Source organism: Nocardia barduliensis (assembly GCF_013315795.1).
GTDB classification, from domain to species: Bacteria; Actinomycetota; Actinomycetes; order Mycobacteriales; family Mycobacteriaceae; genus Nocardia; species Nocardia barduliensis.
Map to the genome: position 1 here is coordinate 1 of NZ_JABLTE010000055.1, position 50,643 is coordinate 50,643.

General features: G+C 67.7%; 39 protein-coding genes and 3 pseudogenes. 17 read left to right on the top strand and 25 right to left on the bottom strand.

The features are described from left to right. Positions 1-783 (top strand): annotated as a pseudogene (locus tag HOV91_RS22700) (hypothetical protein); the annotation flags it as partial. 45 nt (positions 784-828) lie between these two features. Here HOV91_RS22700 and HOV91_RS22705 read toward each other — a convergent pair. After that, positions 829-1,725 (bottom strand): phosphotransferase, encoded by an 897-nt coding sequence (locus tag HOV91_RS22705; protein WP_174187439.1) that lies wholly within the window; start codon positions 1,723-1,725, stop codon positions 829-831. Continuing rightward, on the bottom strand, positions 1,722-3,182 hold the full coding sequence (locus HOV91_RS22710; protein ID WP_174187440.1) for an NsdA family TPR-like regulatory protein: 1,461 nt from the start codon (positions 3,180-3,182) through the stop codon (positions 1,722-1,724). The genes HOV91_RS22705 and HOV91_RS22710 overlap by 4 nt, the downstream gene beginning before the upstream one ends. Before the next feature lie 310 nt (positions 3,183-3,492). On the opposite strand from HOV91_RS22710, the gene HOV91_RS22715 reads away from it, so the two are divergent. The 6 genes from HOV91_RS22715 (at position 3,493) to HOV91_RS22740 (ending at position 12,792) form a co-directional block, all read left to right on the top strand. Beyond that, the gene (locus tag HOV91_RS22715; protein WP_174187438.1) at positions 3,493-3,672 is read left to right on the top strand and encodes a hypothetical protein; all 180 of its coding nucleotides are present in this window, start codon (positions 3,493-3,495) and stop codon (positions 3,670-3,672) included. Positions 3,673-3,736: 64 nt separating this feature from the next. After that, positions 3,737-4,222, top strand: a complete 486-nt coding sequence (locus tag HOV91_RS22720) for a hypothetical protein (protein ID WP_174187441.1) — start codon at positions 3,737-3,739, stop codon at positions 4,220-4,222. A 16-nt stretch (positions 4,223-4,238) separates the two neighbouring features. Then, positions 4,239-5,567 (top strand): phosphomethylpyrimidine synthase ThiC, encoded by a 1,329-nt coding sequence (locus HOV91_RS22725; RefSeq protein ID WP_174187442.1) that lies wholly within the window; start codon positions 4,239-4,241, stop codon positions 5,565-5,567. 1 nt (position 5,568) lies between these two features. Beyond that, positions 5,569-6,597, top strand: coding sequence for a nucleotidyltransferase family protein (locus tag HOV91_RS22730; protein WP_174187443.1), 1,029 nt, complete (start codon positions 5,569-5,571; stop codon positions 6,595-6,597). Beyond that, a complete protein-coding gene (gene galE, locus HOV91_RS22735) occupies positions 6,594-7,574 on the top strand; it encodes a UDP-glucose 4-epimerase GalE (RefSeq protein ID WP_174187444.1) in 981 nt (326 codons plus the stop codon). Before HOV91_RS22730 ends, galE begins: the two co-directional genes overlap by 4 nt. 325 nt (positions 7,575-7,899) lie before the next feature. After that, a complete protein-coding gene (locus HOV91_RS22740; protein ID WP_174187445.1) occupies positions 7,900-12,792 on the top strand; it encodes an ATP-binding protein in 4,893 nt (1,630 codons plus the stop codon). A gap of 195 nt (positions 12,793-12,987) precedes the next feature. Here the strand turns inward: HOV91_RS22740 and HOV91_RS22745 are convergent, their stop codons facing one another. Next, a complete protein-coding gene (locus tag HOV91_RS22745) occupies positions 12,988-13,515 on the bottom strand; it encodes a hypothetical protein (protein WP_174187446.1) in 528 nt (175 codons plus the stop codon). Between the two features lie 1,281 nt (positions 13,516-14,796). Between HOV91_RS22745 and HOV91_RS22750 the strand changes: the two genes are divergently transcribed. From HOV91_RS22750 to HOV91_RS22770, 5 genes and pseudogenes are all read left to right on the top strand, one after another. Beyond that, complete coding sequence (locus HOV91_RS22750; protein ID WP_174187447.1) at positions 14,797-15,225, top strand: hypothetical protein; 429 nt, start codon at positions 14,797-14,799, stop codon at positions 15,223-15,225. Next, positions 15,222-16,232 (top strand): tyrosine-type recombinase/integrase, encoded by a 1,011-nt coding sequence (locus HOV91_RS22755; protein ID WP_174187448.1) that lies wholly within the window; start codon positions 15,222-15,224, stop codon positions 16,230-16,232. Before HOV91_RS22750 ends, HOV91_RS22755 begins: the two co-directional genes overlap by 4 nt. Positions 16,233-16,787: 555 nt before the next feature. Further along, positions 16,788-16,955 carry a hypothetical protein gene (locus HOV91_RS22760; RefSeq protein ID WP_174187449.1) on the top strand — a complete coding sequence of 56 codons (168 nt, stop codon included), beginning with the start codon at positions 16,788-16,790 and terminating at the stop codon, positions 16,953-16,955. Positions 16,956-17,135: 180 nt separating this feature from the next. Beyond that, positions 17,136-17,538: pseudogene (locus HOV91_RS39995) on the top strand (transposase); the annotation flags it as partial. Between the two features lie 640 nt (positions 17,539-18,178). After that, positions 18,179-18,613: an isochorismatase family protein gene (locus HOV91_RS22770; protein WP_174187451.1), complete on the top strand. Its 435-nt coding sequence runs from the start codon at positions 18,179-18,181 to the stop codon at positions 18,611-18,613. Between the two features lie 52 nt (positions 18,614-18,665). On the opposite strand, the pseudogene HOV91_RS22780 reads toward HOV91_RS22770, so the two are convergent. The 13 genes and pseudogenes from HOV91_RS22780 to HOV91_RS22840 form a co-directional block, all read right to left on the bottom strand. Further along, positions 18,666-21,937 (bottom strand): annotated as a pseudogene (locus HOV91_RS22780) (protein kinase domain-containing protein). Beyond that, positions 21,937-22,413, bottom strand: coding sequence for a Pvc16 family protein (locus HOV91_RS22785; RefSeq protein WP_174187454.1), 477 nt, complete (start codon positions 22,411-22,413; stop codon positions 21,937-21,939). The pseudogene HOV91_RS22780 and the gene HOV91_RS22785 overlap by 1 nt, the downstream one beginning before the upstream one ends. 386 nt (positions 22,414-22,799) lie before the next feature. Next, positions 22,800-23,438 (bottom strand): hypothetical protein, encoded by a 639-nt coding sequence (locus HOV91_RS22790; RefSeq protein ID WP_246350581.1) that lies wholly within the window; start codon positions 23,436-23,438, stop codon positions 22,800-22,802. An 18-nt stretch (positions 23,439-23,456) separates the two neighbouring features. Then, entirely contained in the window at positions 23,457-24,416 is a 960-nt protein-coding gene (locus HOV91_RS22795) for an MlaD family protein (RefSeq protein WP_174187455.1), read from the bottom strand. Continuing rightward, entirely contained in the window at positions 24,413-25,417 is a 1,005-nt protein-coding gene (locus HOV91_RS22800; RefSeq protein WP_174187456.1) for an MlaD family protein, read from the bottom strand. Before HOV91_RS22800 ends, HOV91_RS22795 begins: the two co-directional genes overlap by 4 nt. Next, positions 25,414-26,391 (bottom strand): MlaD family protein, encoded by a 978-nt coding sequence (locus tag HOV91_RS22805; protein ID WP_174187457.1) that lies wholly within the window; start codon positions 26,389-26,391, stop codon positions 25,414-25,416. The genes HOV91_RS22800 and HOV91_RS22805 overlap by 4 nt, the downstream gene beginning before the upstream one ends. Position 26,392: 1 nt before the next feature. Further along, the gene (locus tag HOV91_RS22810; RefSeq protein ID WP_174187458.1) at positions 26,393-27,397 is read right to left on the bottom strand and encodes an MlaD family protein; all 1,005 of its coding nucleotides are present in this window, start codon (positions 27,395-27,397) and stop codon (positions 26,393-26,395) included. Beyond that, entirely contained in the window at positions 27,379-28,398 is a 1,020-nt protein-coding gene (locus HOV91_RS22815) for an MlaD family protein (protein WP_174187459.1), read from the bottom strand. The genes HOV91_RS22810 and HOV91_RS22815 overlap by 19 nt, the downstream gene beginning before the upstream one ends. Then, entirely contained in the window at positions 28,395-29,480 is a 1,086-nt protein-coding gene (locus HOV91_RS22820; RefSeq protein WP_174187460.1) for an MlaD family protein, read from the bottom strand. The genes HOV91_RS22815 and HOV91_RS22820 overlap by 4 nt, the downstream gene beginning before the upstream one ends. A 4-nt stretch (positions 29,481-29,484) precedes the next feature. Further along, positions 29,485-30,312: an MlaE family ABC transporter permease gene (locus HOV91_RS22825; protein ID WP_174187475.1), complete on the bottom strand. Its 828-nt coding sequence runs from the start codon at positions 30,310-30,312 to the stop codon at positions 29,485-29,487. A gap of 5 nt (positions 30,313-30,317) precedes the next feature. After that, positions 30,318-31,148 carry an ABC transporter permease gene (locus HOV91_RS22830; protein ID WP_438822685.1) on the bottom strand — a complete coding sequence of 277 codons (831 nt, stop codon included), beginning with the start codon at positions 31,146-31,148 and terminating at the stop codon, positions 30,318-30,320. 266 nt (positions 31,149-31,414) lie between these two features. Continuing rightward, the gene (locus tag HOV91_RS22835) at positions 31,415-32,266 is read right to left on the bottom strand and encodes an enoyl-CoA hydratase-related protein (RefSeq protein WP_312884737.1); all 852 of its coding nucleotides are present in this window, start codon (positions 32,264-32,266) and stop codon (positions 31,415-31,417) included. Next, entirely contained in the window at positions 32,263-33,780 is a 1,518-nt protein-coding gene (locus HOV91_RS22840; RefSeq protein WP_174187461.1) for a class I adenylate-forming enzyme family protein, read from the bottom strand. Before HOV91_RS22840 ends, HOV91_RS22835 begins: the two co-directional genes overlap by 4 nt. 266 nt (positions 33,781-34,046) lie before the next feature. Here HOV91_RS22840 and HOV91_RS22845 point away from each other — a divergent pair, with 266 nt between their 5' ends. Both HOV91_RS22845 and HOV91_RS22850 read left to right on the top strand, forming a co-directional pair. Further along, the gene (locus tag HOV91_RS22845) at positions 34,047-34,913 is read left to right on the top strand and encodes an SDR family NAD(P)-dependent oxidoreductase (protein ID WP_174187462.1); all 867 of its coding nucleotides are present in this window, start codon (positions 34,047-34,049) and stop codon (positions 34,911-34,913) included. A gap of 40 nt (positions 34,914-34,953) precedes the next feature. Further along, a complete protein-coding gene (locus tag HOV91_RS22850) occupies positions 34,954-36,186 on the top strand; it encodes a cytochrome P450 (RefSeq protein WP_174187463.1) in 1,233 nt (410 codons plus the stop codon). A 60-nt stretch (positions 36,187-36,246) separates the two neighbouring features. Here HOV91_RS22850 and HOV91_RS22855 read toward each other — a convergent pair whose 3' ends face one another. Continuing rightward, complete coding sequence (locus HOV91_RS22855) at positions 36,247-37,794, bottom strand: class I adenylate-forming enzyme family protein (RefSeq protein ID WP_174187464.1); 1,548 nt, start codon at positions 37,792-37,794, stop codon at positions 36,247-36,249. A gap of 7 nt (positions 37,795-37,801) precedes the next feature. Then, entirely contained in the window at positions 37,802-40,078 is a 2,277-nt protein-coding gene (locus HOV91_RS22860) for a molybdopterin-dependent oxidoreductase (RefSeq protein WP_174187465.1), read from the bottom strand. A gap of 144 nt (positions 40,079-40,222) precedes the next feature. Here HOV91_RS22860 and HOV91_RS22865 point away from each other — a divergent pair, with 144 nt between their 5' ends. Beyond that, positions 40,223-40,876 (top strand): TetR family transcriptional regulator, encoded by a 654-nt coding sequence (locus HOV91_RS22865; protein ID WP_174187466.1) that lies wholly within the window; start codon positions 40,223-40,225, stop codon positions 40,874-40,876. Between the two features lie 16 nt (positions 40,877-40,892). On the opposite strand, the gene HOV91_RS22870 is transcribed toward HOV91_RS22865, so the two are convergent. From HOV91_RS22870 to HOV91_RS22880, 3 genes are read right to left on the bottom strand one after another with little or no spacing between them, the layout of a single operon-like run. Beyond that, positions 40,893-41,876, bottom strand: a complete 984-nt coding sequence (locus tag HOV91_RS22870) for a GNAT family N-acetyltransferase (protein ID WP_174187467.1) — start codon at positions 41,874-41,876, stop codon at positions 40,893-40,895. Positions 41,877-41,892: 16 nt separating this feature from the next. Next, positions 41,893-42,684, bottom strand: coding sequence for an enoyl-CoA hydratase-related protein (locus HOV91_RS22875; RefSeq protein ID WP_174187468.1), 792 nt, complete (start codon positions 42,682-42,684; stop codon positions 41,893-41,895). Positions 42,685-42,713: 29 nt separating this feature from the next. After that, on the bottom strand, positions 42,714-43,664 hold the full coding sequence (locus tag HOV91_RS22880; protein WP_246350583.1) for a PDR/VanB family oxidoreductase: 951 nt from the start codon (positions 43,662-43,664) through the stop codon (positions 42,714-42,716). A gap of 107 nt (positions 43,665-43,771) precedes the next feature. Between HOV91_RS22880 and HOV91_RS22885 the strand changes: the two genes are divergently transcribed. Further along, positions 43,772-44,557, top strand: a complete 786-nt coding sequence (locus HOV91_RS22885; RefSeq protein ID WP_174187469.1) for an SDR family NAD(P)-dependent oxidoreductase — start codon at positions 43,772-43,774, stop codon at positions 44,555-44,557. A gap of 13 nt (positions 44,558-44,570) precedes the next feature. Next, positions 44,571-45,437, top strand: coding sequence for an alpha/beta fold hydrolase (locus tag HOV91_RS22890; RefSeq protein WP_174187470.1), 867 nt, complete (start codon positions 44,571-44,573; stop codon positions 45,435-45,437). A gap of 42 nt (positions 45,438-45,479) precedes the next feature. Here HOV91_RS22890 and HOV91_RS22895 read toward each other — a convergent pair whose 3' ends face one another. The 4 genes from HOV91_RS22895 to HOV91_RS22910 form a co-directional block, all read right to left on the bottom strand. Next, positions 45,480-46,304, bottom strand: a complete 825-nt coding sequence (locus tag HOV91_RS22895; protein ID WP_174187471.1) for a mycofactocin-coupled SDR family oxidoreductase — start codon at positions 46,302-46,304, stop codon at positions 45,480-45,482. After that, a complete protein-coding gene (locus HOV91_RS22900) occupies positions 46,301-48,472 on the bottom strand; it encodes a molybdopterin-containing oxidoreductase family protein (RefSeq protein WP_174187472.1) in 2,172 nt (723 codons plus the stop codon). Before HOV91_RS22900 ends, HOV91_RS22895 begins: the two co-directional genes overlap by 4 nt. Then, complete coding sequence (locus tag HOV91_RS22905; protein ID WP_174187473.1) at positions 48,469-50,100, bottom strand: FAD-dependent oxidoreductase; 1,632 nt, start codon at positions 50,098-50,100, stop codon at positions 48,469-48,471. Before HOV91_RS22905 ends, HOV91_RS22900 begins: the two co-directional genes overlap by 4 nt. Beyond that, positions 50,088-50,643 (bottom strand): molybdopterin dinucleotide binding domain-containing protein (locus HOV91_RS22910; protein ID WP_281370926.1); only part of this gene is annotated, 556 nt, incomplete at its 5' end. The genes HOV91_RS22905 and HOV91_RS22910, both read right to left, overlap by 13 nt.

Sequence of the window (50,643 nt, forward strand, 5' to 3'; positions counted from 1 at the left end):
CAGCCGCCCCGCCCAACGCCACGTCCAAAGTCCCCAGCTGCGTCGACACAGATCGCGAACAACCCGCTGATGCAGCTAACCGATCACCAACTCGATGAGCACATCAGACAACTCCAGCTCAGCATCGCACTCACCGACACCGACGCCTTCATCTACGGCCCACCTGTACTCCGACCAGACCGACCCGACCCCGCAGACCAAGCTCGCCGCCACGGAACCGCCCACGATGCAATCCGCACCGCCCAGCAAGCCGACCAACACCTACAGGCGGCGATCCAAGACCTGCACACCATCACCACGGCGCTTCACGAAGCCCGCACCGAACTTTCGACAACACCCCGCTACCGCCGCGGACAGCGCCGACAACTACAAACACGCATCGACGCACTGCTCACCGAACGCATCAACCGCGACCGGCACCACACCACCGCTCACGACTCCGCCCGCCGCGCGCACCGCACCGCGATCCTGCTCGCCGGAGCAGAACACGAGTGGGACCAGATACTCGCCAACCACGTAAGGCCCCCATGCGCGGAACCGAGTGCCAGCAGCCAATCCCGAGGTTTCGGCGACCAACAAGCCTGCGAAAACGGCACCCATCTGCAGCGCGAACTCGATGGATACCACGCCGAATTGGACCGTCGTGCCGCACTGAACCCAACCCAACGGAACTTCGAAGACTTACTCCGAGAAGACACCGCACGACCCGATGAGAACGACTTCAGCGCCGACGAGTCGATGGAGTTCTCCGAATGGCAGCTTGACACCGGTCTCGAACTATGACTCGGTAGGCACTCGTACGTTGTCGGATCGCGTGGACGCCCACGATCACGAAACAGCCTGCCACATTACGGCCCTGTCGCCGGTTCGCAACGATTGGATGCGATGCCGCAGCTGTTCGGCTGCCGCGGTTTTGGTCGGCGCGAGCCGGATGTAGGCGCCGAGCGAGTGCAATTCGATGATGTCGCGCAGCAAGGTCCATCCGGGCCAGTCGAGCAGGTCGTACCCGTAGGCCGCTGCGAAGCGTGCCCGCTCGTGTTGTGGTTGATGAAAGTGATCGGGCAAGCCGTTCACCAGGTCGAGTTCGCGTGGCCCGATGCTGCATTGGTCCCAGTCGATCAGCAGCCACTGCCCGTCATCGCAGACGGCGTTCTCGCTGTGGACATCGGCATGCACCAGGCCCTCCCCGAGCGGGAATTCGGTCTGCGTGAACTGGCCGACCAGTGCTTCGGCACGGGCGCGCACCCACGCGCTGTCAGAGTCGGTAAGTGCGGGTGTCGTCCGCTCGTCATCAAGAGCCAGGGCTTCGAACAGCCGCCGCAACGGCTGGTATCGCGGCACGGGGAACGGTGGCCGCGCCACCGAGTGCAGCCGCCGTACCAGTGTGCCGAGGTCGGCCGGACCTGGCCGACCTGGCGAGGGGCGGTAGGGCCAGAACGTAGCGATTGCGCCGTTGGCGGTGACTGGCTGGGCTCCGGCCGTTGGAGTGAGCGCGATGGATTGGGCTTCGGCCGCCAGCCACCGTGTGACCGCGACGGCGGTGTGAGCGCGCTCGCACCGGTAGGCGGTGTCGGGGGCCAGGCGCACGACAAGATCAGCGTGGGGCAGCAACCACACTGCGTTCGACCGATGATGCAATAGTCGTGCATCGCGGTCGTCGACACCGAACTCTTCACAGGCGGCGCGCACGGCGGCGCGACCGGGAAGCTGGCTCTCGGTGGTCATGAGGCCGCAGTGGCGAGGACCGCTCTTAGATCGCTGCGCAAGTCAGCGACGATCGGGTCGCCGTCGTGTCGGGTGGCGATACCGTCCAGGTCGCGGAGGCGGACGTAGCAGCGGGGTGAAGACAGCTCGTTGATCGCCGTGATCGCCTCACGCCCGTACTGGTTGGCCGACTCGAAATCACCCGCCTGCAAGCAAGCGCCGGCAAGGGTGGGCAAGGCGACTGCGCGGCTGCGCGCATGTTCGCTGGCGTGTCCAGTGATCGCTGTGGACAGACGCTCGACCGCCGATGACGCGAACTTAGGATCTGAGAGCGACAGCAGATACATCGCATGGCCGTGTTGAGCGGCGATTTCCGCGGGCGTCACGAACCATGCCCAGGAAGGAGTGGTGTCGGGTTCGGCTGCGGCGTAGCGGTCTTCGGACAGTCTAAGGGCGCGCTGGGTGGCTGCGGAGTCGTTCAGGGATGCCCAGCACCAGCCCATTACCGTGGCGATGTACCCGGCGGTGATGGTGCTGATCGGATGGCGCCTGTTGGCGGCGGTCGATGAGGCGAGCTGAACGAATTTCAGTGCTTCGTCAGGTCGTTTCAGGTGCAGGGACTGGTGGGCCATGTCGAGCAGAATGCTGACCGTGAGGTCGGTGCTGCGCGGATGGTCTTCGCCACGGTGCGCGGTGTGCAGGGCGTATGTCCATAGTTTGCGGGCCGAGTCGTGTTCTTCGATGTCGTAGGCCAGCCAGCCGGCCATGCTTGCCAGGTCGGCGGTGGCGATCCATAGACGTGTTCGAATGTCCGTGCTGCATGCGGCGCTTTCCAGGGCGCGGACTTGGTGCAGTTGGGTGAGTGCTGCGGTCCGGCAGAGTCCGCCGCCGTGTGCGAGGTCCCATCGCCGGAATCCTTCGGTGATGGCTTCGATGGCGTCGATGTCGGCGGATCCGATGTGTGGTCGGGTGACTGGCTCTAGCCGGTCAGGGAGGATGCTGCCCAGCCGGTCGAGTTGCGGGTGAAGATGGGAACCGAGTGCGGCTGCGGTTGCCAGGGTGATGAAGTCTCTGCGTTCCACCCACGTCACCTCCTCGCGGGCCAGATTACTCGCAGACCCGGGGCCGAACCCGAGCAGCGAAGCGGGGATCGCGAAGGTATCGGCGATTCTGGCGACCAGCTTGGCGCTGGTGAGGCGGCGTTCTCTACGTTCGACGGCTGACACTCTGGACTGCGTGAGGTCGAGCAACGCGGCCAGCTGAAGTTGTGAGAGGCCGGTTGCTTCGCGAATCAGGGTGAACACGACGCTGAAGTCGTGGTCCGCGAGCGCCGCGCGGATCGTGGGGTCGTCGAAGAAGTCGGCGGTGAGCGCGTGCTTGAACCCGGCAGCTGAGGCGCAGTCGGGGCAGAGGTTTCCGGCGTGTCTTGTGGGCAGCGCCGTGCGGCATGTGCGGCAGATACGTCCCCCAGTATTCATATCTCACCTCAGTCGGTTGACCGCAGTTTGTCTCACAGTATGCGGTGGATGGCTTTTACGTGCACAAATGCCCCTTTCGCCTGATCCCGGCCCCTTGTTGGCGATGCGCAAGCCCCAGTGGGGCTAGCCCTGTCGGGCGTTGGGATGGCAAGGCGCGGCCGCGAATCTGGGACCAGCACCCGATGCCGGGGCATGCGGTCGACGCTGTTCCGCCCTTCGCGAGTGATCAGCAGTGAGCGGAGCCGGATTCGGGCGCGTGCACCTGGGCCCGGCATCGGCGTGCCCACCCACCGACTGTCAGGGAGCTGTCGTGAGAATTTCGCAGAACACACGGGATCTGTGGGCCGTGCAGTATCGCGACTGCGCGGCCGAGCCCACCGATTTGGATCTGGACCGCGCCCGCTTCATTCTCCACGCTCATGCCGCCCACGGCGGCGGATGCCTGCCCTACCTCGCGGCGATGGCCTACTCGTTCGGAACCGAGGTGTAGCCCGAGCATGCCCACCGAACGCCACACACCCATACTTACGCGTTCGTCGCAGATGACAGCGGCTGTGCGACAAGTTTTCTCGCTCTCCGGGGCCGATTCTCGGCTGCCTCGGATTCCGGACTGGCACCAGCTCTGCGCGGCATTCCGCGGCGCGACGGGTCACAACCCGGGCGACCATCTGATCACCCGGTGGGCGCAAGCGCTGGCGCATCTGCACCGCACCCGACGCGTCATTCCCGAACGCGCGGTCGGAGTCGACCGACGCCGAGACGATGTCGTCACGCTGATCGACAACTGGGTCAGCACCCACATTCAGCCACGACGCGGCACCGAACGCATAGGGCCAGCCATGGATGCCCTGGCCGCCGCGTACGTCGATGCCGAACTGATCCTCGCGACTGCCGAGCACGCCGCCGAACCCGCCGTGCGTGAGGCATGGATCCACGTCAGTGCCCTGGCTGTCGACTGGGCTGACCTGATCACCGAAGTCGTCGACGGCCAACCGCCCGCACCGCGGCCTGCCGGGTCCACCACTCCGATACGTCTCTGATCGAAAGGACACGCCAATGTTCACCCTCGCAAGAGATCCTCAGTTCATCGCCACCTGTCAGGCCGAAGACCTCGACCCTGACACCGCCGCCCGCAGGGTCGAAAGCGGCACCCTGGTGTTCCTGCGGTCGCACGCGAGTCGGCACATGACGGCCTTCAAACCGCTGCTCGTCGGTGAGGACACCCGCCGGAAAGTTGCCGCTCTCGTCGGGCTGGGGCCGCGTGACCGCGACCGGCAGACCATCGTGGAAAGCATGGCGGTCGTCCTCGCCGCTGGACCCGACGCTGTCATGGACCTGACCACCAACCCTGAAGGGGTGGCGCTGCGCGCGGATCTGAAGGAAGTCATGGGCGTACCGCTCGGCGCATGCCTGACATATGACCTGTTCGCTGATCCCCGGAAGAAGTTGAGCCGCAATGAATTCCTGAACCGATTCGAGCTCGGGTTGGCCGCTGGTGTCGACTTCGTCCTTATCCATGCAGGCATCAACCCTGCCCTCGCGCGGATGAGCGAGCAATCCGGCCGGATCATGCCCACGACCTCACGAGGCGGTGGGTTGCTGGCCCGCTACATGCGCATCCACCACTGCGACAACCCTCTGATCGAGTACTTCGAGGGGATCCTCGACATCTGCCGCCGCCACGAAGTCGTCCTCGACCTCGGCGACATCTTCCGCCCCGGCGCCACCGCCGATGCGGGCGACGAGCTGAAATGGCGCGAGATCCAATTGCTGGCCGAACTCCGCAAGGACGCGTTGAGCGCCGGAGTGCAGGTGTTGTGCGAAAGCGGCGGGCACATGCCGCTGCACCGCATTCCCGAACTGATCCCCGCCTACAAAGAAGCACTGGGCGGTGCGCCGCTGTGGCTGGCCGGACCGATGGTCATCGACAACGGCGTCACCCTCGACGACACCGTCAACGCCCTCGGTGTCGCGGCGGCCGGACAGTGCGGCGGCGACATGTTCGCCTCGATCACCCACAACGAGCACTACGCCATGCCCACCGCGCCCGACACCGCCACCTCCATCCGCATGGTCCGTGTCGCCATCACAGCGCTCGACCTGGTGCGCGGCTGGGAACCCGAAATCGCACGGCAACGCGCTATCAGCGTGGCCCGCCGCGCCAACGACTGGGACATCCAGCAAGGCCACGCCCTCTACCCCGGCCTGGCAGGCAACGCGTTCATCACCCACGGCCTGCGCAAAGGCGCGTCCTGCACCATCTGCGGCTCACTGTGCCCGCACATCACCGCGAAAAAGGTCCACGAGGAAACACCTGTCCCCGCCCACCAGCCCGGACCCGTCCTGCTGCCCATGCCTACGCCTTCCAGCGAACCGGAGGCATGAAGTGGACACCACCACCTTGGCCGAACGCATCACCTCCCGACTCCCCCACGCCGCCGCCGTCGCCCGGGAAGCCCTCGATATCGCCGAAGACCTCCGCACGCTCGGGCACTGCGTACCCGCCGACGACTGGCTGATCGTCGGCGGCTCCCTCGCCCGCGGCGAACCCACCTTCATCCGCCACGACGGCAAGCCGCTGCTGATCAGCGACGTCGATCTCCTCTACGTCCACTACGGAGACCGCCCCTCAACCCAAGTCCACGACCTTATGGCCATCGCGGAGAGATACTTCGACACAGTGGATTTGATGACCTTGTCGCTCGGCGACTACCGCGCCATCCAAACCTCTCTTGGGCACGACTTCAAAAACCTCGGCCTGCCCGCCACCGACCGCGGCCTGCCCGACCACCACCCCGTCACACTCGACGCCCGCGATGCCTACGAAATCCTGCTCTACTACACCCAGGCCTACTTCTGGCTCGGCCTCCACGACCAGTGGTCGACCGGAGCGGCTTCCACGCGCTTCCACCTGCTCATCAGCCGACTGTGCGTGAAGATCCTGCGAGCTACCGCCATGCTTGAGGGCGCCTACGCCCACCACGACTTCGGCCAAATGGCGCCGCACCTCGCCGAGCAGATGCGCGCTGAGTTGCGTTGGCGCGCCGACCCCACCCAACCGCCCATGGATCCGGGACGATTCTGGACCTACCTCCACCACGCCTTCACCCGGTTCGACACCGAGTTCGGACAACCACGCCCCGACGCGGTCAACTACACCCGCTACGCCGTCACCAGCAGCGGCCGAATCGTCGCCCGCCACCACCAAACCGTCCACGCCCTCGCACGCGCCATGGCCGAGGCATGGCACACCACACCCGACCCGACCGCGTTGACTACGGTGAAGCAGCGCGCCTGGGAACGCATCACCGGCTGGACCGGCAGCGCACGCCGAGAAAGCCCCGAAGACCACTTCCGCGCGCACAAACAAACCATCCACGACCACCTACTCGCCATGAAAGTGCAGGTCAGATGAAAATCTTGGTCACCGGGGGCGCAGGATTCATCGGCGCCACCGTCACACGACTGCTCCTCGACGCCGGACACAAAGTCACCGTCATCGACGACCTCTCCCGCAACGACGACCGCCAAATCCCCCACGACGCCGAATTCATCAAACTCCGCGTCCACGACATCGCCCAAATCCTCACCCCCGCCTCCGGCTACGACGCCGTCCTGCACTTCGCCGGCCTCATCGCCGCAGGCGAATCCATGCACCACCCCGAATGGCACTGGGACAACAACACCCGCGCCTCCCTCGCCCTACTCGACGCCATGCACACCGCCCACGTCGGCAAGCTCGTCTTCTCCTCCACCGCCGCCGTCTACGGCGAACCCACCCACCTGCCCCTGCTGGAAACCTCACCCACCAACCCGGTCAACACCTACGGCGACACCAAACTCGCCATCGACAAAGCCATCACCACCTACACCCGCGCCTCCGCGCTCGGCGCGATCTCCCTGCGCTACTTCAACGTCGCAGGCGCACACGACTGCGGCGACGGCACCATGATCGGCGAACGCCACAACCCCGAAACCCACCTCATCCCCCTCGCCCTCGACACCGCCCTCGGCCACCGCGACAAATTCACCCTCTACGGCGACGACTACCCCACCCCCGACGGCACCTGCATCCGCGATTACATCCACATCACCGACCTCGCCCAAGCCCACCTCCTCGCCCTCGACAACATCCACCCCGGCGAACACAAGATCTACAACCTCGGCAACGGCATCGGCTACTCCAACCACCAAGTCATCCAAGCAATCCGCGACGTCACAAGTGTCGCGTTCGACATCGAGACCGCACCACGACGACCAGGCGACCCCGCAACCCTCTACGCCTCCTCCCAACTTGCACAACGCGAACTCGGCTGGACACCACAGAAACCAGGCATCACCGACATCGTCCGTGATGCGTGGAAGTTCCACAGTCAGCATTCGACGCATTAGCTTCAGCGCGACGGCGCGCAGCGAATCCGCCGCGCCGGTACCGCACGCCGCAGGGATGCCAGAGCCGTTAGATCCACAAGTCCCCGGTCGCCTGCTAGAGTTTTCTGCTCGTTGCCAAGCTACGCATACATGTGTCTCGCCCGCGCGGAGCGACAAAGAGAATTGGGGCTACGTGATCGATTCTATGAGCGGTTTGGTGTCGGAGGACTCGCCGCCGCTCGATGGCGAGGACACTGTCGAGCCGGTGAAGGCGATCAGCCCGTATGCAGGTGGGGGCGGGGGCTCAACGTTTGCCCACTACGTCGCTGCCACGTATGTCGCACGGATGCTGCTGGGCGAGGGTCGTCTCGAGCTCGATGAGTTGCCCGTCACGGAGGTCCATTTTCAAACTTCCGGCCGAGATGTCGATGATCTGCTGATAGTCGGCGGAACTGATGAGGACAAGGTCCAGCTACTGGTGGCCGCGCGACGATCACCGAGTTTTGTACGTAGCCATGCGAAAACTCGACAGCTCGTGGCTTCGTTGGTTCGCCAAGTATCGCGCACAGGCGACGACAATAAGATTCGCGTTGCTGTTGCTGTCGCCGATTGGACCGACCAGTTCAACCAAGTTCAAGAACTTGCCGTCCTGGCACGCCACAACCTCGATGACGAGGAGTCGTTCTATCGACAGGTGCACACGCCTGGTCGCAGGAATGAACCTCTCCGAAAACGCTACCGACATCTGTCGGACCTCATCAGAGACAGCAGACCTTCGCCCCTGCCCGAACAGCAAATCCGGTTGCTCGCGTGGCGTTTGCTCACGTGCTTGTGGGTCCTCCAGTTCCGGGTAGAAGTCGCCAACGAGGCGGACTGGTCCGCTATGGCCAACGCGTTGGGCCCGATAGCGCGCCCACCATATTCCGGTGTCCATGTGCGGGATCGTCTATTCACGTTGTGCGCGAAGTGGGACCTTTTGGGGGTAGAGGTCAACGAGAGAGTCGCTCGCCGACACCTTCGTACTCTTCTCGGTGATCACGCTCGATCGTCGAATCGGCTACAGGCAGCTTTGGATGACGCGGAAAGCTTCGCGTACCGCTCCGTTCGGTCGACCATTGGCGTAGCGACCGATGACGAACCGGCTGTTCGAGTCGAGCGCGCCGTTCTCTCGGTGGAACTCGGCGATGTCCTGCTGGGTGCTGGAACGAACGGTGGCGCTCTCGTTGTCACTGGTGAATCCGGCACGGGGAAAAGCTCTTTGGTTCTGTCGACGGTTCGCCGGTTGGCATCTCGCGACTCCGACAGGTTCGAGGCCGTTGTGGTGAACCTTCGGTATCTGCTCGATTCGATCGGCGCACTGCGGTCGTCGTTGGAACGTGGCATCGTCGACGCGCTGAAAAACTCGCCTGTCGAGGCTCGGATCGTTGTGGTGGATGCTGCCGACGCCGTACTTGAGGGTGGCAGCGTTGTCTTCGGTGAGTTGATCCGCGCTGCGCGTGCAGCGAATGCCGGACTGGTCGTCGTGTCGGCTGATACTGCGGTCAGCCAAGTACGTGATCAAATGACTACGCTGTTCAGCGCTGTTCGCGCCTTCGAGGTACCGCCTCTCAACGATGAGGAGATTACGCGAATCGCCGGTGAGGTCATCTCACTGACTGGCCTGCTCCGAAACTTGCCCCCACGGTCACTCTTGCGGCGATTGGTCGTATTGGACCTGCTGGTCCGTGCGAGGCTCACACTTGAGGGGTCTTTGACGGGGTGGGGTTGCCTCGAGATCGTCTGGCGGGGGCTCGTCCGACGCAACGAGAACAACGCGTTCGGATCACCGGAGGGACGCGAGCACGCTCTCCTCGCACTCGCCGAGCGCGAACTCGGCCTACCGGCCGCATCACACCCGAACGTGACCGATCCATCCGCGGTCGACGCGTTGCGTCGCGATCATCTGCTCGCTCCTTTCAACATCTACGATCCGCAACCGCGGTTCGCACATGACGAGGTCCGGCGTTACGCCGTAGCGCTTGTACTCTTCCGTTCCGGCGCGATCGCTCGAACCCTTGAGCATGCTGAAGTACCTCGATGGGCGATGTCGGCCGCGCAGTTGGCCTGCCAGGGGTATCTACTCCACGCGGAAATCGCTCCGTCGGCAGGCTTCGAGCGGGTCGCGCAGGGATTTCTTGATATTGGTGCCCGATTCGGGTCGAGGTGGGCCGATGTACCCATCGAAGCGGCGCTGGAGTCTCCACGCGCGTATGAGCATCTGCGGGGGCTCCCGTTGACCGCGTCCGAGAACTCGGTCCAAGGGCTCGACGACGTTATCCGCGTGGTGGGACAGCGACAGACCTTTGACGGTCTGATAGACATCGACCGCGGCGAACCTGTGGTGCGAGTTCTCCTCGAACACGACCGATCCTGGTTGCGGTCAGAATCGATCTTCACCTGCATCACCGCATGGCTGCAGGCGCTCGTTGCCATCAAGACGCCAGCTGGCAATCCCACGCGCCAGCTCTTGCGCGCACAACTCATCGACTACTGGCAAGAACACTACGAACCTCCCAGCGATGTCTCCGATACCGAGCAGCCGCACCTGGTGAACCGTTGGCTCGGGCCGGCGGGTCGCGGACGTCGTCGGCAACGCGGCTACCTAAACTACAAGCTGACCAACGAGAAACTCGTCGAGTTGTATGCCGCGCTCGGCGCCGATATCGACGCCCACGTCGAGCAGATCCTCACCGAGATCAGCGAGTGCGCACCCGCAGACCTTGCGCCGGCGGTGGACTCACCGTGGAGTGCACGCGCCGTCGCCCAGCGCAGCACCGACTTGCTTCAGATTCTGATGGAACGCTACTACATCGACCTCGAACCCGACAGTGGAGGGCTACGCGAGGACGGGATCCGCGAGCACTGGGGGCGATGGTCCCCGATCGAGCCTCCCTTCGCCGCTTTCTGGTTCGGCGGGTTCTGGCAACTGTTTAACCGTGTTCGCCTGAATCACTCGGCGTCACTGCTGAACAAGATCCTGAACCACGCTGCGCGCTACCGCGTCGACGATCACTATCGCTTCACATCGGACACGACCTCCGAGCGCACGCACGACTCCACGCACTCCATGTGCCTCTCCGGTCGAGAGCGCCACTATGTGGGCGATGGTGGAGTGTGGAATTGGTATCGCGGCGCGGCCGGCGGGCCATACCCGTGCATGAGCGCCCTCCAAGCAATGGAACGACTGCTCGACCAACTCCTCGAGGCAGGCGTACCCATGTCGGCGATCGTCCACGTCCTTCTCAAGGACTGCGAGAACCTCGCCGTTCCCGCCCTCCTACTGGGCATCATGATCCGGCACATCGAAGTCTCCCAAGAGGCAATCGAGCCTTTTCTCGCAGAGCCGATGATCTGGATTCTGGACTCCAGCCGGGTAACTCACGAGCACATCGACGTGCATGCCCCCTATTCCGATCAGCTTGTCCATTCCGAACGTCGTACGACCACGCTGCGAGAGGTGTGCATGCGGATGGTCCTCGGCGGCGACCAGGACAGGCAGGATCGCCTGCGTGCGGTCGGTCACCAACTCGCGGACAAAGGGAATGCGATCGGTATGGGCACCGAAGCAGCGGGCTGGGCCGCCTGTCTCGATGTCGACAGGTTCAGAGGTTATCGATCGGGTGATCAGTTCTTGGTCGAGGTCGAGCCACCTGAGCAGGTGGTGAAGTGGCAAGCGCAGTGGGAACCCGATCTGGAACGCACGAATACACTCCTGCGTCTCCAGAACCGCTACGCGGCTTTCTCGCGTCGCTCGGGTGGGGACTATGTCCCGCCGACGGCCGAGGAGATCTCCGTCGACCTGGTCGTGGCCGAGGACCTGCTGCAGCTGCCACCCTCGATGGCCGCGTCCGACCCCCTTGATGCCGCCGCACACGTGGCATCGACAGCCATCCGGTACGCGGCCGACGGAACTGGCCAGATGTTCGGTTCCGGGATAGTGTTCGCGCTGAAGCTGGTCATGTCGATCGTCTCTGCCTTCGAAGACGGTGCAGATCACAGCAACGAGAACCAGTACTACGCCCTCGGCGCTGATCGAGCCGCGGCGACAGCACTTCCTCTACTCTTACTTCCCGATCTTTCCGAAGGCCTGGCTGCTGCTGGATTCACAGTGGCCGATGTCGATCGCGCTGCGTACGCTCTGACGCGCAAATCCTCGCCAGAGACACGCCTGTATCTCGCGCGGGGATGTGATCGCCTCTGGTCGAGCACGTGTCATGGGAACCCCTGCTTCCACCACATTGCCTTCGACTGGCTCACGGACACCGCGCGAAATGCCGAAATCGGGCCGTGGGATGCAGAGGGGCAAACCCGCGCCCAGATACGCATCACCGCCGACCCGACTGAGCGACTCACCGAACTCGACGACGATTCCATCGACTCGGACGCACTCGGCTCGGCAATCCGCGGATTCGGTGCCGCCGCCGCATCGAGCAGTTGCATATCCGCACAAGCAATTACCCAACTGGATATTCTGCTCCTAACACATCGGCGCGCGATGGTTGCCCACGACAAGCAAGGATGGTCGGTCGACCACAATCAAACTCAATCCCTCGTAGCGGCACGCGCCCTTGCCTACACCGCAACCGTCACTGGTATCGAGCCTTTGACTGTCCACCTCACCGCACTCCGCGGAAACTCTCACCTGCTCGCCAGTTTCCTGCACATGCTCGCAGCCGTCGGAGCCGAAACACCGAAACTCGGACAAAGCGTTCGGACCGCGTGGCCCGCTCTTGTCGAACATGCCCTGACACTCTCGGTCGGAACACCCAATCCCTACACCGACCGCACCTGGGGCGACTGGGCATTGGCATCGCTGATGCCTCGCCCCGCCGCTTGGACCGAAGGGCTCTACAACGAGATCGAAGTCGAACCTTTCGACTGGGTAGTCGCCGACGAACTGATCGACGTAATCCCGCGATGGGTGACGCTCGCCCGCGGACACAAAAAATGCGTCGACGACCTCATCAGCCTTCTGCACCGGCTCACCCCCAGCCGCCAAGCCACCTTTGGCCTGCACTGGGTCGAAGAACTGTGTGTGCATAACGATCAAGTCAGGGTCCACTCTTCTCCCGTACTCAACGAGTGGTTGATCGGTCTGTACCGGGACGCGGAAGCACAGGGGCAACTCCAGCGCTGGCAAAAGCTCGTGGACCGGCTAGTCGCCGCCGGCAATAGACAACTGGCACCCTACTCGGTTTGACAGCCGCGCCGAGCCCTCCTCTGCCCAGTGCAAGCTGGGGCCAGTCTCCGTGCTTCTCACCGCTCCGCTTCGAACCTGTCGCTGCGGACCGTGTCTATGTCAGCCTCAACCAAGCTGCTGCCCTTTCGCATGAACAAGTCCAAACCGCAACCCAGAACCGTTCGAGGGCGACGTCTGTACTGGTAATTCGCGCGACTACTGCTGTCGGTCATGAGACGATCGTGTGCCATGACGCACCTGCGGACGAGCCCGCTCCCGGGTGAGCGACGCGACGAGTACGCCGCTCGCCTCATAGTTGAGGCGAACACCGAGCACACCCTCGAAGTCATTGATGACGGCAGCGCCAACAATCTCGTCGACTATCGAGTACTCGGTCTCGATGGTAAGGCTGTAGGAGCGATGGAAGTTGGTCGGAACACCGTGCCAGCGGCCCGCATGGCCGAGAACGCTTACGGCAAGAATGCCGCTGGCCCCCGCCGTATCACCGGGTTGGATAGGACTTGGTTGGTGCTGTGTGAGCGGGATGCAACCAGGTTCAACCGGTTGCTCGATCGGCTGGCGCCCCTCCTGCGCGAACTGGAATCGACAGGGCGCACCAAGGCAGACACATTTGGTGCATACCCCTACGGTGGGCAGCATCTGACCGTTGAATGGAGGCTGAGAGAACTCGGAGTAGTACACGTTTCGTCCTTCGACGCTCGCGAGGGCCGCCCGGAAGTCCATGTCGCGCACTCCCACGGATACACGAGCGGTCTCGGAGCTGAAGTGGCAGTCGCCGAGGCCGAGAACTGGCTACTCAGCAGCGACGCGGACCAACAGGGTGCGCGAAACAAGTTGCTAGATGCGGGCATGCCCGAGAGGCACATGTTCGTATGGGTCGATCGACACAACGTTCCAGCTTCCCGCGGCTTGGCCGAACCTAGGCTCCCTACCCGCAGCCCCGTCCTGCCACCCGAGATCACTCACCTGTGGTTAGCCGCCGACTCCGGGCTTCGGGGACTCGGCGGCTGGTACTGGTCACCCACCCACGGCTGGACGCAACTTGTCGAGGTGGAGTCATCAGTCCTGCAAGCCCTTGCGCAGTTCACTCGTGAGTGACTCAGACCCGTACCCTCCCTTTCGCAGGTCGATCCGTGTGGTTAGCGCATGTGTCCCCCTCCGGACACTGTTTTGTCATGCATCCTCCGCAAATTTGCAGAGGGTGCATTCTTTTTCGGTTCTCCGAGGTGGTCTGGACACCGGAGATCTGCAAATCTGCGCAGGTATCCGTTCGAAAGCGCGGCGCTGGCGCGGATGGGCGGGCCGGGCGGTGATGGGAAGTGAAGGCGCCAGTCGGAGCGCAGAACGATCTTGCCCACGCAGAGCGTGTCACCGAGTGGCGGCGGTTGTGTTCTTCCGGTCGGGCGCCGTGACGGCGTCGATATTCGGCCACGGACTCGCTGGCCGGGCAAGTCGGTCGGACGGCGAAGTTGTGACAGCGGGAGCGCGGCCCGGGCTGGCGGTGTCAGCGTATCGCTGCGGGTCGACGCTTCGTCGTTTCGAGGGCTCCGCCGCCGTCTGGGTGGTGATAGGTCGGCTTCGTCTGCCGAAGCCGACGAGATCACCCAGTGTGGCCGCCGTCTCACTCTTCAGTGATGGCAGGCGCCCGATGGGTGCATCGCGCCGCGAGGTCGTAGAAGGTGGATGCCTACTTGATCTTGATTCGCCTGCGTTGTGTCGCAAACGCAGACTCGGAATCTGAGGTGCCTGCGGCTTGTGGCGGGTCCCGGCGTCGGCAGATGGAGCTGTCCAGGGCCGGGGCCGCCGGTCGTGTGCGGCCCGGGATATGGGGATAGCAGGGCGGGTGCGAGCTCGTCGCGTGGTGGATCGTTGACAGGATCGAGAAGGAGCTATTGAAGCGTGGACACTACGTCTGGAAAGTTGTCATTTGATCATGTTCGGGGACCCGGAGGCGTCTCGAACCCTGAGTCGAGGTCCTCGACGTTTGACCGTGCAGATGGTGTCGTGGACGCCTCGACAGTGGCCCAGGAGACCGGGGCGGCAGCGATCCCGTTCGCGTTCCCTGTCGAGTTGGCGGTGCCGCCGATGGGTGAGTTCACTTGCGCGACGACGACGATCGATCCGGCGGGCCGGTTGGGTGACCGATCGGTGATCAAAAGCCTCGGATGGCAGGTCGGTCAACCGGTATCGATCCAGCCCAGCCAGGGGCTGCTGCACGTCACCCGCGTTCCCGAGAGCGAGTCATCGGTGGCGGCGAACGGTTATCTGTTCCTCCCGGTTTCGGCGCGGCGCGCCTCGCGTCTGCGCACCGGCCAGCGGGTTTTGATGGCCGGCGGGCTCGACAGCGATGTTCTGATCATCTACCCGCTTCGAGCGGTCGGTGCGGCACTGTGGTCGTATCGCCCGGAACTGTTCGAGGCGGTAGGCGAGTGAAGCACGATGATGTAGAAGCCGCGCTCCGGTTCGTGGCCTCGCTCGGGCTGACCCTCGACGATCTGGCGACCGAGCAAGCCGATCGAGCACGCATACCGACGATCAGTCAGTACATCCAGCGACTCGCCATCACGAAACCAGAAGGCATGAATCATCACCGCTCCTACTGGCCGGTCATCGAAACAGAATGGGGTCATAGACCTCTCGACTCGCTGACCGCAGCGGAAATCGAGGATGTCGCGTCCCAGCACCGGCGCCGAGCTGCCAGGCGAGCCAACAGTAGAGGGGGTCGCGGGGCGGAAGCCAACTTCATCTCCGCGCTACGGTTCCTCTACCAGAACGCAGAGACTGACGGCCTGATCCAGCCGGATGCGAACCCGGCCGTCGAAGCCCGCAAGACATCCCAGGTTTCCGGCAAGGCCCGCGCATTGAGTCTCGACCAGATCGCAGACCTCGGCCGGGTGGCCTCGACCACCGGCGATGACACCGAACTCGACGCGCTCATCCTCCGGCTACACATCGAAACAGCCTGCCGGAGAAGCTCCGTCCTCACGCTGGACATCGAAGACCTCGAACGCGACGACTGCCTTGTCAGACTTCACGAACGAGGTGGGGCGATCCGGTGGCAGCCCATCTCCCCCACCCTGATGAATCGCCTGCTCGATCATGTGAGAAACCGCGGTGGCCGGAATGTCACCGAACGGGTATTGCGGTACGACGACGGCACACCGGTCGCTCTTGCGCGTTACCAGTACCTCGTCCGCCGGTTCCGTGATGAACTCCCATGGGCTGAAGAACTACAGGTGAACATGGACTGGATCGGCCACACCACAAGCGAGTTCGTCAAGAACCGATTCGGGCGCTCTGCTGCGACCCTGTTCAAGCGCGGAACCTCACACATCGACGGTACCCAGGTTCACCATCGGTACGATCCTCGGCGACTGGCGACAGTGGCCGAGGTGCTGGTCGCGCTCACCGGCGAGCCCCACCCTCTCGCCCGCCTGTAGTGACAGGTGGCTGTGCTCACCACCTGCGGGCGGCCTTCCCGCACCGCACCTACGCGATCCGGGGGTGTCGCGCGCATCGAGAGACCGACGCCGACGAACGGGACGTCGAAGTGTTCGCTCATGCCCGCGCCCTTTTCGCGTCGCGGGCGCGCAGGCGGCGCTCCAGCAGCGTGACCACACGGTAGTAGTGGGTGGGTGTCACCCGCGCCTGGGCATCGCACAGGTAGGCGTCGGGACCGACCAGGATCCGAGGCTTGCCGTGTTCGACTCCGCGGTAGACGATTTCGGCTGCCTTATTCGGTATGGTCAGCGCCAGCGTCGAATTCCGCGGCCATCTGCTCGTGTGTCCGGCCCCGGCCCGGCTCGGGCTTCTTGCGGCGGGCCGGGAGGAAGCCCAGCAAGCTGCGGTCGGCGCGGGGGTTCGGAGCGGACCTGCGCCGCATAGTGTCCGCCGCGTGCGCCCCGGAACTGCTGCCAGCACCGAGACCAGAATCGATGCCGGCCTGCTCGGCGGTGGTCTGTCACGCGTCGTGGATTATCGAGCCGGACAACTGCATGGTGATCGAAGTCGCGTTCGACAAGTCGGTTGTCGAGGGGGTCGACCGTGATGTTCCATCCGGCGAAGGGCGTCGGTTCGAAGTAGGCGTAGCTCACCTCATGATCGAGGGCGCCGTCGACATCGACGTAACCGTACGTTCCGTCGTCGAAGCTCCAGTCGGGTGATCCGTTCTTCTTGGCGGCAACCCGGTACTCGAAGTCGAGGTCCGGCGGTTTGGAGGTGAACTGATAGGTTCTCTCCACGGTAGGGGACTGCTGCACGATCAGGTGACAGGTTGACCTGCCCTACTCCTCGGGTTCCAGTTCTGGTGGCTAACTGACGGTCTTCACGAAAGGCTGATCGACATGCCACGTCCTTATCCTCCCGAGTTCCGTGCACGAGCGGTCGCGCTTGTGCGTGCTGGTAAGCAGGCCAAGCAGACGGCTGTGGAGCTGGGTATTCATCCGGCGACATTGTCGAAATAGTTGCGACAGGACGAGATCGACCGCGGTCTGCGGCCCGGTAGGTCATCGATCGAGTCCGCTGAGCTGCGCGCTGCCCGCAGGCGGATCCAGGAACTGGAAAAGCGAGTTGGCGATCATCCGGCAGGCCGCGAAGTTCCTGGGCGAGGACAAGCCGCGCCCAAAAAGGATCTACCCGGTGATCGACCGTCTCGTCGATGCCGGGGCTCCGGTGGACAGGTGTTGCCGGATCCTCGGAGTTTCCCGGCAGAACTATTACAAGCACAAGCGAGGGACATGTGGAACATATCCCGACCAAGCTGGGCTTTACCTCGCGCCCAGATCGCGGCGTGGGCCGCTGAGCATCGCGAACCCTGAACAGACCGATTTCACGGCCAACAATCGCGATGGCGCTATGGCCCGAGGAAAAGTCGTTCATTCGGCAAACGAGTATCGGGAATGCTTTCCTCCGGAGTGTGAACAATCAACTCTATAGTACACCAGCGCTTTCGGCGCCAATCAAGAATCAGATTGGCTGCCGCGCATGCGGCAGCCCGATAGTTGAAGGCAGTTTCGCCCAGCCAAATCCGCACGTGCACATCACCGGGCGCCGGTACCGTGCGCGGCCGAAACGAATCCGGCGGCGAGCGACGTCCTGAACCCCACAACACACCCCGCTCGCTGAGGCCGCCTACAGCAGTGGCTTCAGAAGCGCGCGCCCCTGCTCCGGCGACAATTTACGGCGAAAGAATCCCTCAGGTGGTTACATCGATTCGTTGAACGCGAGACCCATACAACGCTTTCTCTCTGATGGCGGGTAACCAGGGACCGCCCTGGAGCAGGTCATGAGGCCACCGGGACCCGCCCGCACATGAAGGCAATTGTCGACGCCGCACGCACCGTGCAGGCAAGGGTATTCTTCGTCCCGCCCCGCCACTACGTTCCTGGTGACTTCGATCAGTGGAGTTCCCCAACCATTCGCAGAACAGCGCTGGCCAGAGCCAACTGTTCCCGAAGGACAGCCGGGGGTGGAACTTTCCATGAGGATTTCCAAGTTCAGGACGGCGATGCCGTCGTGGCCGAGCATGGGCCCAGTCGGGGTTCGCGAATACGACCTGGATCCGCAACTCGAGCAACAGGGCGTCGATTATGTGATCGTCATCGGCCCGCTCACGAACACCTGCGGCGAATCGACCGCTCGCTTCCCCGTGAAACTCGCCTATCACGTCGCCGTTGTCCCCGATGCGACCGTCGCATTCAGCGCCGAACACATGCACGCCGCGCACGTTCTCAACGCGCCACCTCTGCGCACGAGATCCTCACCACAGTTCGCGTCGTCAAGCTACTGCACCTGGGCGAGCGTCATTGACGACGTCGCCTGAAGTGACGACTGAGACTCTTACCAAGCAATCCGCAACTTCGACGCCCACAGTCTTACTTGGCGTGGTCCACGATCCAGGCCGCGATCTGCGCACGGGAGGTGAAGCCGAGTTTGGTCAGAATGTGTTCGACATGGCCATCGGCTGTGCGTTGCGAAATCACCAAGCTGGCGGCGATCTGCTTGTTGGTGAGTCCTCGGGTAACGAGTCAGCGACCTGCCATTCACGTTTGGTCAATTTCGGTTCCGAAGCGCGCTGGGTGCCAGTTGACGGCTCCCCAAGCGCGTTGGCCACCGCAGCGTTCATTTCCATAACCTGGCCGCGCCGGAACGCCGCATCGAATCTTTGTACACCGAGCACCCGACGCACTATGCGCTCACATTCCTCGTGCGCGTGGGATAACTCGGGGAAGAAGATCGAAACACCTGAGGTCGGCCTCAGCAGACTCTCAGCGGCACCCATCAGTACGGCCGCGCGCTCACTATCGTCGTCGGCGACAGTCCACGCCAGCCCCTCGAGATCGAACGCCACAATCACCGGGCTGCATACGCGCCGGTTGACCCGTAGCGATTCCTGCAGCAACTCTTGTGCGCGGGACCGCTGGCCCTGCTGCCATACGGCAATGCCCAGTCCCCACAGCGCGGTCGATCGATACAGCGATTCGCCGCATGCTTCAGTGATGGAGATAATCCGCTCGTGACACTTGATCGCCTGGCTGATGTCGCCCTGCCGGGTATGGGCCCAACCGAGCAACATCAATGCGCTGAGATGAAGATACCCCTGTCGATTCGAGCCGAGCATATCGACCGCGTTCTCCAAGAACGAGACCGCATGGGCTGGTTCGTCTCGATATAGCGCCACAAGGCCATCGGCGTAGGCAATCAGCGCCTGGTTCGTGGGGGTGAGATCCTGCTCGGCGAGTGCGTGCGCCTGCTCCAGCCGCGAATCCGCCGACTGCAGGTCCCGCTGCGACGCGGCCATGGCAATGCTCGCATTCAGCGCTCGGATACGGTCGGGTATCGAGCGCGCGGCGGGGTGGGCGAGGGCGCGATCGAGACAGCGCCTGCCTTCACCGTACAGACCCCGGAAAGTCCAGAGCATCCACAACGCCGCGGCGGTGCGGAGCGCGGCCTCACCCGACTCCCGGGTGTCATCGGCCATGCAGAATTCGAGCGCCGCCCGCAGATTCGGTTGCGCGCGGTCGAGCCGGGCCAGCCAGTCTAGCTGTCGTTCGCTGATCCACCCGGCCTCGGCATCCAGCGCCAGCCGCTGATACCAGTCACGGTGTCGTCGACGCAGATCCAGGTCTTCGCCGGACTCCTGTAGCTGCTCGCGCCCGTAGTCGCGTACGGTCCCGAGCATCCGGAAACGCACGACGCCGTCGAGTTCCTCCCGGAGCACGATCGACTTGTCCACCAGAGAGGATAACGCGTCCAGCAAACTCTCTGGCACCAGGTCAGCACCGCATATCTGCTCGGCGGCATCGAGTTCGAAGGTACAGGCAAAAACCGACAACCGGGCCCACAGTCGCTGCTCGACCGGTGTGCACAACTCGTGGCTCCAGTCGATGCACCACCGCAGCGTCTGCTGCCGCCTCGGCGCGGTGCGGCTGCTGGTACTGCGGGTCAGCAACGCATACCGGTCCGTGAGCCGCGCCAGGATCTGCTCCGGCGACATCGTGCGCATCCGCGCGGCGGCGAGTTCGATCGCCAACGGCAATCCCTCCAACCGGGAACAAATCCCCGCCACAGCCGTCTTGTTATCCTCGGAGACCTCAAAACCTGGCACGACCGCAGCCGCGCGAGCGGCGAACAACGTCACCGCGTCATATTTGGGCAACCCGCGCAGCGTTGGCTCACCGTCGGTGCCCGGAACGGTCAGCGGCGCCACCCGCAGCACCGATTCCCCGGCGATATCCAACAGCTCACGGCTGGTGACGAGAGTCCGCAGACCTGGGCATGCCAGCAACAACGTCTCGACCAGGCTCGCCAAAGCCTCCACTACCTGCTCGCCATTGTCCAAAACCAGTAGTGTCTCTCGCGAACGCAGAAATTCCACCAGCACTTCCCGCATCGGCCGGGCCGAATCGTCCCGCAAGCCCAGGGCAGCCGCCACGACGTCGGCCAGCAGTGCCGGGTCGCGCACGCTGGCCAGCTCGATCATCCATACTCCGTCGGCGAAATCGCGTCGGGCACTCGACGCGGCGCGCAAGGCCAACCGGGTCTTGCCGACACCACCGATCCCGGCCAGTGTCACCAGCCGCGACACCGACAACAGGTTCCTTATCTTCGTCATCTCGGCGCGGCGGTTGACGAAACTCGTCAGCTCGAGCGGCAGCTCACCGTTGCTGCCGCGATTCCCCGCAGTCTCAGGAGGGACCGATCCCAGCTGCTGGTCGAACAGCAGCCCCGAAGCCACCCCCGGTTTCCTGTGCTGCACGGCTACATCCCCGGCCTGGTATCCGTGGTGCCGCTGCACGCCTCGGATCGCTTCGCCCAGCCGCGCCGCCGAGGGCCGCGCATGCCGATCCCGGTTCATCGCCGATTCCACCACCGCCGCCACATCCTCGGGAATACCACCCGCCCGCAGGTCCGGCACCGGCGCAACGGTGATCCGCAAGAACTGCGCCACCACCTGCTCACCACTACCACGCTCGAACGCCGCGTGCCCGGTCAACGCGGCGAACAGCGTCGCACCCAGCCCGTACACGTCCGCGGCGAGTGTCACGGCCTCCCCCGACAGCACCTCGGGTGCGGTGAACGCCGGCGACCCGGTCACCACGCCCGTGGGCGTATGAAACCTTCCCGCGATCCGGGCGATACCGAAATCGGTCAACGCCGGCTCGCCGTACTCGCTCAGCAGAATATTGCCCGGCTTCACATCCCGATGCACGATCCCCAGCCGATGCGCACTCTCCAGCGCACCCGCGATCTTCACCCCCACCCACAGCGCCGTCTCGATCGGCACCGGCCCCTCCCGCCGGATCCACGCATCCAACGAACCCAACCGGTGATACGGCATCACCAGATACGGCCGCCCACTCGCGGTCACACCCGCCTGCAACACCGTGACGATGTTCGGATGCTCGGTCAACCGGCCCATCACCTGCTGCTCACGGAAAAACCGCGCCTGATTGTCGGCATCCAACTCCGCGGTCAGCACCTTCACCGCCACCGTGCGATCCAGCCCCACCTGCGTGCACCGGAACACCACACCGAAACCACCGTGCCCGATCTCCTCGGCATCCTCGAAACCCGACGCGCTCAACTCCACCGCGACAGGCAGATTCACATCGCGGCGAGTCCGCAGCGGATCCTCCTTAGCCATCAACGGCCCGGGATCCACCGCACCTGTGCACGCACACAGGACACCATGCGGTCATCTTCCGGCAACATCGAGCGTATCGCAAGCGATGATGCACAACTCGCGCGTTCCCGCCGCGAATTGTCGGTGTCTACACCAGCCACCACCACCCGACACACGATCAGATCCCGCCACGCCCGCGACACCGACTCCCTCAAATGACTCTTCAGCCCGCGCACCGCAACACTGTCGCGACGTCGCGGGTGGAGCGGCTCGGGGTCACGCAGCATCCGGTTCTCGCGGACACCGTAGAGGAACACATCCAGTGTCGTCACCGACGGGGCGAACGCCTTGTCTGGGGTCTTAAAACTCACCTCGACGTCGGCGAGCGAGGATGGCACGGTCGCGTCCTCGAGAATCTGCCGAACGTAACGGGATTGTGGTGACGGCGTCACCGCCTCAGCCCCGGATGAGGCTTGCGCCTGCTGCCTGGATTTCACGACTTATCTATGCGCCAGCGGCGGTTCGTGGTCGGGTTTGCTATCCGTCGCCTGCCGAGCACACCGGCACTCTTCGTGAGGCGATGCTGATCTGGTCTTTGAGACTGTCCGGTATCACCATCGCACTGTTCGCGAGCGTTGCGGAAGGCACCGCACCTGCGCGAGGTTGGACGCGGGCGGTACTGACCAGCAGCATCCGCGACCCGCCGCGAGCCGATGGACCGCGGATGCGCAGGCGAGGAGGTCTTGCCGACGCCGCCTCCGCCGGTGAAGAACACAGAGCACGGGAGCCACAGCAATGCCACCCCCGCCGGTGCCGTGCCCGGGCCGGGATCGGTGATCCCAGCCAAGGTCGCCAACTGGGCGGTGCTCGGGTAGCGGCCGGGTCAGCGCGGCGCCCCGCCACCGAGCGGGGTGCCGATGCCACCGATGTCGGTGATGGTCCAGTTGTTGCCGCTGTCGACGCTGAGCTGATAGGTCGCGGTCGATTGGATGCCTTCCGGGGCCTGGCTGTTCTTGGTGAGGATGCGGACGAAGCAGTCGACGGAGTAGACGCCGTCGTCCGTGGAGCGGACCTTGGCGGCGATCGGCTGGGCGGTCGAGACCCATTGCAGCGGGACGATGATCTGCTCCATGGAGGTCGCCGCCTGGGTGAGCCGGGCTGTCAGTTCCGGGCTCGTGCCCTGGGTGAGCCGGGTTCGCCAGGCCGCCAGATCGTGGAAGTTCATCTCCGCGGCCGCGGTGGCGTAGTCGAGAGCGACCTGCTCGGCGTGCGCGGTGTCGGCGGCGGTGGCGTGCATTGCGTCGATCTCGCCGTTCCGAGCGTGCAGTTGCACGCCGAGCACGCCGACGGTGATCGCCGGTATCAGCAGCAGGATCGCGGTGAACAGGGTGCTGATCTTGATAGCGAAATCGCCCGCGCGGCGGCCACGGTGCAGCGCTGCCCGCCACCCCGAGGTGTCGGCGGCTGGTTCCGCGGGCTGATCGGTTGTTTCGGGCTCCAGAACGTCGGTGGTCCGGGTCATGGGTGTCACTCCTTCGGGTCAGCGGCCGGGCAGCTGGATGCGGACGGTGACGGCGTCACCGGTGCCGGTGGCGGCGAGGGCGTTGTCGAGCAGTTGGCCGATGTTCACCGTGGACAGCGCCGCGCCGCCGGCCTGCACGCCGGGGAGCAGGTCGGTGCCGAGGGTGTCCAGGTCGGCGGCGGTGTCGTCGAGGAAGGCCTGCAATTGGTCGATGAGCGGGCCCGCGCCGAATTCGATGCCATCCTTCAGCGGGCCGAAGGAGGCGGCGAAGTGGATACCGGCGAGGGTGCCGCGGAAACCGGAGCCGAAGTCGGTGACGATCGGGGTGGTGGCGGCGAGCGCGCCGGGCACCGAGCCGGTTTCGCGGAGCAGCGGTTGCACCGTGTGCAGCAGGGTGGTGAGGTTGCTGGACTGCTGTAGCAGCATCGAGGCCAGGATCTCGCCGGCGCGGTGCAGGTCATTGAGCACCCACGGGTCCTCGGGCAGCGCGGTGTCGATGGTGGCGAAGATGGCGCGGATCTGGTCGGGGTGGACCTGTTCGAGCATGGTGGTGAGCCGTTGGGAGAGCTGGTCGAAGGTGGTCGGCACCACGACCTGCTCGGCGGGGATCTCGGCACCGTCGGGTAGGTACGGTCCAGCCGACGACGGCGGCAGCACGGCCAGGTAGGTTTCGCCGAGGGCGGAGAGATTGTCGATCCGGAAGCGGCTTCCGACGGGAATACTGGTGTCCCGGTGATAGTTCCACTCGACCGAGATCCCCGCCGCCGAGCTGTGCACGGCGGTCACCTGCCCGACCGGCACCCCGCGCAGCAGCACCCGGGACCCGGCGACCAGGCCGTTGGTTTCGGGAATCGCCATGCTCGCGGTGTTGAGTTCGGCGAAGGCGTCGTGTTCGAGCCCGATCTCGCCCAGGTACAGCAGCGAGCCGGCGGCCAGGGTGACCATGCCGAGCACCGACAGTGGCGTTCCGAGTTTCATCGCACGGCTCCCAGCATGCGCAGCAGGTTCTCGACATCGGCGATCACCTGATCGCCGGAGGCGGTCTCGACCGACCGAATGTTCACCGCCGGGTTCTCGGCGAAGGGCAGCACGGTCAGGCGCAGGAAATCGGCGATCCGGGCGGTGTCGGCCGGGCCGCGGTCCCAGATGTCGCGGAGCACGCCGCCGGTGTCCGCCAGCGCGTTCAGCATCGGCACCAGCCACAGGCCGCCCTCGTAGACGCTGCCGACCGAGGGCAGGATCTGGCTGATGTAGGAGACGATGTTGACTGCCACCCGGCGCCAGTAGTGCTCGGCCTCCTGGGAGAACACCGTGGCCAGGGTCTGCGCCCGGCTGTCCACGGCCACCGCAGTGGCGTCGAAACCGGTCAGCAGCCGATCGATCTCCTCCGTCCCGCCGGCCAGGTCGCGCAGATCGGTGGAGACGACCGAGGCCAGCCGCCGCACGTCGCCGGGCACCGGCACGACGGCGTTGATCCGGCTCATGGCGTCCTGGATGCGCTGGATGCTGCCGCCGTTGACGAAGTAGGCCAGCACGGCCATCGTGTCCTCGAGCTGCGGCGGCGAACTGGTGCGGTCGACGGTGACGGTGCCGCCGGGCGTCAGGAATTCCTCGCCGGGCGCGATCGCGTCGTGGTCGAGGGCGATGTAGGTGTCACCGAGCAGCGTGTTCTGCCGGATGACCGCGCGCACATCGGACGGTACCCGGCTGCCTTCCTTCAACTCCGCGGTGATCCGGACCGAGTCCGGCTGGACGGCGACCGTGCGGACCTCGCCGATGCGCAGCCCGTCCATGACGACATCCGCTCCGCTGGGCAGGTTCATCACCCCGGCGAACTCCAGGTGCACCTCGTAGCCGTCGCCGACCCCGCCGCGCACCGAGGGCAGATCGTCCGGGCCCAGCGAGCAGGCGCTCGTGGCGAGCACGGCGCAGCACAGCGTGGCGAGCAGGGCGCTGCGGACAGGTGAGCGTCGATTCATCGCGGGCCTCCCTGGAACAGCAGGTCCAAGGGGCCGCCGGGCGTCGGCTGGTAGGCGAGGACCATGGCGCCGTCGGTCCCGGTCTGCTGCCGCAGCAGCGCGGCGACCGCGGGGATCGACTCGATGAGACCGCGGATGTCCCCGGAGCGCCCGGCAGCCAGGTGGATGGCGTCGGCGAGCGGACCGCGCAGCGCGGGCCACAGCAGATCGCCGTAGCCGGTGTGCACGTCGTGCAGCACGTTGACCAGCCAGCCGACGCCGACGCAGACGTCGATCACGCCCGGCCACAAGTCGATTCCGGCGGCGACCACCGCGGGCATCTGATCGAGGATCGACCGGATGGCGGGCCAGTTGCGCAGTGCCTCGTCGGTGAGCGGGGCCATGTCGCGGATGATGGCCCCGATATCGGCGATCAGCCGGTCGGGGCTGTTGGCCGCCGCGGCGGCGTGCAGCATGAGTTCGCGGGCGCGGGGGCCCTGTCCGCGCAGCGCTTCGGCGAAGCCGGCGACCGCGGTCTCGAAGCTCCGTTGCCCGTTGTCCGGGCTGAGTTCGGCGATGAAGTCGGCGGCCGAACCGGTGATCTCGGAGATGCTTTTCGGGGTGTGGCCGCGGTCGAGCGGGATGCAGCTGCCCGCGGCGAGTTCCGGGCCCACCTCGGCGCCGACGAGTTCGAGGCTGCGGTCGGCCAGGATGGATTTCGAGCGGGTCACCGCCGCGACGTCGGCGGGGATGCGGTGTCCGGCCTCGATGGTGAAACCCACCTCGACGTGCCCGCCTGCGGCCTCGATGCGGTCGATGGTGCCGATCGGCACGCCCATCCGGGTGACCGGGTTGCCCGCGTAGAGCCCGATCGCGTCGGGCAGCTGCGCGCAGTAGGCGGTGGGCTCTGGCTCGGTGTCCGCGACGGCGAATCCCACCGCCGCCAGTCCGGCCACGGTGAGGATGCCGACGATCCGGGTTCTGTTCCGCTGCATGTCAGCACGTCCGTCCGGGAAGGGGGAGGCAGATGTCGGAGGCCAGCAGCGACCCGCCCTGTACGGTCGCCAGGCCCTCCGGGGTGAGCCAGGCCGCGAGCTGTTCGCGCAGGGCGAGCAGCTGGTCGATGGCCGGGCCCATGTGGGTACGGAAGTCGGCGATGGCGGTGCGCACTTGATCGGCGGCGTCGAGGACCTCCTGCCGGTGGTCCAGGTAGTACTTCTCGATCGGCTGGATCCGCATCAGCACCTCGCCGAGCAGCCGGTAGGCCTCGTTGAAGCCGACGTGGGTGTTGTTATAGGTGGACAGGACTATGTCGACCTGCCGGATGAGGTCGAAGACGAATTCTCGGTCGGCCTCGAAGGTTCTCAGGTACTCCGAGGCGAGTCCGGTGATCTCGCGGACCTGGGCGCGCTGCCGGTCCATCACCGCCGCGATGCTGCTCATGCCCGAGATCAGTGAACTCATCGAGGTGGTGTTGTGTTCCAGTGCGGCGGCGACCTGCTCGATGTCGGCGTCGGCCAGGGCGCCGTCGACGTGCTCGGTGACCTGCGGGGCGGCCTGCAGTACGTCGCCGATCGAGTACGGGACGGTCACCTGGGCACTGGGGATCGGGTTGTTCCCGAGCGGGGTGTCGCCGAGCGGGATCAGGGTGACGGCGTACCCGCCGACCGGGGTCAGCATCCGCACCTCCACCCGCGAGTCCCGGCCGACGAAGGTGTCTTCGGCGACGCGGGTCTCGACGGTGACCGCCGACGCGCCCAGCGTGACCGCGGTGACCTTGCCGACGGTGATGCCGGCGACCCGGACCTCGAGACCGGGCGAGATCGCGGAGGCGTCGGTGGTCTCGAAGACGACGGTGCGCTGGCCGACCGGCCGCAGGTAGAGCACGGTGGTCGCGGCGAGCAGCAGCACCGCCGCCAGGACCACGACCAGGCCGAGCCCGGTCTCGCTGTGGGACAGGCGGCTGAGGGCCGCACGCGGTTTCACGACGATGGCGCGCATACCACGACCTCGCTTCCGTTGAGCAGCACGCGGACATCGGTGGGGAGCCGGGCGACGCCATTGCTGCATTGCATGCCGCCGGCGGCGGGAGTGGTCAGCTGTGGCAGCTGCAGCCCGGCCAGTGCGGGCGGGAGCAGCCGCAACGCCTCGGCCGCGTCCGGGATCGACGCGAACGCCTGCGCGGCCAGCGCCTCGATGTCGAGGTCGCGCTCCAGGCCGAGCTGGGTGATCAGCCGGTGCACCGGCGTCAGGAACTCCGGGCCGAACGTCGCGGTCTTGGGGAACTCGCCGAGTACCGTCATCGCCTTGGCGATCGGGAAACTGAGCGAGCGCAGGAATTCCATCACCTGCGGGGAGCGCCCGCCCATGGTGTCGGCGATCCGGGACATGTTGGTCACCAGGGTGGCGATGACCTGCTCGCGGTCGTGGGCCAGGTCTGCCAGCCGCTGGGCGTGGTCGAGCATCGGTGTGAGCCCGGAGCCGTCGCCCTGCAGCAGCATCAGGGCGTTGTCCATGAATGTGTTGATCTCGTCGGTGCTCATGGTGCTCAGCACCGGCTGCAGCCCGTTGAACAGCTGGGTGATGTCGAAGGAGGGCTTGGTCACGTCGGCGGAGAGGTGCCGCACGGGGGCGCCGGGGTTGTCGGGGGTCTGCAGGTCGATGAACCGCACGCCGGTGAGGTTCTGGTACTTCACCGCCAGGATCGTGTTCTCGTGCAGCCGGTAGGCGCGGTCGAGGGTGAACTCGACCTCGGCGACGGAGCGGCCGAGCCGGTGCACCAGCTCGATCCCGGTGACCTTGCCTATCCGCACGCCCTTGGTGCGCACGTCGCCGTTGACGTGCAGACCGGAGGCGTCGGTGAATTCGGCGGTGTAGCTGTCGGTCTCGGCGGTGACCGGGTTCCTGATCGCACTCAGTACGACCGCGAACAGGGCGGCCGCCACGACCACGGCGACAGCGAGTTTGCCGAGGGTGATCAGCATTCTGGTGTGCGGGCTCATCGCGGCTCCTCCCCTGCGGGGGAGGGGACGCCGGTCGGCGCCGGGGGTGCGGCGATCACCGGCAGGCCGTCGAGGACCAGGCGCAGGTTCAGCGTCTTCGCCCCGTCGGGGCCGGTGAACGCCGCGTCGTAGCGGTCGATCAGCTCCCGCAGTTTCGCCGGCGCTGCCCCGCCGTCGAGCATGTGTGGCAGCGCGTCGGTGAGCGCCTTCACCAGCAGCGTGACCGGGGTGAGCTCGGTGCCGTGCGAGGCGAGCAGCGCGCCCGCCTTGCCGAACAGGCTGTTGGCGGCAAGGCCGAGCCCGGCGTCGCTGTAGTCCATGAATGCGTCGTCGACGCCGATCGAGCCGTCCGGGCGCCGGTTGTAGTCGCTGTGGTACACGATGTCGAGGGTGTCGATCGCCTCGGCGCTGAAGCCGGGCAGCACCGCGAGGATGTCGTTGACCGCGCGCAGCTGGACGCTCGGCAGATCCTGCTGGGTGGCGGCGACCCGGTCGGCGAACACGATGCCGGACTCGATCAGCGGGGTCAGCCCGTCGGTGTAGCGCACCGCCTCGTCCAGGGCCGCGACCATCGAGGTGGTCAGTGTCCCGTCGATGGCGACCGAACCCTTCTCCAGCATTGTGGACATGGTGAAGTCACCCACTGGGGTGCGGTCGAGGGTGCGGCCCGCGGTGAGCTCGGATCCGCCCGGGCGGGCGATCAGGTTGACCGCGGTGATGCCGAAGTAGTTCTGCGGCCGGAAGTCCAGCTCGAAACTGTCTGTCAGCCCGTCGATCCCGGCCGGATCGAGCAGCAGGCCCATCCGCACCGTGCCAGGGTCGGGCCGTTCCAGGGCGGTGACCTCGCCGACCTCGTTGCCGTGCAGCAGCACCTTGGTGCCGTCGCTGACGCCGGGCCCGACATACGGCACCTCGACGTCGAGGGCGAGTCCGTCCGGCTCGTCGACCAGCGGCCGGACCCAGACGGCGCCGACCAGAGTCAGTGCGGCCAGTGCGAGGACCGCGACCCCCGCGCCGTGCACGACGCGGGTCTGCCGGGCATCACTGCCTCGGACGAAATCCTGATGTGGTGTTCTTCCCATCGACCTATCCCTTGAAGACCAGCAACGGGCTCAGCCCCCAGATCGCGACGGTCATCGCGAAATTGAGCACGACGATCGCGACGAGGCTGGCGCGGATGGCCCGCCCCGATGCCGCCCCGACGCCGGCGGGGCCGCCCGTGGCGAAGTAGCCGTAATAGCAGTGGATGATCGTGACGACAGCGCAGAAGGTGACCGCTTTGATCACCGAGGCCGCCAGATCCGGAAAGCTGAGGAACTGCGCGAAATAGTGGTCGTAGGTGCCGCCGGGTTGGCGGTGGAAAACCTTGACGATGAGCGCTCCGGTAAAGAAGCTGACCACCAGGCCCATCAGATAGCCCGGCAGCACGACCAGCATGCTGCCGACCAGGCGGGTGCCGACCACGAACGGAATCGCTTGCAGGCCCATGGCTTCGGTGGCGTCGATCTCCTCGGAGATCCGCATGGCGCCGATCTCGGCGGTCATCCGGCAGCCGGCCTGGGCGGCGAACCCGATCCCGGTGATGATCGGGGCGATCACCCGGATATTGCCGAACGAACCGATGATGCCGGTCAGCGGGCCGAAGCCGAGCAGGTTCAGCGCCATGAACGCCTCGATGGCGACCACCGCGCCGACCGCGACGCCGAGGAAGAACATCAGGCTGATCACGCCGCCGTCGACGACCAGCGAGCCGCTCCCCCACGCCATGTCGTTCATGGTCTTGACCGTCTGCCGCCGGTAGTGCCGGATCGTCTTCGGTAGCAGCCAGATCACCTTCGCGGTGAAGACGGTGATCCGGCCGAGCTCGCCGAGGAAGCCGCCGGTGGCGTGTCGTGTCACGCGCAGGATGGCCATGGCGGTCACGCCAGCCGAGCCGGGAAGAACATCATCTGCAACTGGCTCACCAGCAGATTGGTGAGGAAGATGCAGAAGACGCTCAGCACGACCGAGGCGTTCACCGCGTTCGCCACGCCCTTCGGCCCGCCCTTGGCCTCGAGCCCGCGCAGCCCGGCGATCAGCACGACGATGGCGGCGAAGATCAGTGCCTTCAGGATGGAGAAGGCCAAATCGGTGGGAGTGGCGAAGGCGCCGAAGGACTGCCAGAAGCTGCCCGGCACCACGTTGTTGACGTTGGCCGAGATCAGCAGCCCGGCGAAGACGCCGGCGAAGATGATGATGATGCACAGGATCGGCGCGATCGCGATCATCGCCAGGAAACGCGGCATGACCAGCCGCTCTACCGGGTCGACGCCCATCACCCGCATGGCGTCGATCTCCTCGCGGACCGCCCTGGCACCGAGATCCGAGGCGATGGCCGACGCCGCGGCGCCGCTCATCAGCAGCCCGGCGGCCATCGGCGCGCCCTGGCCGACCACCCCGAGCCCACTGGCCGCACCGGCCAGCGAGTTGGCGCCGACCTGGTTCATGATGCCGCCCACCTGCACCGATACCTCGGCGCCGATCGGGATCGCCATGAGCAGCGCGGGCAGCGCGGTGACCTTGAGCAGGGTCCACATCTGCTCGACCAGCTCCTGCACCGGCATCCGCAGTCGCACCGTGTCGACCACGGAATATCGGATCACCGCCGCGGCCAGCTGCGCCGAGCGTCCCAGGGTCGCCAGGCTCCGCGCCGGTGTGGTCACGAGGTAGTCGGCAGCGCGTGTGGCGAACGGTATCGCGGCAGTACTCACTCCCGGCACCTCCTTCCTTGGAAGTCGTTCTCGCCGTGATGAATCAGGGATTTCCGGGCCGAACGCTCGCCCGTCGGGGGCGTCGGTTCGCGCTGGCGACCGCGGATGCGGGCGGCGAACTGTGATACAAACAACGCCTGACGTCATATGTTAATTGGATCACCATGCGCGCGCAAGAGGTTCGGTGACCTGGATTACACCGAATCGGCGACGACCCCGCGCGAACGGCGCTCCGCAGGGAAGCCGTCCGCCGGGGTCGCCGGAAATCAGTCGAACAGGGCGGGCAGGCCCGCGGCGATCGAGTCGGTGAACTGCGGTTCCCGCTTCGCCAGGAAGGCGTCGACGCCTTCCCGGACATCGGAATCCCGGGCGCGGAAGTAGATTCCCCGGGAGTCGGCACGGTGCGCCGCCTCCGGCCCGTCGGCGCCGAGCATCCGCCACAGCAGCTGCCTGGTCAGTGCCACGGAGACCGGCGCGGTACCGGTGACCAGCGAACGCGCGATCTCGACAGCGCGGGGCAGCACCTGCCCGACAGGGACGACCTCGCGCACGAGCCCGCGCTCTGCCGCCTCCTCGACCGGCACCGTCCGCCCGCTCAGCATCCACTCCAGCGCGGTGTCGATGCCGACGATCCGGGGCAGGAACCACGACGAGCACGCCTCCGGCACCAGCCCCCTGCGGGTGAAGACGAACCCGAAACGTGCTGTCTCCGAGGCGATCCGGATATCGGCCGGTAGCGTGCTGGTGACTCCGACGCCCGCCGCAGGGCCGTTGATCGCGGCCACGACGGGTTTGGTGCACCGATGGATCCGAAGCGCCACTTCCCCGCCCGAGTCCGGCGGGACCTCGCCGGACTCCGGATCCGCCTCGGCGCGGAAGACGTCCGCCCCGGCTGCTAGATCGGCACCCGCGCAGTAGGCGCGCCCGGAGCCGGTGAGTACGACCGCGCGCACGCTGTCGTCCGCGTCGACGGCGTCGAAGGCCGCCAGCAGCTCGTCGCGCATCTGCAGGGTGAAGGCGTTGAGGCGGTCGGGGCGGTGCAGCCGCACGACGGCGATCTCGCCGTCACGCTCGAGCCGTACCACCCGCTCGCCGGAGACCGCTTCGGGCGCCGTCACCGCAGCTTCTCGAAACGGTCGGTCACGTCGCGGTATTCGGCGCGGATCGCGGTCTTGGACAGCTTGCCGCTGGGCAGCCGGGGCAGCGGCTCGTCGCGGATCACGACGTAGCGCGGCACCTTGTAGTCGGCGACCAACCGGTTGCAGTGCTCGATGATCGCCGCCTCGTCCACGTCGCCGGAGACCTTCACGATGGCCGCAGGAGTCTCACCGAACCGGTCGTCCCCGGCGGCGATGACCGCGACCTCCTCCACGCCTTCGAGCGAGCCGATCACCCGCTCCAGTTCCACCGGCGAGATGTTGATACCGCCGGTGATGATCAGATCCTTGAGCCGGTCGACGAACTTCAGCCTGCCCTCCTCGTCCCGGACACCCAGGTCACCGCTGTGCAGCCAGCCGTCCCGCAGCGCCGCCGCCGTGGTCTCCGGATCGTTCCAGTAGCCGGGGGTGACGCCGGGGCCGCGCAGCAGGATCTCCCCCTCCTCGCCCGGCGCGGCCTCGGTGCCGTCGCTGCGCGCAACCTTCAGCTCGGTGAAGATCGAGCCGTTCCCGCAGGTGTCGGGGTGGTCGGCAGCCTCATGCACCAGGGTGGCGGTGGCGACGCCGCCGGCCTCGGTCATGCCGTAGATCTGGCGCAGCGCGACACCCTTCTTCGCCCAGCGTTCCAGCAGCGACACCGGCACCGCGGCGCCGCCGACGATGGCTGTACGCAGCGACCCGAGATCGACCTCGTCGAACTCGGGAGCCCGCGAGATCGCCTCGAAGATCAGCGGCACGCCGAAGATGGCCTGCACATCGCGCTCGCCGAGCAGCCGCGCGGCCCGGGACGGGACGAGCTCCTTCTCGATGATGATGGTGCCGCCGAGCACGATCGTCATGATCAGTCCCCAGACCAGGCCCGGGGTGAAGACCAGTGGCAGCACGAGCAGCGTGGTGGCGCCGGGCCGCAGCCCCTCCTCCACCAGGGAGGCCTCGAACACGATGTTGAGCAGGGTGCGGTTGGTGCAGACGACACCTTTCGACACCCCGGTTGAGCCGCTGGTGAACAGCAATGCGGACGGGTCGTCGGGCTCCGGGTCCACCCGGAAGTCGTCCGGCTCGCCGGTTCGCAGCGCGGCGAGTTCCTCGAAGCCGATGGCGGCGAAGTCGGCGCCCAGCCCGCGGGTCTCCTCGACAGCACCGGCGTATCCGGGCGGGTAAACGACCGTCTCCACACCGGCGTCGTCGAGGACTTTGCGCAGTTCGGCGGGCTTGAGCCGCGGGTTGAGCGGCACCAGGACCCCGCCGGTCTTGAGCACGGCCAGCGCGATGACCGGCCATTCCAGTGAGTTCGGCCCGAGCACGCCCACCCGTGCGCCGGGCCGTACTCCGCGCTCGGCCAGCAGCCGCGCGATCCGGCTGGACCAGTGGTGCAGGTTCCGGTAGGTCAGCGACTCGTCGTCCACGACGATCGCGGTCCGCTCGCCCTTCGACCGAGCCCACCAGGCGAGTGCAGATCCGATGGTCGCTGCCATGTCGTCCTCGACTTTCTTGTTGCGCCTCGATGCGCCGTTGCACAGACGTGACGGCCGTCACGTGTTTAACTAATGCACGTAGTTTAAGCCCGGGGTCACGCGCACGCCAGTCCCAGTCCTGAAACAAATGACAAATGACGATTGACGTCATCCGTATTGCAACTGTAGCGTCTGCTGTGACGCACGGCACTCGATTCGGACTCCGACGTCACGATCCAGGGCGCTGCCCGTCTTTCTCTCTCGATTCCCGACAGTGGAGATTCCTCATGAAGCTCGAAGGCAAAGTCGCCGTCATCACCGGTGGCGGTTCCGGATTCGGCCGTCAGTGCGCCCAGCTGTTCGCGGCCGAAGGCGCGCGCATCGCCGTGGTCGACATCGACGCCGATCGCGCCGCGCAGACCGTGAAACTCGTGGACGAGCAGGGCGGCACCGCCATCGCCCTCACCGCCGACGTGGCGGTCGAATCCCAGGTGGTCGCCGCCGTCGACGCCACCGTCGAGGAGTTCGGCAAGCTCGACATCATGTTCGCCAACGCCGGCGTCGTCTCCCGCGGCGGCGTCCCCTCGGTCGCAGGCGGCGAGCAGGTCGACTTCCAGGACCTCACCGACGCCGACTGGCAGCACGTACTCGGCGTCAACCTGTCCGGAGTGTTCTACAGCGCCAAGGCCGCGGTGCCCGCGCTGCGCGCCAACGGCGGCGGCACCATCCTGGCCACGTCCTCGGCCGCCTCGTTGGTGGCCTACCACAACATCGCGATGTACTCCGCCACCAAGGCCGGCGTCAACGGCCTGGTCCGCGGGCTCAGCCTCGACCTGGGCAAATACGGCATCCGGGTCAACGCCATCGCGCCGACGCACGGCATGTCGCCGAACTTCCTCATGCCCCCCGGCAGCCCCGTCGTCGGCCAGTCCTACGAGCAGGTCGCCGGCGAGTGGGACCCGGCGATCTCGCCCATCCCGCTCAAGCTGCAGCGCCCGCCCGCCCTCACCGACAACGCCAAGGTCGCGCTCTTCCTCGTCTCCGACGACTCCGCCTACCTCAGCGGCGTCGTCCTGCCCTCCACCGACGGCGGCACCCTCGCCCGGGTCGGTATGTGGTTCGCCGAGGACAAGGGCTCGCCCGGCGACCTCTGACCCGATCGATCTTCCTACGACCGAAAGTGAGGAACCTGCCATGACCTCTGTGGCCGAAGTGCCCGCCGAACTCATCGTGGACTTCGACGTCTACGACCCCGCCATCGCCGCGCCCGTCGACACCTTCCAGGACCGCGCGGCCGAACTGGCCGCCAAGGGTCCGGTGGTGTGGTCCACCGCCCACGGCGGGCACTGGATCGTGACCGGCTACCGGGAGATCCACGAGGTCTTCCGCAATCACGAGACCTTCTCCAGCTACCCGAACAACCTGGTGACCACCGGCGCCGGCTTCGGAAAGTTCATTCCGATCGAGCTGGACCCGCCGGAGCACACCGGCTACCGGCTCGCGCTGCAGCCGCTGTTCAGCCCGCTGCGGATGAAGGCGCTGGAGGACAGCATCCGGGAGGTGATCAACGAACTCATCGACGGCTTCGCCGGCCGGGGCGAGGCGGAGTTCATCTCCGAGTTCGCCCACGAGCTGCCCGCCCGGGTGTTCCTGGCTCTGATGGACTGGCCCCTCGCGGACGCCCCGCTGTTCACCGCGGCCACCGACACCATCCTCACCGGTGTCCCCGGCGGCACCGAGGAGGAGTCGAACGCGGCCCGCGGCGAAGCCGCCTTCAAGATGTTCGGCTACTTCCAGAACGTGCTGGACGAACGCCGCAGGAATCCGGGCGAGGACGTCACCTCGAAGATCATCAACTCGGAATTCGAACTCTCCGACGGCAAGCGCCCGCTCACCGACGAAGAACTCAACCGCATGTTCTTCCTGCTGCTCATCGCCGGCCTGCACACCGTGCAGGGCTCGCTGGCCTGGAGCATCATCCACCTCGCGGCCAATCCCGAGCAGCGGCAGCAGCTCGTCGAGGACGAGGACGTGATCCCGGCCGCGGTGGAGGAGATCCTGCGGATCGAGGCCGCGGTGGTCCCGGGCCGCAGGGCCACCCGGGCCACTGAGCTCGGCGGAGTGCGGATCGCCGAGGGTGACCAGCTGATCATGCTGCTCTGCTCGGCCAACCGCGACGCCGCGGAGTTCGAGGCGCCGACCGAGCTGCAACTGCACCGCAGCCCGAACCGGCATCTGTCGTTCGGCTCGGGCCCGCACCGGTGCATCGGCTCGCACCTGGCGCGCATCGAATTGCGACTGGCACTGGAGGAGATCCACCGCCGCATCCCCGACTACCGGCTGGTGGACGGCGATCCGCCGGTCATGCACGGCAGTCAGGTGCGCGGCTGCGTCCGGTTGCCGATCGTGTTCACTCCGGAATCCTGAGTTACGGCGAAAGGGGCGGCGAGATCTTCTCGCCGCCCCTTTCGCCGTGCCCGGACCCGGTCAGCGCACCCGCGGGTGGGTGCCGGGGATATCGGTGTATTCGTCGCGCAGGGCGCGCTTGTCGATCTTGCCGCTGGCCATGCGGGGCAGCGGCTCGGAGCGGAACACCACGTAGCGCGGCACCTTGTAGTCGGCGAGGCGGCTGTCGCAGAACGCCACGACATCGGCGCCGGTGAGCTCCGGCGAGGCGGTGATCAGGGCGGCGGGCGTCTCGCCGAACTTCTCGTCCGGCACGCTGATCACCGCGACCTCCTCGACCCCGGGCAGCGCCTCAATAACCGCTTCGACCTCGGCGGGCGCGATATTGAGCCCGCCCGAGATGATCAGGTCCTTGAGCCGGTCGACGAACGTCAGGTAGCCGTCGCCGTCGAGCGTGCCGAGATCGCCGGTGTGCAGCCAGCCGTCGACGATGGTCGCCCGGGTCGCCTCCTCGTCCCGCCAGTAGCCGGCCATCATGCCGGGGCCACGCAGCAGGATTTCGCCGATCTCGCCGGGGGCGCAGTCCCGGCCGTCGTCGTCCACCACCCGGATCCGGCTGAAAACTGTTCCACGACCGCATGATTCGGGGCGGGCGGCGGCGTCCCGGTGCGATGTCACGGTGATCGAGCCGCCGATCTCGGTCTGCCCGTACAGCTGCCGCAGCGCCACGCCGCGCCGCGCCCACGTCCGCAGCAGCTCCACCGGAACCCGCGCGCCGCCGACGTGCGCGGTGGTCAGGTGGCCCAGTTCGGCCCGCTCGAACCCCGGCACCCGGGCGATCTGCTCCCACAGGATCGGCGGGCCGGTGAAGGTATCAGGCTTGTCCTGCTCGAGCACCCGCAGCGCGGCGACCGGGTCGAAGCGGGGCTGCAGCAGCAGCGTCCCCCCATTCAGGACGGTGCGGGCCACGCCCCAGATGATGCCCGCCGCGCTGAAAAGCGGCAGCACCAGCAGGATCCGCAGCGCGTGCGGCGCCACCGATTCCACCAGCGCCCAGTCGTGGAACATCCCCGCGATGCTCGCGTGGGTGAAGACCACGCCCTTGGGGCGCCCGGTGGTGCCGCTGGTGAAGACGACCGCCGTCGCATCGCCGGCGTCGGCGGCGGGAACCGGGAACCGCTCGTGTGTCAACGCGCGCAGCGGGGCGACGTCACGCTCCAAAATCGCGGCCGAAAAGTCCGGGCGGGCCGACCGCGATCCGTCGAGCGGGATCGCGCGCACCTCGTCCAGTCGATCCGCCAGGCGCTCGTCGCAGAAGATCAGGGCGGGTTCGCACTTCTCGACCAAGGCCGCCAGTTCGCTTGCGAGCAGCCGCTGATTGAAAGGGGCGACGATAGCGCCCGCCTTCCACGCACCGAGCGCGGCCACGCACCACGCCGGCGAGTTGCCGCCGAGAAAGCCGACCCGGTCACCGGGCCGGACGCCGCGGGCACGCAGGGCGTGCGCGACGCCGTCGGCCCAGGTGTTCAGCTCCCCGTAGCCGATGACGTCACCGGCGAAGTCGAGGGCGGTGGCATCAGGGCGATGCCGGGCCCAGTAGGCCAGGGCGTCGGGGACAGTGCTGCTCATCGTCGGGCTACTCCGTCTCGGTTGGTCGATCGGCGGGAAGGGCCCGGGTGATCCGCACCCGGATGCCGTTGAAGATCGGCGCGCCGGTGAGCGCCTCCAGGTCGACGGAGTCGTCGACCAGCGCGTTGTAGTCGGCGCCGGGCGCGGCCGTCGCGTGCCGGGCGTGCAGCCCGGGGCCGTGGTGGCCCCACCCGTGCGGCATGCTCACCACCCCGGGGCGCAGCGCGTCGTCGACCCGCAGTTCGGCGTGCACCGCGCCGGTGGCCGAGCGCACCTCGATCCGGTCGCCGTCCACCAGACCCCGGGTTGCGGCGTCGGCGGGCGCCATCAGCAGGGCGCACTGGCTCTCGTCGGGCTGCGGCAGCGCGTTGTGCAGCCAGGAGTTCATCCCCCGCGGCTGCCTGCGGTTGATCAGCAGCAGGTCCGGGTCGTGCCGGTGCAGGGCGGCACGCAGCCGCGGCAGGTCGCCGACAACGAGCGAGGGGACCAGGTCGATCCGGCCGCCCGGCGTGCGCAGCACCTCCGGCAGCCGCGGCCGCAGCGGGCCCAGGTCGATGCCGTCCGGGCAGGCTTCCAGGCGGGCCAGCGACAGCCCGTCGGGGTCCGCGCCGAACCGGTCGCCGTAGGGCCCGCTGCGCAGCCGCAGGTCGAGCAGCCGCAGCGGGCCGGAGCGCTCGGCCACCGCCGCTGCCGCCGCGGCGGGTTCGCATCCGGCGAGCCCGGCAGCCCGCCGGGCCGCGACCGCCGCGACCGCGTCGTCCATCGCCGCGACATCCTCGTCTGTCGCCACCCGGCCGGTGGCCGCCGCCGCCAGCCGGAGCAGGATCTGCCACTCGCCGAGCTCGCCATCGGCGAGCTCGAGCAACGGCGGGCTGTAGCGGGCCACGTTGCGCACCTGGAAGTGCGCCAGCGTGACGTCGTGGTGGCCGCGGGTGGCCAGCGGCGGAGGCGGCAGGATCACATCGGCGTGCCGGGTGGTCTCGTTCAGCTGGCCGTCGACCGACACCATGAACTCCAGCCCGGCCAGCGCCCGCTCCACGGCGGCGGTGTTCGGCACGGTCCGCGCGGGGTTGCCCGCCACGGTGATCAGCGCGCGGACCTGACCGGGCCCCGGGGTGCTGATCTCCTCGGCCAGGCAGACCGCCGGGAGTTCGCCCAGGGCCTCGGGCAGCCCGCGCACCCGGGACCGCCACCGGTCGAACATCAACGCTGGTGGCCGGCGAGACGGCCAGGTGTTCGGGCCGCCGCAGGGCGGCAGCGAGAACATGGCGCCGCCGGGACGGTCCAGGTTGCCGGTGACGATGGTGAGGACCTCGACCAGCCAGTTGGCGAGGGTGCCGAACTCCTGCATGCAGGTCCCGATCCGGCTGTGCGCCACCGCGGACGATGCTCCGGCGAACAGGCGGGCCACGGTGACGATGGTCGCGCTGTCGATACCGCACCGCTGCGCCACGACCTCCGGACCGAACCCCTCGGTGAGCGCGAGGACGGCATCGACGCCGTCGACCTCGCCGGGGATCCGATCGGGCCGTGTCAGCCCCTCCGCGGCCACCACCGCGAGCACGCCGAGCAGGAAATAGGCATCGGTGCCGGGCAGGATCGGGACGTGCAGGTCGGCCACCTCCGCGGTGCGGGTACGCACCGGGTCGACCACGATCAGCGTGCCGCCCCGCTCGCGCAGCGCGCGCAGCCTGCGGTGCATGCCCGGTGCGGTGACGGTGCTTCCGTTGGACACCAGCGGATTCGAGCCGAGCACGAGCAGACAGTCGGTGCGATCGATATCGGGCAGGCTCAGTCCGAGGCCGGTGCCGTAGAGCAGCATGTGGGCGAGATTCTTGGGCCAGGTGTCGATGCTGGCGGGCGAGTAGACCTGCCGGGTGCGCAGCGCCGCGATCACCTCACCGAGGTAGAAGGTGGCATCGAGGTGGTGCGCGGCCGGATTGCCGTGGTAGACGGCGCAGCTGCCCGGATCGTCCGCCACGTGGGCGGGCAGTCGGTCCGCGATCACGGCGAACGCCTCCTGCCAGGACGCCTCCCGGAAGTCGCCCGCCGCGGTCCGCACCAGCGGCGTCCGGATGCGGTCCGGATCGTTCTCGACCCGGGTCAGCCCGATCCCTTTCGCGCAGCTGTGCCCGGCGCTGAAGATGTCGCGCGAGTTGGCCTCGATCCCCACCACGCGGCGATCGCGCAACGTCCAGATCAGCCCGCAGGTCGACTCGCACAGCGGGCAGATGCGATGCCCCGTCACCCCGGGTGCCCGGGTTCCGTTCTGCTCATCTGTCATGCTGCGCATCCCTTGTCGCGATCGGCTATCACTAATCTAAATACGTTAGATATAGGCGTCAAGGAGTGTCCTGCTGGACCGGCGCGTGCAGCGAAAACTACCCTTGCTAGATGGCGCGAGACAGCCTCGCGGGAAGGCGGAGTGATGGCGAGACCGGCGAAACCGCTGATCAGCCGGGAGACGGCGGTTCAGGCGTCGATCGACATCATCGATTCGGAGGGCCTCGAAGCGTTCAGCCTGCCCCGGCTGGCCAAGTACCTCGGGGTGCGCGCGCCCTCGCTGTATTACCACTTCGCGGACAAGAACGAGATCCTGACCGAGGTTGCCCACTACATCGCGGGCACCTCCGTGAGCCGCCCGCGTCGCCGCCCCGGCCCGGACTGGCCAGAGTACTTCGTGACGCTCGCGCTGAACTGGCGGCAGTCGATCCTGCAGCATCGCAATGCCGCCACCGTTCTGCTACAGCACCTTCCGCGCGATCTGTTCATCGGCACCTACGAGGACACCGCCCGGTTCCTGCTGGACTCGGGCGTCCCGACCGAACTGCACGTGCGCATTCTCGACGGCATGGAGACCCTGGCCATCGGGGCGGTGCTGATGGAGGCCGTGCGCGGGCCGAGCACCCGGTCGACGATCTTCCCGAACGTCGACCCAGAGGCGCAGCCGCTGCTCGCCGAGGCGCTCGAGGCGAACCCGCTGACGCAGAAGCAGCTGTTCGAGGAGATGGTGCGCAGCTTCCTACACGGCATCATGCGCGATCACGAATTGTCCGCACCCGCCCGCACAGGGTCCGGCTGACACCGGGGCGGGGCGATCAGCGCGGGTACACCGGCGGCTCCGACCACTCCCCCACCTGGTAGCAGGCGTGGGCGTCCTCCTGCTCGAAGGACAGCAGCCGCACCGTGCGCAGCGCGCCCTCGTCGTCCGGGTCCATCCGCATCCGGGCCACTTGCGCCCCGCCCGCGCGTAGTTCGGTCAGTGCGCGGCCGAGCAGGTCGGCGCCGAGTCCACTGCCCCGCGCCGACGAAGTGAGCACCAGCGCGCGCACGGTGGCGGTCCGCAGTTCCAGGTGGTCGCGCAAACGCGGGTCGTACCAGGCGAATCCGAGGTCGGCGCCCCGCGGGCCGGTGGCGAGCAGCACGCGGCCGATGTCGCCGGAGAAGTCGGACAGCGCCCGGTCCCGATGCGACGGCGGCAGTTCGGCGCGACCGAGCACCGCCCGCACCCGGTCGGCCGCCTCGGCCGCCTCGTGCGCGGTGACCGTCACTCCCGCGCGCGGCTCCGGTAGCTCCAGCGGCGCCGCGAACGGGCCGGTTAGCGGCCGCAGCACTGTCCACAGCCGGGCCACGGCGAGCACCCCGAACCGGCGGGTGAGCCGCTCGGAGGCGGGATGGCTGCCGTAGGCCCAGCCGCGCAGCGCATGCGCCCCCGTGCCGCACCAGCCACCGGGAGCCCCGGTGTCGAGCCCGAGTTCCTCGACCAGCGCGGTGGCCACGCCCCGGGATCGGTAGCGCGGGTGCACGACCAGCGCGGCAATGCCCTGCCCGTGCCGGTCGACGGTCAGGTGCAGGTAGGCCACCAGCTCGAGCGGGGCGTCCTCGCGCATCGAGAAGTCGCGGCGAGCCTTGATCGGCAGGTGCCACACCACCGTTGCGGCGTCGGAGACAGCGGACGCGGCGCGCGGATCGATGGTCGTGAAGCCGGCTTCCTCGTCGTACTCCGCCGCGTGCGTCACCAGCGCCGCCGCGTCCTCGCGGTCTTGATCGTCGAGGCGCTCGGACCATGCGTACGAGATCATCCCTATCCCTCCCGGCTCAGCGTCCGGTCCAGCGCGGCGGGCGCTTCTCAGCGAAGGCGAGCGGGCCCTCCTTGGCGTCCGCGCTCGTCATGACGATCCGGGCGGCGGCCCGGTTGACCGCCCATTCCTCGGCGGACCAGCCGATCTGCCCGACCGCGCTGTCCTGTAGCACGGCCTTGCTCTGCTGGACGGCCAGCGGGGCGTTGGCCGCGATCGTCGCAGCGAGTTCGAACGCCACCGCCTGCGCGGTGCCCGCGGGCGCGACCCGGTTGACCAGCCCCAGATCGTAGGCGCGGACCGCGGAGATCGGCGCCCCGGTGAGCGCGATCTCCGCCGCCACCTTGGCCGGGACCTGCCGGTGGATCCGGAGCAGCCCGCCCGCGGCCGCGATCAGCCCGCGCCGGACCTCGGGCAGCCCGAGCGAGGCGCCCTCGTCGATGACCGCGAGGTCGGCGGCGAGCACGATTTCCGTGCCACCGCCCAGGGCGAAACCGTTGACGGCGGCGATCACGGGCTTCGGGATCCGGTACCGGACGATGCCGGCGAAATCGCGATCCCGGTGCTCGGGGTCGTAGATGTTGTTGCCCGCCGCGATCTCCTTCAGGTCGGCGCCGGCGCAGAACGCCCGCCCCGCGCCGGTGATGATCACCGCCCGCACCTCCGGATCGGCGGCCGCGCGCTCGAGCGCCGCGCCCGCGGCGGCCGAGAGCGCCGCGTTCACAGCGTTCAGGGCGTCGGGCCGGTTCAGCGTGACGAGCGCGACGTGATCGCGGACCTCGTACAGCGCCGCGGGCTCGGATGGGGACACAGTGCCTCCTGGAGATTCGGGACGAAGAATCAGAGATCGAGCACCAGCCGCGGGGTGCGGCTGCGGGAGACGCAGATCATCATGACGTCGTTCGCAGCCTGCTCATCCTCGGTCAGCACCGAATCCCGGTGCTCGGGGCTGCCGCCGAGAACGGCGACCTCGCAGGTGCCGCAGGTGCCCTCGCGACAGGAGAAGTCGACGTCCGCGCCGCCACGCTGCACCGCATCCAGAACGGACTCCGACTCACCGACCCGCACGACAGTGCCGCTGCGTGCCAGCTCCACCTCGAACGCACCAGCGGGCCCGGCCTCGACCGGCTTCGGCGCGAAGCGCTCGACGTGCAGTTCCAGCGCGGCGCGGCCGCGGCATTCGTCCTCGATCGCCGCGAGCAGCGGTTCCGGCCCACAGCAGTACACCGCGGCGCCGCTGTCGGTGGCGTCCAGTGCGGCGCGCAGATCGAGCAGGCCGTATTCGTCCTGCGGTCGCAGGGCGACCCGGTCGGGATACTGCCCGGCCAGCTCGTCCGCGAAGGCCATGCTCGCCCGGGAGCGGCCGCCGTAGAGCAGCCGCCAGGGCCTGCCGTCGCGGTGCACCTGCCGCAGCATCGGCAGCAGTGGCGTGATGCCGATGCCGCCGGCGACGAACAGGTAGGACGGGGCGGTGACGAGGGCGAAGTTGTTGCGCGGTCCCACGACATCGATCTCGTCGCCGACGGCGAGCTTGTCGTGCACGTGCACCGAGCCGCCCCGGCCGTCCGGCTCACGCAGCACCGAGATCCGGAGTGCACCGCGGTCGTCCGGGTCGCCGCAGAGCGAGTACTGCCGGGTGATGTCGCCGAGCACCAGGTCGATGTGCGCCCCCGGTTCCCAAGCCGGGGCCTGCTCGCCCGCCGGGTGCGCCAGCGTCAGCGTGACGACACCCTCGGCCGCCGGCTCTTTGCCGGTCACCAGCATCCGCTGCGCCATCCGGTCCACCTCCATCCCGTTCTTCCCCCGACTCGACGTACCATAAATCTTATGTCTTTAGTTAAACTAGGAGCAAGCCCGCGCCGGCGCGGGTGCGCGACGACCAGCGACGAGGAGCTTCGATGACCGCCGACACAGCGCCGAGCGATTCGGTACTCGACCTGTTCCGGCTCGGCGGCCGCGTCGCCGTGGTGACCGGTGCGGGCAGCGGCCTCGGCGCGGGCATCGCGCGCGCCCTGGCTGAGGCGGGCGCCGATATCGTCGTCGCGGGCCGCCGCCGCGACCGGATCGAACAGACCGCGGCGACGGTCACCGCGCTGGGGCGGCGCTGCCTGGCCCACCCGACCGACGTCACCGACCCGGAGGAGTGCGAGGCCCTGGTCCGGGCGGCGATGAGCGAGTTCGGCCGGATCGACGTCCTGGTCAACAACGCCGGTGTCAGCCACACGGCTCCCGCCACCAGGGAAGACCCGGCCGACTACCGCGCCGTGGTCGAGGTCAACCTGTTCGGGGCGTACTGGGCGGCCCGAGCCTGCGCGCGGGTGATGCGCCCCGGGTCGAGCATCGTCAATGTGGCCAGCATGCTCGGCCTGGTCAAATCGGTACTGCCGCAGGCCGCCTACGCCTCGAGCAAGGCCGGGCTGATCGGGCTCACCCGGGATCTGTCCAACCAGTGGTCCGGGCGCAAGGGCATCCGGGTCAACGCCATCGCTCCCGGGTTCGTCGAGACCGACATGATCGAGGAGATGTCGCGCGAGACACTGGCGGAGTTCCTGCGCGGCTGCTCGCTCGGCCGCACCGCGACCCAGCGCGAGATCGACGCCGCGGTGCTCTTCCTGGCCTCCCCGGCCTCCGGTTACGTCACCGGCTCGACACTCGCCGTCGACGGCGGCACATCCGGACACTGAACGGAGGCACCGAATGCCGATCCGAACCGGTACCGTCGTCCGCCTGCCCGGCGATGGCGTCACCCTGACCGCCGAGCGGTTCGACCCCGAGCCCGCGGCGGAGCGCGGAAGCGTCCTGCTCCTGCACGGTGGCGGCCAGACCCGGCACTCCTGGAAGCGCACCGGGCACCGGCTGGCCGCGCACGGCTGGACCGCGCTGGCCCTGGACGCGCGCGGGCACGGGGACAGCGACTGGGCGGGCGACGGTGACTATTCGATCGAGGCGCACGCCAGGGATCTCACCGCGGTCGTCACCGCGCTCGGCCGCCGCCCGATCCTGGTCGGCGCCTCGATGGGCGGGCTCGCTGCATTGACCGCGGAGGGCACCGCCCCCGGCCTGGTGCGCGGCCTGGTGCTGGTCGACATCACCCCGCGCGCCGAACCCTGCGGCGTCGACCGGATAATTACCTTCATGCGCGACGGCCTGGCCGGTTTCGACTCGCTGGAGACCGCGGCCGCCGCGATCAGCGCCTACAATCCGCACCGGCAGCACCCGCCCCGGCCCGGCGGGTTGCGCAAGAACCTGCGCGAGCGCGAGGGCCGCTGGTACTGGCACTGGGATCCGCGGATGCTCAGCCACCCGGACAACGGCCCGGACCGGGCCGCGGACCGGGAACAGCGGGCCCGGTCCGCCGCGCGCCGCGTCACTGTGCCCACCCTGCTGATCCAGGGCCTGCGCTCCGATGTGGTGAGCGACGACGGCGTGCGTGATCTGCTCGAGCTCATCCCGCACGCCCGGCACGTCGGAGTGGACGATGCCGGGCACATGGTCGGCGGCGACGACAACGATGTGCTGACCGCCGGGCTGCTCGCGTTCCTCGACGAGACGGCCGACGGGTGACGCCGGGGACGGCACGGGCACACGCCCGTGCCGTCCCCGCGCTCAGCGGTTGTTGTAGCCGGCGTCGACGGGCAGCGTCACGCCGGTGATGTACCTGGCCTCGTCGGAGGCGAGGAACACCAGCGCGTTGCTGACGTCCACCGCCTCGATCAGCTCGACCGGCATCGGATTCTTGTAGGCGTCGTCGGCCGCCACCTCCGGATGCGCGTCGATGAACGCGCCGTACTCGGCGTTCGCCACCATCGGGGTGTTGACCCCGGTCGGGTGAATGGTGTTCACCCGGATCAAGTGCTTGGCCAGCTGCTTGGAGTACAGCCGCATCAGCCCGACCACGCCGTGCTTGGACGCGGAGTACCCGGCCTGGCCGGGGAAGGTGTTGAGCCCGATGCTGCGCAGCCCGGCCGCGGAGCTGGTGATCGCGATCGATCCGCCCGCACCGCGCTCGATCATGCCGGGAACAGTCACCTCGAGCGTGTGCCAGACCCCGGTGAGCATGGTGTCGACCGCGTCGTGCCAGGCCTGCGGCTCGCTGCCCTGCTCGATCACCGGCATGATGCCCGCGTTGGCGGCGACGATGTCGACGTACCCGAACTCGGCGATCCCGGCCTCGTAGGCTCGCTGCACGTCCGCCCGGTCCCGGACGTCGCCGACGCTGGTGACGATCCGGCCGCCGGCCTTCTCGACCAGTTCGGCGGTCTCGCCGAGGTCGGCTTCGGTCGGCATCGGATAGAACACCGACGGGATCTGGGCGCAGATGTCCATGGCGATGATCGCGGCGCCTTCCTCGGCCAGCCGGACGGCGTGCGAGCGACCCTGCCCGCGCGCGGCTCCGGTGATGAAAGCGACTTTGCCTTCCAGACGGGTCATTGTTTCCTCTTCTCTCGGTGAATTCCGGTCGTCGTCGCACCGGCGCGCGCCACCTCGACGGTGATGCCGGTGAGCTGGGATTGGTTGCTGAGCGGGTCGAAACCGGCACGGCCGGTGGGGGCGAGCACGTTCGCGTTCGCCCCGCCCTTGTCGCGGGCGACGCCGAGCCCGCGGGCGCCCTGCTGGCCCCAGCCATGGGAGAGCGCGACCACGCCGCGCCGCAGCCCGGCGTCGTGCCGCAGCGTCGCCTCGAGCGATCCGAACCGGTTGCGCACGGTGACCAGGTCGCCCTCGACGAGGTCGCGCCGCCGGGCGTCGGCGGGGTGCATCCACAGCGGGTTGCCCCGGTCGATCTCCCGGTCGAAGACCGGCAAATTGTGCAGCCAGCTGTTCACCATGTGGTGGGTACGCCGGGTGATGAGCTCGAGCCGGTCCGGGTCGGCGGCCGCGAGGTCGGCGTGCACGGCCTCGATCGCGCCGAGGGAACGGGCGAACAGGTCGGGGCAGCAGTCGATCAGCCCGTCGTCGTGGCGGACCGCGATGTCGAAGACGTGCGCGGGGTCGGGCTCCGGCAGCACGCGGGTGCCGCACGGCTGCGCGGCGAGGTCGGCCAGGCCGGTGCCCGCCGCGCGCAGGGTGGCCTCGATCGGGGCGAAGGGGTCGGGTTCGGGGTCGTCCAGCAGGGTCGGAACGCCGAGTTCCTGCTGGATCCGGGACAGGATCCACCAGTCGTCGCGCCGCTGCGCCGCCGGCGGCACCACCGCGGGGGTGTACTGCACGTAGGGTTCGAGCGCCACGCCCAGTGTGCTCAGGTAGTTGACGTCGGCGCGCTCGAGCCAGTCGGTGGCGGGCAGCAGGTAGTCGGCCAGTTCACCGGTCAGCGTGCGGTACAGGTCGACGGTGACCAGCAGGTCCAGCTCGGCGAAGGCGCGCCGCAGCCGGTCCTCGCCGCCGACCGACAGCAGCGGGTTGCCGGAGACGACGATCAGGGCGCGGATGGGCGTCTCCGGGTTGCCGATGAACTCCGGGAGCAGCGCGGCGGGCAGGTCACCGGCCACGGTCCGGATCGGGCCGACCTGGTGGTCGAAGAACGGGTCGGCGCGGCGCCGTTTCGAGCCGAGTACCGCGTCCGCGATACCGCGGGCGTAGATGTTCCCGCCGCGGCGGCCGAGGTTGCCGGAGAACAGGCTGATCATGGTGAGCATCCAGTACGCGGCCGCGCCCAGCCTGCCCTGGTTGACGCCGGTGGCCATGTAGATGCTCGCGCTCGGCGCGGCGCAGAACTCGTCGGCGACCCGGCGGATCTCCGCGGCCCCGATCCCGGTGACCGGCGCCACCCGCTCCGGCGGGTAGCGGCGCACCACGGCGAGCAGGTCGTCTACCCCGCGGGCGCGTGATTCCACCGCGGCGCGGTCGAATCCGATCCGGAAGACGATCTCGTGCAGCACACCCGCCAGGAAGAAGAAATCGGCGTTCGGCCGGATGAGTAGCACGTCCCCGGTCTCCGCCGTGGCCGACTCGATCTGCCGCGGGTTCACGAACCGGACCGTGCCGCCGCGGGCGGTGATCGCGCGCAGTTTGGCCATCGGGTCGGAGATGTGCAGCAGCGTCATGTGCGAGACGGCGGGGTTGCTGCCCAGGCAGAGGAAGTAGCCGGTGTGCAGCAGGTCCGGGATCGGGTGCGCCAGGGCGCTGCCGTAGATCGCCTCGCTCGCCGCGTACTTCGCCGAGGTGTCCTGGGTGCCCGCGCTGAACCGCATGCGGGTGCCGAACCCGCGCGCGATGCGGGCCGCGTTGGCGTAGTAGGCGCCGTTGAACGCCGACGGGTTGCCCTGGTAGACGGCGAGGGCGTCGGGACCGTGCCGGTCGCGCACCGCGCGGATCCGGTCCGCGATATCGTGCACCGCCGCATCCCAGCCTACCGTTGCGAACTCGCCGGGCTCGGAGCGCGGATTCGTCCGGCGCAGCGGGTGATTCAGCCGGTCCGGATCGCGGTGGACCTGCAGGTAGTGCACGCCCTTGTGGCAGCAGAAGCCTTGGTGTACCGGGTGATCCGGGTCGGGTCGCAGCCGGTGCACGGCTCCGTCGCGCACCTCGGCGAGCAGTCCGCAGCCGGGTTCGCAGATCCGGCAGAAGGTGTGGATCGGCTCAGGGGGCGGCGGGTTCATCGCGGCGCCCGGTGCGCGGCGATCCGCGCGGCCTGCGCGGCGTCGACGATCTTCACCCGGGGCCTGCCCGCGGCGGCGCCGAGCTGCCGTTCGTGCCGATCGATCTCGTGCCAGTCCGCGCCGGTCAGCGCGTCCGGGCAGCGTTCGCCCAGCAGGGCCTCGAATTCCGCGGGGCCGGCCGCCGGGGCGGGGAGCAGCCCGGCGTGGTGGTCCTCGACCAGGGCGGCCACGGTCTCGGCCGCGCAGTGGCGGTTGGTGCCGATCACGCCGGTGGCGCCGCGCTTGATCCAGCCCGTCACGTACTGCCCCGGAACCGACTGCCCCGAACCAGGTTCCACGACGCGCCCGGCCCGGTTGACGACCGTGCCGCGCTGCTCATCGAAGGGCAGGCCCGGGATCGGCAGCCCGCGGTAGCCGGCCGCCCGGATCACCAGCCCGCACGGGATCGACTCCCGCACCTCGGTGCCGGTGTCGCGCACCGTGAGGGCCTCGGCGCGGGCGATGCCGGTGATCGCCTCCGGCGTGGTGCCGAAGCGGAGCACGATCCGCCGGTTGCCCGGCGCCGGTCGGCGCCGCGCGTACTCGGCCAGCACTCTGGTCTTCATCGGCGCCCCGGGCGCTGCCTCGACCGCACCGTCCACCAGGACGTCGATGCCGGGCAGGTCGCCGAGTGCCAGCAGTTCGGGGGTGGTGCAGGCGGCGTGCTCGGGCCCGCGCCGCCCCAGCACGATCACCTCGCGCACGGTGCAGGCGCCCAGGGCGGCGAGCGCGTGGTCGGCGATATCGGTGCCGCGCAGCCGCTCCGGCGGGCTCACCAGGATGCGCGCGACATCCAGCGCGACGTTGCCGGTCCCGACGACCACGGCCCGGTCGGTCCCGAGATCGAACTCCCGGCCCGCGTGTTCGGGGTGGCCGTTGTACCAGGCGACGAACTCGCGCGCGGAGTGGCTGCCCGGCAGTTCCTCGCCGGGGATGCCGAGCCGACGATCGCCCGCGGCGCCGCTCGCGTGCACGACCGCGTGGTGGTGTGCCGACACCTCGGCCAGCGTGATGTCGCGGCCGACCTCGACGCCGAGGTGGAGGGCGAATCCCGGGCGGCGGGCGGTGCGCCGGAACACCCGATCCACGGTCCTGGTGTGCCAGTGATCCGGCGCGACACCGTAGCGCACCAGGCCGCCTGCCATCGGCAGCCGCTCCAGCATGGTCACCTCGGCCGCGACGTCCCGCCGGGTCAGCAGCTCCTCGGCCGCGTAGTGGGCCGACGGTCCGGAGCCGACGATCGCGACCCGCAGTACCGGCGGCGCGGCGGCGCCTGCGGTCCGGACGAACAGCGGCAGCGGCTGGATGTGCGCGGCGTCCGGTCGCGGCAGCGGGTCGCGGGCGTAGTACTCGGCGTTGAGCTCCCGGTACACCTGCTGTTCGGGCGCCAGGGTGTCGGCGGACGAGATCGCGTCCACCGGGCAGACATCGGCGCAGGCCCCGCAGTCGATGCAGATGGCGGGGTCGATGAAGAGCATCTCGGCGTTGCGGTAGGCCCGCTCGTCCGGGGTCGGATGGATGCAGTCGACCGGGCAGACCGCGACGCAGGTGGCGTCGTTGCAGCAGTTCTGGGTGATCACGTAGGGCATCGGTCGTCCTCCTCGACGCGGGTGACGGAGACGGGCACCGCCGTCAGGGTGGGCATGGCGTTGATCGCCTGTGCCCCGGCGCCGCCGGTGAGTTCGTTGACCTTCGCCGCGGATTCGAAGCCGTGAGTCATGGTCACGGCGCCCGGCGGCACCGAGGAATCGGCGCGGACGGCGGTGCGCAGCGTCCCGTGCGCGGACCGCACTAGCGCTGTCGCGCCGGCGTCCAGGCCGAGGGCCGCCAGCTGGTCCGGGTGCAGCGCGGCTGCCGAGGCGGCGCCGGGCACCAGCCCGGGCACCCCGGTGCCGGTGGAGTTGACCGCCTCCCGGATGCGACGCACGGTTAGGCGCAGCGGAAAACCCTCCGGCGCTACCGGATCGGCCAGCGCCGTGCGCAGTTCGGCGGCGACATCGCCGGGCAGCAGCCGCAGCCGGTGATGTGCCGCGTCCGGGGCGGCCGGGCCGACCGTTCCGCCGGTGGCGTCCGCGGTGATGCCGTGCGGTGCGGCGACGAGATCGGCGAAGGGAACGCGGCCACGCTCGGTC

Bases quoted from the DNA above. Each gene is read 5' to 3' on its own strand.
- HOV91_RS22705 (WP_174187439.1), bottom strand. From the start codon at position 1,725: ATGACCACCGAGAGCCAGCTTCCCGGTCGCGCCGCCGTGCGCGCCGCC.
- HOV91_RS22710 (WP_174187440.1), bottom strand. From the start codon at position 3,182: ATGAATACTGGGGGACGTATCTGCCGCACATGCCGCACGGCGCTGCCC.
- HOV91_RS22725 (WP_174187442.1), top strand. From the start codon at position 4,239: ATGTTCACCCTCGCAAGAGATCCTCAGTTCATCGCCACCTGTCAGGCC.
- galE (WP_174187444.1), top strand. From the start codon at position 6,594: ATGAAAATCTTGGTCACCGGGGGCGCAGGATTCATCGGCGCCACCGTC.
- HOV91_RS22740 (WP_174187445.1), top strand. From the start codon at position 7,900: ATGCTGCTGGGCGAGGGTCGTCTCGAGCTCGATGAGTTGCCCGTCACG.
- HOV91_RS22745 (WP_174187446.1), bottom strand. From the start codon at position 13,515: ATGGACTTCCGGGCGGCCCTCGCGAGCGTCGAAGGACGAAACGTGTAC.
- HOV91_RS22760 (WP_174187449.1), top strand. From the start codon at position 16,788: ATGGTGATCGAAGTCGCGTTCGACAAGTCGGTTGTCGAGGGGGTCGAC.
- HOV91_RS22790 (WP_246350581.1), bottom strand. From the start codon at position 23,438: ATGACCCGGACCACCGACGTTCTGGAGCCCGAAACAACCGATCAGCCC.
- HOV91_RS22795 (WP_174187455.1), bottom strand. From the start codon at position 24,416: ATGAAACTCGGAACGCCACTGTCGGTGCTCGGCATGGTCACCCTGGCC.
- HOV91_RS22800 (WP_174187456.1), bottom strand. From the start codon at position 25,417: ATGAATCGACGCTCACCTGTCCGCAGCGCCCTGCTCGCCACGCTGTGC.
- HOV91_RS22805 (WP_174187457.1), bottom strand. From the start codon at position 26,391: ATGCAGCGGAACAGAACCCGGATCGTCGGCATCCTCACCGTGGCCGGA.
- HOV91_RS22810 (WP_174187458.1), bottom strand. From the start codon at position 27,397: ATGCGCGCCATCGTCGTGAAACCGCGTGCGGCCCTCAGCCGCCTGTCC.
- HOV91_RS22815 (WP_174187459.1), bottom strand. From the start codon at position 28,398: ATGAGCCCGCACACCAGAATGCTGATCACCCTCGGCAAACTCGCTGTC.
- HOV91_RS22820 (WP_174187460.1), bottom strand. From the start codon at position 29,480: ATGGGAAGAACACCACATCAGGATTTCGTCCGAGGCAGTGATGCCCGG.
- HOV91_RS22825 (WP_174187475.1), bottom strand. From the start codon at position 30,312: ATGGCCATCCTGCGCGTGACACGACACGCCACCGGCGGCTTCCTCGGC.
- HOV91_RS22840 (WP_174187461.1), bottom strand. From the start codon at position 33,780: ATGGCAGCGACCATCGGATCTGCACTCGCCTGGTGGGCTCGGTCGAAG.
- HOV91_RS22845 (WP_174187462.1), top strand. From the start codon at position 34,047: ATGAAGCTCGAAGGCAAAGTCGCCGTCATCACCGGTGGCGGTTCCGGA.
- HOV91_RS22850 (WP_174187463.1), top strand. From the start codon at position 34,954: ATGACCTCTGTGGCCGAAGTGCCCGCCGAACTCATCGTGGACTTCGAC.
- HOV91_RS22855 (WP_174187464.1), bottom strand. From the start codon at position 37,794: ATGAGCAGCACTGTCCCCGACGCCCTGGCCTACTGGGCCCGGCATCGC.
- HOV91_RS22860 (WP_174187465.1), bottom strand. From the start codon at position 40,078: ATGACAGATGAGCAGAACGGAACCCGGGCACCCGGGGTGACGGGGCAT.
- HOV91_RS22865 (WP_174187466.1), top strand. From the start codon at position 40,223: ATGGCGAGACCGGCGAAACCGCTGATCAGCCGGGAGACGGCGGTTCAG.
- HOV91_RS22870 (WP_174187467.1), bottom strand. From the start codon at position 41,876: ATGATCTCGTACGCATGGTCCGAGCGCCTCGACGATCAAGACCGCGAG.
- HOV91_RS22880 (WP_246350583.1), bottom strand. From the start codon at position 43,664: ATGGAGGTGGACCGGATGGCGCAGCGGATGCTGGTGACCGGCAAAGAG.
- HOV91_RS22885 (WP_174187469.1), top strand. From the start codon at position 43,772: ATGACCGCCGACACAGCGCCGAGCGATTCGGTACTCGACCTGTTCCGG.
- HOV91_RS22890 (WP_174187470.1), top strand. From the start codon at position 44,571: ATGCCGATCCGAACCGGTACCGTCGTCCGCCTGCCCGGCGATGGCGTC.
- HOV91_RS22895 (WP_174187471.1), bottom strand. From the start codon at position 46,304: ATGACCCGTCTGGAAGGCAAAGTCGCTTTCATCACCGGAGCCGCGCGC.
- HOV91_RS22900 (WP_174187472.1), bottom strand. From the start codon at position 48,472: ATGAACCCGCCGCCCCCTGAGCCGATCCACACCTTCTGCCGGATCTGC.
- HOV91_RS22905 (WP_174187473.1), bottom strand. From the start codon at position 50,100: ATGCCCTACGTGATCACCCAGAACTGCTGCAACGACGCCACCTGCGTC.